The organism is Labilibaculum euxinicum (genome assembly GCF_009795715.1).
GTDB lineage: Bacteria > Bacteroidota > Bacteroidia > Bacteroidales > Marinifilaceae > Labilibaculum > Labilibaculum euxinus.
The window spans coordinates 1-57,671 of the sequence record NZ_WTCR01000005.1 but is presented as its reverse complement, the minus strand read 5'-3'; the positions used below and the strand labels follow the sequence as shown (position 1 = coordinate 57,671).

Below are 57,671 nucleotides of genomic sequence, written 5' to 3'. Positions count from 1 at the left end.
TTAATCAACCTTATTTTTAACTTGATGTAGTTTGTAACTTTTTATAACACAAACGTTTGCAAAAAATCAATAATTTTTTTTGTCTTTACTTGTCTAAAAACTGGGAAACGCTACCTTTACCATGCTATATAACATTATTATAGCATTGCGTTATATAGATGAAAAATCAAAATCAACAAACAAAACAAAGGAATTAATTTCAAGCTTAATTCAAAACAGTCATGAGTCAAAAGACAAAAGTCATTGAAAAGGAAGAAGTTGTCATAAGATTCTCCGGCGATTCCGGAGATGGGATGCAGCTAACAGGAACGCAATTTTCGGATACTTCCGCATTGTTTGGGAATGATGTTGCTACTTTTCCTGATTATCCAGCTGAGATCAGGGCTCCACAGGGAACGGTAGGTGGAGTATCAGGTTTTCAACTGCATTTCGGACAGATGGAGGTAAATACTCCCGGCGATTTTGCAGATGTACTGGTAGCAATGAATCCGGCAGCATTAAAAGCAAATTTGAAATGGGTTAAACCTAGTGGGACTATCATTGTAAATGAAGATAGTTTTACGGATAAGAACCTTGAAAAAGCTGGCTATGATTCTAATCCATTAGATGATGAGAATCTTTCCGATTACAATCTGATTAAAGCAAGAGTAACTTCTCTGACGAAAGAATGTTTGAAGGATACTGAACTGGATCAGAAAAGTATCCTTAGGAGTAAAAACATGTTTACTTTGGGAATGGTTTATTGGATGTTCGATCGTCCATTGGAGCATACAGAAGAGTTTATTGAGAATAAATTCAAAAAGTATCCTTTGGTTGTTGAGGGAAACAAGATGGTGTTGCGGGCCGGCTATAATTTTGCAAAAACAATTGAAGCTTTGCCATATAATTTTAGTGTGGCTCCTGCAAAAATTAAGAAAGGAACCTACCGTAATGTTACAGGAAATAAAGCTACAGCCTGGGGATTAATTGCAGTGGCCGAAAAAGCGGGTTTGGAATTGTTTTGCGGATCGTATCCAATTACACCTGCAACCGAGATTTTTCAGGAACTTGCGGCTCGTAAGGATCTTGGTGTAAAAACATTTCAGGCAGAAGATGAGATTGCAGGAATCTGCACATCAATTGGAGCAAGTTTTGCTGGGAATTTTGCTGTAACAACAACGTCAGGACCAGGCTTGGCTCTTAAAACAGAAGCTGCAGGTTTGGCTGTAATGACGGAACTACCTTTGGTAATTGTGAATGTTCAACGTGGTGGGCCATCAACTGGTCTTCCAACTAAAACAGAACAATCAGATTTAATGCAGGCAATTCACGGACGCAGTGGAGAATGTCCTATGCCGGTAATTGCGGCAAGTACACCTTCAAATTGTTTTGAATACGCCTATAGCGCAGGTAAAATTGCTTTAGAGCATATGACCCCTGTTATCTTGCTTACGGATGGTTTTATTGCTAATGGAGCAGAACCTTGGCGAATTCCTAAAATGGCCGATTTATCACCTATAGAGGTGCCATTTGCTAAGGAGGGAGATAACTATCAACCATATGCCAGAGATACTGAGAAACTGGCTAGAAAGTGGGCTGTTCCCGGCACAAAAGGTTTGGAACATCGAATAGGAGGTTTGGAAAAGATGGATATTACGGGTACCGTGTCGTATGTGCCGGAAAATCATCAGGTAATGACAGATATTCGATCGGAAAGAATTAGACGGGTTGCTAATTTCATTCCTGATGTTCCTGTAAAGGGAAATGATGACGCTGAAGTTTTGGTTATAGGTTGGGGTGGTACTTATGGTCACTTAACAACAGCGGTTCGTGAACTTCAGGCTGAAGGAAAAAGTATTGCTTTGGCACATTTTCACTATATTTTTCCGTTGCCAAAGAATACAAAAGAGGTTTTAAAACGTCATAAAAAGGTAATTGTCTGTGAGTTGAATGAAGGACAATTTGCTGAGTATTTACGGGCTGGTTTCCAGGATATTAAATTCAATCAATATAATAAATTACAAGGATTGCCTTTTACTGTGTTGGAATTAAAAGAGAGGTTTAACCAATTATTGGAGGAGAAATAGTCATGACAGATACAATTCTTAAATCGCATAGTCCTGTTAATCTGACTCCAAAAGATTTTAAAAGTGATCAGGAAGTAAGATGGTGTCCCGGGTGTGGAGACCATGGAGTATTGAATTCGGTTCAAAAGGCAATGGCTGCAATGAACATTCCAAAGGAAAAATTTGCAGTTATCTCGGGGATTGGATGTTCTTCCCGTTTTCCGTATTATATGAATACCTATGGTTTTCATACAATTCACGGAAGAGCAGCTGCGGTTGCTTCGGGGGTGAAATCGGCGAATCCTGATCTTGAAATAATACAAGTCTCTGGAGATGGGGATGCGTTAGCAATTGGAGGTAACCATTTTATCCATGCTATTCGTCGTAATATTGACATGACAATTATTCTTTTTAATAATGAGATTTACGGTCTTACAAAGGGTCAATATTCGCCAACTTCGAAACAGGGAATGGTCACCAAGACCTCTCCGTTTGGAACAATTGAGCAACCATTTCATCCTGCTGAATTAGCTTTGGGTGCTCAATCTAAGTTTTATGCAAGATCTATTGACACCAATATTAAACTGACCACAGAATTGCTTTTGGCTGGATCAAAACACAAAGGAACATCTATTATTGAAGTTCTTCAAAATTGTGTGATTTATAATGATGGGGCACATACTCTGATCACTGATAAGGAAACGAAGGATGATTTCCAATTGATTTTGCATCACGGAGAGAGAATGATTTTCGGAAAGAATAGAAACAAAGGATTAGTTTTAGGAGGTAATGGTAAACTAATTGTTGTTACAATTGGTGAATTTGGTATTACTGAGCAGGATATTTTAGTTCACGATGCCCATAACCCTGATCCTCATATGGCTTGGCTATTGTCAAATATGTCAGCTCCTGAGTATCCTGTTGCACTTGGTGTAATAAGAGATGTTGCCGCGCTTTCTTATGAAGAAAAAATGGTGAAGCAAATTAAAGATGTACAAGCTGTATCATCAATTAAGTGTATGGATGATCTGCTTAATAGCGGTGATACCTGGGAAGTTAAATAATAAGATTGAAATATTTAATTCATCAATACCTAAAAAGAGGAAACCATAAGTTTCCTCTTTGTTTTTTTATCCCTGATTTTTATTATTTTCGGCACCATTTTTTAGGGAATAATGAATACTAAAAGATATTTTTCCTTTTCATTAATTGATTTTAAATGAAATCAGTACTTGTTGGTAAAAGGTTGATATCAAACCAGAAATTTATATTATTTTGTATTTCTGAATACAAGACAACAAAAAACATAAATAGCAATTGACATGGAAGAAGTTTCGATTTCCAAGATATACAAACGGAAAAAGAGTGATAGAGATATTTTTCAGGAATTGATGCCTTTTAAAGTGAAAGAAATTCTTCTTATCGCGACTTATTACGATGCTTATACTATTGTAAGGGAAGGACAGTTTTCTGATAAAATTGTTGGGGAATATTTACAGTTAAATTTATATGCGGCACCACGTTTTACCAGTGTAGCCACTAATGATGAAGCCTTGGATGCTTTAAAAAACAGAAATTACGATGTGGTCATCTTAATGGCTGGTTTGGATAAACAATCCCCTTTGGAATTAAGTCAGGAAATAAAAAGGGTTCAGCCCGAGATTCCTGTTTTGGTTTTGGTAAATAACAATAGCGACCTGGCTTATTTTGACAGAGCTGCAGATAAGATTAAGAATAATATTGATCGGGTTTTTGTTTGGAATGGTTCCACCAAAATTTTTATGGCCATGACCAAGTATATTGAGGATAGAATGAATCTGGAACCCGATACAAAAAGTGGAGATGTAAGAGTCATTTTGTTAGTTGAAGATTCCGTAAAGTATTATTCCAGATATCTGCCGTTGTTGTATACATCAGTAATGACTCAAACCCAAAAAGTGATTTCGGATGAAGGGGATATTGACGAAATGCATAAGATTTTGAAAATGCGGGCCAGACCTAAAGTCATTTTGGTGAGCACTTATGAAGATGCAGTTGAAGTTGTCGATAATTATTTGGAAAACTTACTTTGTGTAATTTCTGATGTTCGTTTTGCACGGGATGGTAAATTGGATGATGATTCAGGTGTAGATCTGATTAAATACGTGCAGGAAAAGAACATGAAAATTCCATGTTTAATGCAATCGCATGATACCGATAATGCAATTCGTGCAATGCAGGTTGAAGCCGATTTTATTAACAAGAACAGTGATACTTTGGCTTTGGATATCTATAACTTCATCTACACGAAACTGGGCTTTGGTGATTTTGTATTCAGAAACCAAAGTGGAACTAAGGTTGCAATAGCGAAGTCCCTTGAAGAGTTTGAGGAAAAATTGAAATATGTTCCGGATGAATCACTTCTTTTTCATTCGAAAAGAAATGGAATTTCGACATGGTTAATGGCCAGAGGTGAAATTAATATTGCTAAAAAGTTAAGAAGATATCAGATAGAGGATTTTAAATCAGTAAAAGATTTACGTAAATTTTGTTTGGATGTATTTGAAGCCTCACGTATAAAACAGTTGCGGGGCAGGATTATTAAATTCAGGCCTAATATTGTTAATTCGAATCATTATGTGGTTCGTTTGGGACGTGGATCTTTAGGAGGAAAAGGGCGCGGACTGGCTTTCCTGAGTAACTTTATAGAAAATATTTACTTCGCAAAGTTGATTAAGGATATTAATATTTCGATTCCTAAAACAGCTGTTATTGGTGTTGATGAATACGATAATTTTATTGAGAAGAATAATCTTTACAATAAGATTTATCTGGATAAGAACTATAAAAAGGTACGTGATTTATTTGCGAAAAGTGAGTTGTCTGATAAATTAAGAGAAAGACTTCTGGATTATCTTGAGGAAATGACTTGCCCATTAGCTGTGCGTTCATCAGGTTTGTTTGAGGATTCTTTAATGCAGCCATTTGCAGGGGTTTATGCGACTTATTTGCTTCCAAATAATCATCCGGATATTGGGGAGCGGTTTCGTCAATTGGTAACCGCAATCAAGCTTATTTATGCTTCTATTTTTTCACCCGAAGCTCAATCCTATTTTAGTGCGGTTGACTATAAAATTGAAGAGGAGAAAATGGCTGTAATTATTCAGGAAGTGGTTGGGCAGGAAAACAACGGCAGATATTATCCAAATATCAGTGGTGTAGCACAATCTTACAACTACTATCCTTTTTCTTACATGAAACCTGAGGACGGTTTTGCTGTGATAGCTGTTGGACTGGGTAAATATGTTGTGGGAGGGGAAAAAACACATCGTTTTTGCCCGGAACACCCAAAATTGCAATTGGCATCAATTGAAGATCAGATGAAAGATTCGCAGAAGTATTTTTATGCGATCAATATGGAAAAGAAAGATGTTAATCTTTTAAAGGATGGAGAAGATGCTGTTACGATTAAATATGAACTTTCGGATGCCGAAAAGGATGGGAATTTACTGCATTGTGCTTCAGTTTACGATTACCAGAATGACAGATTGGAACCGGATTTAAATTTGCGGGGCCCGAGGGTGGTAAACTTTGCAAATATTCTGAAATACAATCAAGTTCCTGTTGCTCATGCTTTGAGTGTACTTCTGAATATTTTTAAACAAGCAATGGGAGCTCCTGTTGAAATTGAGTTTGCCGTTGATCTTTCAAAAGGGAAAAATGATTTGCCTACTTTCCAGCTCCTGCAGATTAAACCTCTGATTCGTCAGGAGATGAGTATTGATATAGATATGACTAAGGTTGATAAGGACAAGCTTGTGTTATTGGCAAGTAAAGGTATGGGTAACGGAAAAATAGACCATGTTCGTGATGTAATTTACATGGATATTGAGAAATTTGATCGGACCAAAACTGAAGAAATGGCTCTTGAAATTGAGAAATTGAACCAGAAAATGAGAGAGCAGGATCGTCAATATGTGTTGATTGGTCCCGGCCGCTGGGGTACAAGAGATAAGTTTACCGGTATCCCTGTACTTTGGTCTCAAATATCCAATGCAAAGGTAATTGTAGAGCAAGGTTTGGAAGATTTTCCTTTAGATGCTTCCTTGGGGTCTCATTTCTTTCACAATGTAACTTCTATGAATGTTGGATATTTCTCGGTGAGAAGCAACACTGAACAAAGTTTTGTGAATACTGAAATTCTTGACAAGCAAAAACTCGAAGAGCAGATTCATTATTTTAAACATGTTCGGTTTAAAGAACCGCTGGATATTTTAATGGATGGTAAAAAACAAACCAGTGTTATAAGTTATAAATAGCAAAAAGCCGTTTCAAAAAGTTTTGAAACGGCTTTTTTTATTAGTTGTAATTTTATCCTTGAAAAGAGTCTACTCCTGCAGTTTCCATTTTACGGTCAACTTTTTTCACCAATCCCTGAATTACTTTTCCAGGACCAACCTCAGTGAACAATGTTGCACCATCAGCAATCATATTAACCATGGTTTGTGTGAAACGTACCGGAGCAGTTAGCTGCGAAACCAAATTTTTCTTGATCTCATCAGGATTGGATATTGGCATGGCATTCACGTTTTGATATACAGGACAAATTGGAGTTGAGAAAGTTGTGTTCTCAATGGCTTCTTCCAACTCTACGCGTGCAGGCTCCATAAGTGGAGAGTGAAATGCACCGCCAACTTTTAAAGGAAGAGCTCTTTTTGCGCCAGCTTCCAATAATTTTTCACATGCAATTTCGATTCCTTTCATACTGCCTGAAATAACCAATTGACCCGGACAGTTGAAATTAGCTGGAACTACAATTTCGTTAATTTCCTCACATATTTTCACTACAGTTTCATCATCTAATCCAATGATTGCAGCCATAGTAGAAGGCTCAGTTTCGCAAGCTTTTTGCATTGCTGAAGCACGTTTAGAAACCAATTTAAGACCATCTTCGAAAGATAATGATCCGTTAGCAACCAAAGCCGAAAATTCTCCTAAAGAGTGACCTGCTACCATTTCTGGTTTAAAATCATCGCCAAGAGTTTTGGCTAAGATTACCGAGTGCAAGAAAATTGCTGGTTGTGTAACATTTGTTTGTCTTAAATCTTCATCAGTACCCTCAAACATTAGGTCAGTAATTCTAAAACCTAAAATATCGTTGGCTTTTTCAAAAAGCTCTTTAGCAAGGTCTGAATTTTCGTACAGGTCTTTTCCCATACCAACAAATTGGGCTCCTTGCCCTGGAAATACATATGCTTTCATATTCTTCTTCAATTAATAAATTTCAATTCATTCGTATTTTTTTAATAGCAATGAATTGATTATCATGGTAAGATTTAAAAATATTCCGGGCACAAAGATATCTATTCAATTTACAATGTGCAATTTTCATAAGTACAATGTAAATTGGTAATTCTTTGATTCCTATGAACAATTAACTAATTAGTAGTTTGATTTGTTAGCAATTAAACGAATAAACTCTTCTCTTGTAGCTACTTTTTCAAAAGCACCGGTAAAATCAGAGGTCGTAGTAATTGCATTTTGTTTTTGAACTCCACGCATCGACATGCACATGTGCTGAGCTTCGATAACTACAGCAACACCTAGTGGATTCAGGGTGTTTTGTATGCAGTCTTTAATTTGAGTGGTTAAACGTTCCTGAACTTGTAAACGGCGGGCAAAAGCATCTACAACCCGGGCAATTTTACTTAATCCGGTAATGGTACCATTGGGAATGTAAGCAACATGTGCTCTGCCCACAAATGGCAGCATATGATGCTCACACATTGAATAAACTTCAATATCCTTAACAATTACCATTTGACGATAGTCTTCCTGAAACATGGCAGATCTTAATATATCTTCAGGATTATTGTGATATCCCTGCGTTAAAAATTGCATTGCTTTGGCAACCCGTAAGGGTGTTTTTAAAAGACCTTCGCGTTCGGCATCTTCTCCTAATAATTCAAGTACTTTTTTATAGTGAAACATTAACTGTTCAGTAGTATCCTGATTGTATTTTTCTATTTTTGTAAAACCTTTATTAGTGTCTCCGTTGGTTGAAAATTCCATCTGTATTTAGTGTTTTAATTTAAGTCACATTTTTGACTTGCAAAATAAGTATAAATTTCACCTATATAACAAACTTTTCGAAGCTTTTGTTTAGGCTAAGTTCTTGCATCAATGGAGATTTTGATAATTGCTGGCGCATTTTCGGCCATGCAAAATTTTATTAGTCAACTGGTTTTGGTTGAAAATTTAGGGAAAAACTATGCTCGTTTTAAGTATCAGGATAAAGATCTGGATATACTTATTTCGGGTACGGGAGGGAGTGTTACCTCCTATTATTTGTGTAAAGCTTTAAATTTAAAGAAATATGATGTTGTAATTCATTTGGGAAGGTGTTTTTCATTAAAAGATCAACTTGAATCAGGTATTGTAATTAATTTGATTGAAGATTACTTTGGTGATTTAGGTTTTGAAACTGATAAAGAGTTTTCTTCTGTATTTGATTTGGGGATACGGAATAAGAATGAATACCCGTTTACAAACGAAATTCTTGAAAACAATCTGCTGTTGCCTGATTTTCAGATTGAATACCGAAAAGTAAGTGGTATCAGTTGTAATTCAATACCAAATAGTTTGTTTTCAATATCGCGTATGTATCAAAAAAATCAGCCCGATGTAATGAGTCGGGATGGAGCGAGTGTATTGTATGTTTGTTTGGAAGAGAAAGTGAAATTAATTCAGCTTTTTTACGTGGTTGACCGGCTTGAAAATGCAAGTAAAAAATATAAAATAGAGGCTGATGAAGTTTCAAAATTAACGGAAGCTTTGCAGGTAACTTTAGCTGAGGTATTAGGTGTGAATTAATTAAATTTCAGAAGGATTGCTTTTTTGTAATAGAGTGTTTGAAATATTCCCCGGGCCATCATAAATCCAAGCATGGCAATCCATAATCCATGATTTTGAAAACTTTCACTCAGAAAATAGTAACAAGGTATAAATACAAGTAGAGTTGAGGCCATCATTGTTTTTCTCATATACTTAGAGGCTGTGGCACCAATAAAAATTCCATCGAGCAGAAAAGATCCGAAGCTTAATATTGGTAATAATACAACCCATTTTATGTAGGCTTGTGCTTCTAATATTGTCGATTTATTATTTGTTAATGCAGATAATATCCAATTGCTGCTTGTAGCATAAAAAAATGTGAAGGCCAGGCTGATTCCAATTCCCCAAATAAAAAGAAGACGAATTACACTTCTCAATCCGGTTTGATTTTTAGCTCCAATAAATTTTCCCACTAATGCCTCAGCTGCAAAGGCAAAGCCATCCATAAAGTAGGAAAAGATGAATAAAAATTGAAGCAGTAGTGAATTTACTGCCAATATGTTCTTGTTGGTACTTGCCGATTCTGTTGTAAAAAATGTGAAAACGAATATAATGCAGAGTGTTCGAATGAAAATGTCTTTATTAATGGCAATGAAGTTCTTCAATTCTTTTATTTTCATCATTCCTAGAATGCTCCAGTAACGAAACAGCCGGCGGTAAAAACGAAAGATAAAAAACAAAGCCAGAAATAAACCGCAATATTGGGCAATAACAGTTCCTAATGCAACTCCCCGGGCATCTAAATTCATTCCGTAAACAAAGAATGACGACAAAGCAATATTGATAACATTACTGATAATGGCAATCACCATTGGAATTTTAGAATTCTGCATTCCAATAAACCATCCTGTTAAGGCGTACAAACCAATAGTTGCCGGAGCGGCCCAAACTCTAACGTAATAGTATGATTTTGCGATTGTTTCAACCGATTCTTCCGAGTCAATTACATAAAAACTTAAATCGGCAATTGGTTTTTGGAGAATTAATATGAAAATACTGCCAATTAATGCTACAAGAAGAGCTCTTGATAAGGATAGAATAGTTTCACTTAGATTTCTTGCACCATATGCTTGTGCTGTAATTCCTGAAGTTCCCATTCGTAAAAAAGCAAATCCCCAATAAAGAAAATTAAATATGGTTCCACCAAGGGCTATTGCACCAATGAAATCGACTTTTCCCAAATGTCCCATTAGGGCCAGGTCAACAATGCCAAGCAGAGGAATGGTAATATTACTGACAATATTTGGAAGCGCTATTTTTAGAATCCGTTTGTTCACGAAAGAATTTTGAGAATAGTTAAAGACACGAAAGTAACTAAAAATCTTTTATCTGACAGGCTTTGGTGAGTGTTGAAAATAAAAAGACAAAAAAGTCTTTAATTTATTTGGATCTAATCCAGATAAAAATTAGCTTTGTTTTAGTGTTAAAAAAACAGATAGTAATTACAATTAAAATAAATACAAAATATGGCATTTGAATTACCAAAGTTACCATATGCTTACGATGCTCTTGAGCCACATATTGATACAAGAACAATGGAGATCCATCATTCGAAACATCATGCAGGATATACAAATAACTTGAATGCTGCTATTGCGGGAACAGATATCGAAGAGCAAAGTATAGAGAATATATTAGCGAACATTTCAAAGCAAGCAGTTGCTGTACGAAATAATGGAGGCGGGTTTTTTAACCACGATTTATTTTGGCAGGTAATGTCTCCTAAGGGAGGAGGAAAACCTTCAGGTTCATTATTAGCTGCAATTGAAAAAGATTTTGGATCGTTTGATTCGTTTAAAGAAGAATTTTCCAAAGCTGCTGCTACTCGTTTTGGTTCAGGTTGGGCTTGGTTGGTGAAACAATCTAACGGCAAACTTGTTGTGAGTTCAACTCCGAACCAAGATAATCCACTAATGGATTTAGCAGAAGTAAAAGGAACTCCAATTTTAGGATTGGATGTTTGGGAACACGCATATTATCTGAAGTTTCAGAATAAACGACCTGATTATATTTCGGAGTTCTGGAATGTAATTAATTGGGAGGAAGTGGCTAAACGCTTTCAGGATTAGTTTTGTTTATTGTTTTTTTGATTTTGGGACCGGCTTTCTTTTGAAAGCCGGTCTTTTAGTTTAGTATTGTTAATTATTGGTTTTGTGAAGAATTATTGTGAAATTGTATACTAAATTAAAAAAACGAAATTATGATACACGAACTGCCCGAATTACCTTATGCTTTAAATGAGCTTGAACCTTCAATTAGTCAAAAAACATTAGAGTTTCATTACGGAAAGCATCATCAGGCCTATGTTACCAATTTGAATAATTTAATTAAAGGAACTGCTTTTGAAAAAGCTGGTTTGGAAGAAATTGTTCGGCATTCCGAAGGTGGAATTTTTAATAATGGAGCACAGGTGTACAACCACACCTTTTACTTTATGGCCTTAAGTCCAAATGGAGGAGGAGAACCTAAAGGTGCACTTGCTAATGCGATTACCGAGACTTTTGGATCGTTTGCTGCATTTAAAGAAGAATTTTCGAAAGCCGGAGCAACTTTGTTTGGCTCGGGTTGGGTGTGGTTGGTTGCAGATTCTCATAATAAGCTTAGAATTATGAAGAAAAACAATGCAGGCAACCCTATTACCGATGGAATGACCCCGATATTAACAATGGATGTTTGGGAACATGCTTATTATTTGGATACACAAAATGCACGTCCGAAATACATTGAGAACTTCTGGAATTTGGTAAATTGGAAAGTAATTGAAGAACGATATGATGAATTGTAAAGAAAGTGAAGAATAATATAAAGCGGTGATATACTGAGTAGTTATCACCGCTTTTTATATTGCAGTAATTTGACCTTTCTGTCGAATGTTATGTCGGCAATGCTTCCAACAAGTATGTACTAAAATCTTCAGGAGAAATTTTCTTCCTTTTCATTATTAGGTAGTTGCCTGTTAAATTAATTTTGTTTTAAAAATTATGTAGTTTTGAGTATTCGCTTACATCCTAAAATGATTTGAGTTTTCCTTGATCGATAGGGAAAATTCTCTTAATTTAAGGAACAGGGAAGTTATTAATTGACGAATAAAAATCAACTGAATCATAGTTACAATTATCAAATGTTAAAAGAACTTATTTTACGAAACAGAAGTTACCGACGGTTTTATGAGGAAGAGAAAATATCTTTAGAAAATATTCGGCATTGGATTGATCTGGCACGGATGGGTGCATCTGGGCGAAACGGACAAACACTTAAATATCAGATTGTACTGAGTGATGAGAAACGAAACCAGGTGTTTGATACTTTAGCATGGGCTGGTTACCTGTCAGATTGGGATGGACCTGTTGAAGGAGAGAGGCCAACCGCTTATGTAATCATGCTGAATGATGAAGAGTTAGGAAAGAATTATTTTAGCGATGATGGAATTGCAGTTCAGAACTTACTGCTTGGAGCTGTAGAGATGGGGTTTGGCGGTTGTATCATTCGTGCTTTTAAAGAAAAGGAATTGCGGAAAGTGCTGCAGGTTCCTTCGAATTATAAAATTATACAAGTAGTTGCTTTAGGGAAACCTAAGGAGGTGGTTGTGATTGATGAGATGAAGAATGAAGATATAAAATATTGGCGGGATGAAAATCAGGTTCATCATGTTCCAAAGCGAAAATTAGAGGATCTGATAATAGGAAACCTATAGTAAGTAAAAATTTTAGAGATGAAAAAAACGTGTGTTAGTTGTTTGGTAGTGCTTCTGTTACTGCTTATAATAGAAAATGTAAGTGCTCAGAAAGTTAGAACTGATTCAATCTTTTTTACCGGTGCTGTATTGGATCAGGAAGAATTATCACCTTTGCCTTATTCTCATTTTCGGGTAAATGATAAAAGAGCGGGAACTACCAATTCTTTTGGAAGGTTTTCGTTTTGGGTGAACTCCGGCGACACCATTCAATATACCTATGTAGGGTATCATGATGTAAAGATTATTGTGAGTGACAGCTTAAAACAGAATGCTTACTTGTTTGGCGTGTTTATGGCAAAGGATACAATAGCTTTGCAGGAAGTTCTTATTTTGCCACGATTTGGTGATTTTAGAGAAGCATTTATCAATGCAAAGGTAAATACTCCGGAATATGTTCGGGCTAAAAACAATATCAATTCAGCAACCTATGAAGCTCTTACCAAACAACCGGAAAAAATGGACGCAAAGGCGAATACGGACATGTTGGTAAAACATCATGTTATTATGAATGAGCACCATGTTATGGTGCCTCCGGATATGATGGTTGGTGTTAGTGTCGCAAGAACTTTGCCTGAGGTGCAGCGGATGAAGAGAAAAAGAGAATTGAAGATTCCCGATAACTTAATAACAGATAAGGAGATAACAACCTTAAAGCAAATGTATAAGTACGGTGTAAAGAAAAAAGAATAAAAAAAAGCGGTGATATTTCACCGCTTTTTTATTGCCAAAACCAGAGTGTTATTACCCTCTGTTAAATAAAGCTTTTATAATTAGCATAGCCATTTTAGGATTTTCCTTCAATCTTCTGGTAGAATATCCAAACCAATCTTTTCCGAAAGGAACGTAGACTCTCATGCTGTGACCTTTGTCTATAATCATTTTTCTAAGTTCAGGAGTAACTCCATAAAGCATTTGGAATTCATATTTGTCCTTAGGAACATTGTATTTTTTTATTAATTCAAAAGCGGGTTCAACAACATTCTTATCGTGAGTAGCAATTCCAGGATAAACATCGTTTTGGAACATGAATTCCAACCCCTTAATAAAGTTTTCATTTACCTTTTCGTACTTTTTGTAGGCTATTTCTTCCGGCTCAACATAAATTCCTTTGCAAAGACGATAATTCAATTTTGAACTGCCGTTTTGCATGTCCATCATATTACTTAAATCATCTAAAGTTCTTTTTAGATAAGCTTGAACTACTAAGCCAACATTGTTCGGGAATTCTGCTTTTAATCTTCTGAAAAGTTTAATTTCTCTATCTACACAGAGAGAATCTTCCATATCTACACGAACAAAGTTGTCATATTCTGCGGCTTTAGCCACAACAGTTCGGATGTTTTGATAGCAAACCTCTTCATCAATCAGCAAACCAAAAAAGGTAGGTTTCACCGAATAGTTGCCATCAATTTTATTTTCCTGAAAAACCTCAATGATATTAAGGTAAGCCTCTTTGTTTTCAGTTGCCTGACTTAAATCTTCTATAAATTCACCCAAAAGGTCTACAGTAACTTTAATACCTTCTTTATTCAGTTCTTTTGAAGCTTTAATTGCTTCTTCGATGGTTTCGCCGGCAATGTATCTTTTAGAAAAGATCCAAACCAGCTTTTTAGGCATATATGGCAGGGTAGCTGCGATTAATTTATTAAACATTGGGATGGTTTTTAAATTGTTTATTCGGGTTAATTTATGGGATCAATGTAAATAGTATTCCAAAATAAAAGAATGATGTTTATCAGCAATTATTATTTCAATATTTTAAGTTTGTCAAGGATTCCCGAATGTGAATTTTGATGTCACAGTATTTTTTAGTCTCCTTTTTAAGCTTATATTTGTTAGGCAAAATCAAAAAAAAATAAATACTACCGACAATGACTTTTGTATTTCAGATGCTCATAAAGATGAAATCTTTATTCTGATTCCAAAATTTCAACTGATCGGAAAATAATCTTGAATAATTAAATCTTAAAATACCTATGAAAAATTTATCTATTGTTTTAAATGCGGTACTAATTGTAGCAGTTGGTATTCTTTATGTACTTCATTTTTCTAATTCGTCAGCAGATTCTAAAAAAGTAAAATCGGTGGCAGGTGAAGGTGCAGTTGTTTATATTAACACCGATTCATTGCTAACTAATTATAATTTTTCCCGTGATTTGAATGAAAAATTTCTTAAAAAGCAGGAAGATTCAAGAACTGATTTTAACTTCAAGGCTCAGAAATTGGAGAAAGAAGCAGGTGAGTTTCAACGTAAAGTTCAAAATGGTGGATTCCTAAGCCGCGAGAGAGCTGAAGAAGCTCAGCGTGTATTGATTGGAAAACAACAGAATTTACAGCAATTGGATCGTGAGCTTTCAAACCAATTAATGGGTGAACAACAGGCAAACAGCAAAAGATTATTCGATAGTGTTACCAACTATTTGAAAGAATACAATGCTGCTCATAATTACAGCTTAATTTTAAGTACAACAAAAGGAGGAAATGTTCTTCTTTCTCAGGATGGATTAGATATTACAGCGGAAATAATTACTGGTTTAAACAGCAGATACACACCTGCAGCTAAGTAAATTTCAACAACAAAATATTTTAAGGGCAGATCAGCTATGCAAGCTATCTGCCCTTTTTTATATCTTTGTTTTTTAAATCTGAGATGTCAGAAATGAGATTATAGATTAAAAGAGAATACTTGAATTTAAAATTATTATTTATTGAGGTATGGACATTAAAAGTGAAGGGAGAAGTCTCAAATCTAAATGCTCAGATCTCAAATCTGAAATAAGAATATGGCTTTCGCTGATAAATATCTGAAAAAACAACGTCTGTATCCCGATTATATTAAAGATATAGCTTCGGAACAACTAAATATTATTGTTACTATTCCGTGCTTTAATGAGCCTGATTTGATTCCAGGTTTAGAGGCTTTGTGGAATTGCGAACGTCCGGATTGCAATGCAGAAGTAATCGTAATTGTGAATTCAGGAGAGTTGGCCGGCAAAGAAATACTTGCACAAAATGAGAAAACCATTGCTGATGCAACGAACTGGATGGCTGATCATCAGGATGAGAAGTTGAAATTCTATTTAATTCATCAGCCAAATTTGCCTAAGAAATTTGCAGGAGTTGGTTTGGCGCGAAAAATTGCGATGGATGAGGCGGTAAGCCGTTTCAATAAAATTGACAAACCAAATGGAATTATTACTGGTTTTGATGCCGATTCGGGATGTGATGCCAATTATTTTGTTGAGATTGAGAAGATGTTCAAAAAGCATCCAAAGGCGAATGGAGCTAACATATTTTACGAGCATCCTTTGGAGGGAACAGAATTCGATCAGCCAATTTATGATGCCATTGCTCAGTACGAACTTTACCTGCGGTATTATATGTTGGCCATGCGGTATGCCGGTCATCCGCACGCCTTTCATACGGTAGGTTCCAGTTTTGCTGTTACGGCGAAAGCTTATATCATGCAAGGTGGAATGAATCGCCGGCAAGCGGGTGAAGATTTTTATTTTCTGCAGAAAATTATTGCTTTGGGTAAGTTCTATGAGATTAAAACCACCAGAGTTATTCCTTCACCAAGAGAGTCAGATCGGGTTCCATTTGGAACAGGTAAAGCAATTTCCACCTTTATGGAAAAAGGAATTATCGATTACAAAACCTACAATTACTCTGCTTTTAAGGATGTGAAAAAGTTCTTCGATCGTGCCGATGAATTTTTTGGAGTGGATTACGATACTTATTTAAACAAATTGATTGTTGATCTTCCCGGTTCCGTACGTTCCTATTTAAAAGAGGATAATTTCTTTGAAGCATTAGAGGAAATTAACCGAAACTGTTCCAGTGTCGAATCATTTCGAAAGAAATTCTTTGGAGCTTTTAATGCTTTTAAAGTACTGAAATACCTGAATAATGTTCACGAACAATTTATTGATGAGGAGAGCATTGTTGTTTGTGCCAAACAACTACTCATCGATCTTGGTATCGAAACCAAAGGGATTTATTCTGCAAAGGAGTTGCTGGAGATTTATAGGGAGTACGAAAAAAACCATGAATAATAGAAAAGACGTTGCCTGCAACGTCTTTATTCTTCTATCATTATAAATATATCTTCGCCTTTTTTCTTCATTAAATATTGTTCGCGGGCGAATTTTTCAAGATTTTTACGATTGGTTTTCAGCTCGTGAATCCGATTCTTGTCTGTTTCAATTTTCTCAATAAAGTAAGCCTTTTCTTTTTCAAGAGATTCAATAGTATCTTCATTTCCTATTCGTTCCCAAACAGAGTGTTGGTCGAAAAAGAAAAGCCAAAAATAAAAGATCAGAAAAGTGATTACGTATTTGTTACGTACAATTCTGAGAATTATAATTTGTGCTTTCTTCTGATTCATTTTGTTTCTATTTGCATGCTAAATTACAAAGAATATGTGAAAGTCTGAAAGTAGGAGGGGTGAAATGTAAAAGAGTAAGAAGTTTGATTCGATGAAAGCTAAGTAAATGAAAAACGACCGAAGAGAACTCCGGTCGTTTTACTCAATTCAATTTTGGTATCAAAAGATTGATTTTCTTATTCTCAAATCTCACATTTGATATATCAGATCTTTAAGATTAATCCTCTAAAAAGTTAGGATACATATAATCTGTAGCTGAAACAAATGTTTCTTTAATTGTACGTGGAGAAACCCAACGCAATAGGTTGATCATAGAACCCGCTTTATCGTTGGTTCCGGATCCTCTGCCACCGCCAAATGGTTGTTGTCCTACAACAGCACCTGTTGGTTTGTCGTTAATATAGAAGTTACCTGCTGTGTGAGTCAAACGTTTCACTAGTTTTTCAATAGCGTAACGACAATCAGCAAAGATAGCACCGGTAAGGGCATACATTGAACCTTTATCAAGGATATCCAAAGTCTCATCTACCTTGTCATCTTCGTATACAAAAATGGTAAGGATAGGGCCAAACAGCTCTTCTTCCATAGTTATATAATCGTGTTTTAAAGCTCTGATAATAGTTGGAGCAATAAAATAACCTACCGACTTGTCGTAAGTACCACCTGCCACGATTTCTGCATCAGGAGAAGCTTTTGCTGCATCGATAGCTGAAGATAATTTGTTGAAAGAAGTTTCGTCAATTACTGCATTCACAAAATTGGTGAAGTCTTCAGTTCCACCCATTTTAATTTTTTTCAAATCTTCTTTTACAAACGCCATTACTTCCTCATACTTGCTTGCAGGAATGTAAGCGCGGGATGCAGCAGAACATTTTTGTCCTTGATATTCGAATGCTCCACGGGTGATTGCAGTCGCTACTTCTTTAGCAGGAGCACTTGGGTGCATGAAAATATAATCTTTACCACCGGTTTCACCTACGATACGTGGATAAGACTTGAATTTATGGATGTTTTCACCAATATTTTTCCAAATGTCCTGGAATACTCCAGTCGATCCTGTAAAGTGAATACCGGCAAAATCAGGAGAACTGAATAGTACTTCAGAAGCAGCAGGACCTGATACATATACCAAGTTGATAACACCGGCAGGAACACCCGCTTTCATAAATATTTCCATTAAAACCTGAGCTGAATAAACAGCAGTTTTAGATGGTTTCCAAACAATACAGTTACCCATCATAGCAGGAGCTGTTGGCAGGTTACCGGCAATAGCTGTAAAGTTGAAAGGAGTAAGTGCAAATACAAATCCTTCCAGCGGACGTTGCTCTACGCGATTCCAAATTCCTTTTGAAGATATCGGTTGTTGTTTGTAAATATCAGTCATGTACTGAACGTTGAAACGAAGGAAATCAGCAATTTCGCAAGCAGAATCAATCTCAGCCTGAAATGCATTTTTCGATTGTCCCAACATAGTAGCAGCATTTAATTTCTGACGGTAAGGACCCGAAATTAACTCAGCCGCTTTTAAGAAAATAGAAGCGCGATGCTCCCAGGCCATAGCTTCCCAAGCTGGTTTTGCAGCTAAAGCAGCATCAATAGCCATTTGGATATGCTTTTTCTCACCTTGGTGATAATGCCCCAACACATGCTGATGATCATGAGGAGGAGTCATTGCAAATAAATTGCCCGTACGAACCTCTTCACCACCAATGTACATAGGCACATCGATCACTTCGGAACGCATTTTTTTAATTGTAGCTTGTAATTCAGCTCTTTCTGGAGATCCAGGAGCGTAGGATAAAATTGGCTCGTTAGTTACGGCAGGAACGTTGTATATACCTTTGGGCATAATGATGTGGTTTTAAGGGTTATTTATTATTTTCTTTCTTTGCAAATTTAAAGAAAACACAAAGCATCAGTAATGAGTATTGTCATACTTTTAAAAAAGAAAAGAAACTTTTTTGGGGTAAGAATTTCACAAGTTTTTAAAGCTGTGATTAAATTTATATTTGTGCTGATTCTACAGCAGGATCAGTTGTTTTTCTAATCTTAATATTTAGGTAAGCAACAGCAATGGTCATTATAGGACTAATGATGTTGAAAAAACAAAAAGGGGCGAAGGCAACAGTAGCTACACCCAATGCACCAGCCTGTGCTGCACCGCAGGTATTCCATGGAACTAACACAGAGGTAACAGTTCCTGCATCTTCAAGAGTTCGGCTCAAAACTTCAGGTTTTAAATGCTGATCTTTGTACGATTCCGAAAACATTCTTCCCGTAACTACAATAGAAATGTATTGATCCGAAGCAGTCAGGTTCAGAAATCCACAACTGGCCACTGTAGTTGTTACCAGCGATCCGGTGGAACTAACTGCTTTCAGCATGGTTGCTGTGATTTTGTGCAATATGCCTGCTGTTTCCAGAACACCGCTAAAAACCATAGCGGTTAAAATCAGCCAAATGGTATTGAGCATACCGGCCATTCCACCTGTCGATAATAAATCCTGAATATTTTTATTTTGAACAGGAATACTAACATCCGTAAAGATGGATTGCATTACCGTATGATAACAAGCTTGTATATAGGAGCCGCTTCCCGAAATTTGCTGAATAATCTGTGGCTGAAAAATGATGGCAAATACGCCTCCTATTAATGTGCCGGCAAAAATTGCAGGCAGGGCAGGCACTTTTTTGCTGATAATCACAAAGAGCAATATAGGAACCAAAAACAGCCATGGTGTAATAGTGAATGTTTCTTTAATTGCAATCTGAACCTCACGAATGCTTTCCGGATTAATCTCTCCTTGCTTATTAAAACCAATGGCCAGAAAAATCAAAAGAGTAATAAGGATGGAAGGTATAGTTGTATACATCATGTAACGGATGTGCACAAACAAATCAACTTCAGCCATTGCCGAAGCCAGATTGGTTGTATCCGATAAAGGGGAAATTTTATCGCCAAAATAAGCTCCGGAAATAATTGCCCCGGCTACAATGGCGTTATTGTATTCCATTGCATTGCCAACACCCAAAAGTGCAACTCCAATGGTTGCAATGGTCGACCATGAACTTCCGGTTACGACCGAAACGATGGCACAAATTACTACTGAGAGCATTAAAAACAATTTCGGATTTAAGAATTCCAATCCATAGTAGATCATTGCAGGCACCACACCACTTATCATCCATGTGCCGGCTAAAGAACCAATTAACAGCAATATCAACATCGAAGGCATTGCGGTACTAATGCTTTCTACAATTCCTTTCTGAAGATCATCCCAGTTTTTTCCATGCCGGAGAGCAATTAATCCTCCTATAGCCGCAGCAATTAAAAGTGAAAACTGATTGGCTCCTTCAATAGCTCCATCTCCAAAAACAATTGCATTTACACTTAGCAGAATAATTAGCAGAATAATAGGAATAAGGGATTCCCAAAGGGATATGGTTTTGTTTTTTGTGTTCATTTTGTGGTTTAGGGTCGGTTAATATAGGGGGTGAACTTACGAAAAAACAATTGGAAAAGAAATGGCACGTATAATTATTGCTTTCGTATCATGCAGGTTTGATTGTTAAATGAAGATTGGGAATTGCGAAAGCGAAAAAAAATGATCCAAAATAAATACCAGCCAGTGCAGGATATAGATTTTTTACTCCGCAGTACAGAAAAATACCAAAAAGCTAAGGAAAATATCACATGAGTTCGGGAAAATTACTCAAGAGTAGGGAAATGCAGTAAAAAGCGCAGGAAAATAACTCAAGAGAAGTCAAAAATTGCTCAGGAGTGAAATAAATTGATGGAAAGCTGGGGAAACTGCTGAAAGATGACAGAAAGTCACTGAAAAGTGAAATAAATGGATGAAAAGCTGGGGGAATTGCTAAAAAGTGACGGAAAGGCAGAAAAAGTAAATGAAAAATTATCTCCTAAGAATGAAAAAAGGGACATGCTTCAAGCACATCCCTTATAATTGTAATGTATAGGTATTTCTATTCTTCCAAAGTAGTCAGCTCCTGATAACGGGTTGGTATCATTCCAATGGTATCCAGTAAATGCTGATCTTCATTCACAGTCATGTTTTTTACGGTAAGCAATTTATCTCCGAAAAAGATGGAGTTTGCTCCGGCAAGGAAACAAAGCGCTTGCCCTTCCTGACTGTAATGGGTCCGGCCTGCAGCAAAAGCAATTACTGCTTTTGGCATCAGAATACGGGCAGTTGCAACGGCACGTACCATTTCAAAAATACCGATGGTTTCTTTTCCGAAAAACGGAGTTCCCTCAACCGGCACCAATGAATTCAACGGTACGTTGTAAGGGTGATTTTCCTGATTGGATAGCGTGCGAAGCATTTCAATTCTATCTTCGTCGGTTTCGCCCATCCCTAAAATACCTCCCGAGCAGTAAGAGATACCTGCTTCCTGCAAATTGGCAAGAGTTTCAAGTCTTTCACTGTATGTACGTGTGGTGGTGATGTTAGGGTAGTGACGCTCCGAAGTATCAATGTTGTGATTTACGGCAGTAATTCCCAAATCAGCTAATTTTGCAGCCTTTTCTTTGTTGATCATTCCCATGGTGCAACAAACCTCCAGTCCAAGCTTTTTTACTTCGGTAATCATCTCAGCCATTTCGTTGAAACGGTCATCACGATTCCCATCTCTGCCGGCAGAACTCAGGCAAACACGTTTTACACCATTCTCTTTGGCAATTTTGGCTTCTTCCAAAACCTGCTCCAAGCTTAATTTTACTGGTTTTACATGTGTGTTGTAACGGGCAGATTGGGCACAATATCTGCAATCTTGTGAACATGCTCCGGTACGAACCGAAATTAAGGTGTTCATGTTCATTTTTGTAGAATCGTGGTACTTGCGGTGAAGGTTGGCTGCTTTGTTCACCAAATCCAGTAATGGCAGGTCGTAAATTTCTTTAACTTCTTCGTGTGTCCAGTTGTTTCTGATATCACTCATAACTTAGGTTCTTTTTTAGTTTCTAAAATTGCGGGAATAGGAATTAGTAGAAAGAACCTTTTTCGTTTGTTGATGAGGTTCAGTCTGACTGGTTTTGGTTGTGCTCTGGTTTTGCAGTACCATAACTTGCATGAGTTCGAAGCGCAAGGCTTCCAATTCATCAGTCTCATTCTTATCCCTGCTGTTTAATGGTACATAGCAAAATCCGGAAAAGCCGCACTCAGTTGATGGAACCAGTAAATTATAACTGGTGTTGATACAGGAAATTGTAATTTCCTTGTTCATGCTGGCAAAAGCCGCATAGCCTTTTCGGCTCCATCGTCTGAATACCTGCGAGTCCGATTTGTATCGACCTTTGTTAAAAACAGGATTCATATTTATATTTTTTATTTATTAAAGAGAAAACAAGATAGTTATTCTCTCTATTTCGGAGTCAAAAGTATTCTTTTTTTTTAAGATCGAAATGCTTTTACAACATAAACAGATCTGTGGGGTAGGTAGATTGCATGCAATGTCTTGCGCCTTATATTTATGGTTTAAAATTTGGCAGTTGAATTAAGCGTCTTGTAACCAATCAGCATATCGTAATTCAGGGCGATATCATGGTAGTAAACGTAAATCATGTAGTTATTTTCGGTTTCCCAATGCGAGCCTTCAATATACGTAAGGTCAGGTGTCTTTTTTCCATTTTCGAGTAAGGCGTATTGATAATTGTAGTATCCTTGTTTTAAGAAAATTGTTTTGCGGTAGCTGCCGGTATCAAAATCGTATTCCATTTTGTTTTTATCAGAACAAGTCCAATTACAGAAGCCGCCGTACACATAAAGGTCTCCATGTTTAATTTCATTATCGAACGGCAAGCAAAATGTGACATTGCAATAGTCTGCTTCGGTAGATGGTTCGTCTCTTTCCTGAACATCAATTAAAAACCGGCCATTTAAATCCTGTTCGTAAATGTACTGTTTAAAATGACGGTTGTTTCCAGCTGTCAACAGAACATTTGTTTGTTCATTCTCTTTGGTGATTTCTTTAATATAGCGGGTTTGGTACCTCAGACTTTTCAAATCAAAATTTCGAAATTCGTTGCCTCCCGGAAAAACATTTTCCATTTCGTAATCAAAAACCAATTCATTTTTACGGATAAAAAGAGGTTTTAGGTTTTTCTCACTTCCATCTAATCTTCCGTTTTGAGTTAGCACAACTTGTAAATCAGCATGTGGATTATCAATATTGAAATTTGGATGAAGAATACTAAAATCGACCTCCTGATGTGTTTCTCTTAAATCAATTGCAATTGGATGTTTTACATCTCCTTTAATTTCAACTTTCGAATTCAAAAGCATAAACCGTTGCCGGATAATTACTTTTTCAGGATCGAAATCTTCATAGATTTCAAGGATGTAATTGCCTGATAGTTTTAATTGTATCTCGTTGTTGGGGATTTTCAGGGAATAATGAATAAAACCAACATTGGTAGTAAAGGAATGTTCGTAATCTTGAATCTGGTTTTGGGTAAAACCATCAATAAAATCGAATTCACTTAAGCCGGAATTGTGCCAATCAGATGTGCAATGGATAATTTTGTAGGAGTAATCCTGAATATTTTCTGTAATGTCATCAAAAGAAAAAAGGAGTTGATTATCTCCATTAAGTTCTATAATTGGTTCTGTTAGTTCCCAGTTAACCGGATGCATCAGAACAGTATGGATGCTTTTTTTTAGTATTTCATTGAAATAAACGGTCTCAGATTCAGAATTGTATGCAAACAATCCCTTTGGAAGGATAAGAAATATAATGCTTATGTAAACAACTAGATTTTTATGCATTTGAATATGTATATATGCTGGTTAAAAATAGAACAAATGACTTCAAAAATACAAAATTGCTTTATATATTTGTGTTCGAAAATTTTACGACTCCTTAAAAATGATGCGCATAGCGTTCAATAACATATCGCGTATCAGTGTAAAGATTGTGAATTAGAGATTAAATTAGTTATTTTTGATGCAAATTAATAAATTCAAATAGTTTAACATGTCTGAAGTTAAAAAGATCAAAAAAGGCTTAGATATTAAGCTGGCAGGAAAGGCTGAAAAGGTACTTGAAAAAGCTGATCGTTCTGAGACATACGCCATTAAACCATCCAATTTCCCCGGATTAACACCTAAATTAAAAATTAAGGTAGATGCTGAAATAAAAGCAGGAGATTCTCTGTTTTTCGATAAGTACTGTCCTGAAATTAATTTTGCTTCTCCGGTCAGTGGTAAGGTTATTGCCGTAAATCGTGGAGAGCGAAGAAAGATTTTAGAGGTAGTGATTCAAGCAGATGCTGAGATTCAATACCAGGAGTTTAAAAAGGCTGACCCTAACGTACTTTCCCGTGAGGAGATAAAGGAAAAGTTGTTGAAAAGTGGTCTTTGGGCATTTGTTCGTCAACGTCCCTACGATGTGATTGCGAAACCTGAAGATACTCCGAAAGCAATTTTTGTTTCAGCTTTCGATACAGCTCCATTGGCCGCGGATATTGACTTCCTTTTGGAGAATGAAGCAGTGGCATTTCAGGCGGGTCTTGATGCTTTGGCAAAATTGACTGATGGAAAGTTATATTTAAATACGAATCCTAATCTGAACCAAAGTAAAATTATTTCGGGAGCTAAGAATGTAGAAGTACGACAATTTACAGGTGTTCATCCTGTAGGAAATGTTGGTATTCAGATTCACCACATTAGCCCGATGAATAAAGGAGAAGTAGCTTGGGTTATTCGTCCGCAGGAAGTTATTTTCATCGGAAGATTATTCACAAAAGGTATCTACGATGTAAGTCGTAAAATTGCACTTTGCGGATCTGAAGTGAAAACCCCATGTTATTTTGAAACAATTTTGGGAGCATCTGTACGAAATATCTTAAAAGGTAAATTGAAAGATGATGAGAAAATCCGCGTTATTTCAGGCAATGTTTTAACAGGAGAACAAATCTCTGAAGACGGATTTCTTAACTTTTACGACTCACAAATTACCGTTATTCCAGAAGGAGATAAATTCGAATTTTTAGGTTGGGCATTACCTGGTTTACAGAAATTCTCAATGTCGAAAACATTCTTCTCTTGGTTAACACCAAATAAAGAATACCGTTTGGATGCTAATCTTCATGGGGAGCATCGGGCTTTCGTAATGACAGGCGAGTACGACAAGGTATTACCTATGGATGTGCTTCCACAACAATTGGTTAAATCCATTATGATTGAGGATATCGATCAAATGGAACAGTTGGGAATATACGAAGTTGCTCCGGAGGATCTTGCTTTATGCGAATTCGTTTGTACATCGAAAATTAATGTACAGGATTTGGTTCGTAAAGGAATTGATCTGATGATTAAAGAAATGAGCTAAGAAAAAACGGATAATATTATATAATGAAAGCACTAAGAAAATTTCTTGATAAAAAGAAACCCTTATTTCAAAAGGGTGGGAAGTTTGCAAAGTTGCAGTCGTCTTTCGAGGCATTTGAAACTTTTCTATTCGTTCCCGATCATACATCCCATACCGGTACACATATAAAAGATGCTATTGATTTAAAGCGTACAATGTCGATTGTTGTTATGGCTTTAATTCCTGCATTACTATTTGGGATTTACAATACAGGATACCAGCATTTCCTATCTGTTGGCGAGCTTGCAAATACTGATTTTTTAGATATTTGCATTTATGGTTTGATTAAAATCCTTCCGATTATCGTTGTTTCATACGTGGTTGGTTTGGGTATTGAATTTGCATTTGCACAAATGCGGGGTCATCAGGTAAACGAGGGTTTCCTTGTTTCCGGTATGCTAATACCTTTAATAATGCCTGTTACGGCTCCTCTTTGGATGGTAGCTGTGTCAACTGCATTCGCTGTAGTTATTGGTAAAGAAGTATTTGGCGGAACTGGAATGAATATTTGGAATCCGGCTTTAGTTGCCCGTGCATTCTTCTTCTTTGCTTACCCATCAAAAATGTCTGGTGAATCAGTTTGGATTGCAGAAAAAGCGGATAGCTTTTCAGGAGCAACACCATTGGCACATGCGGCCAATTTGGTTGATGTAAAAGGTGATGCAGCTGTTACTCTTTATCAACAACATCTTTCAAATGTTTGGGATATGTTTGTTGGTTTCATTCCAGGATCAATAGGAGAAACATCTACAATAGCTATTCTAATTGGAGCAGTCATTTTAATTGCAACAGGAATTGGCAGCTGGAAAATTATCGTTTCGGTATTTGCCGGAGGATATGTAATGGGAATGCTTTTCAACCTGATTGGTGGTAATTCTTATATGGAATTGATACCGGCATGGCAGCATTTAATTATGGGTGGTTTTGCTTTTGGTGCTGTATTTATGGCTACTGATCCGGTATCGGGAGCACAAACAGCCAGAGGTAAATATATTTATGGTTTCCTAATTGGTTTCCTTGCTGTTTTGATTCGTGTATTGAATGCAGGTTTCCCGGAAGCTATGATGTTATCGATTCTACTGATGAATACTTTTGCACCGCTAATTGATCATTATGTGGTTCAAGGAAATATCAAAAGAAGATTGAAACGGGTTAAGGTGAGTGCTTAAACAAATAATCAATTAGAAAATGAAACGAGCCATGACTGAAATTTTATCGGAACAAGTACAGGTAAAATATGGCGAGTTCCATGTGGCAATTAAAAATATAAATTATTAATCACATGAATACTCAAAGCAATACATATACATTTCTTTATGCCTCCATTATGGTGGTGTTAGTTGCGGCGGTTCTTTCTTTTGCTGCTTTGCAACTTAAGCCGCGCCAAACGAGGAATATCGAAATAGAGAAAAAGCAAGACATTTTAAAAGCTGTCAATATTGCTTCCACTCCTAAAGATGCAGAAGAGTTATACAATCAATTTATTGTACAATCTTTTATTGTTAATTCGAAGGGAGATATTACTTCGGAAGATAAGGATGCAACTTTTGCTGTGGACTTGAAAATTGAGAACAAAAAGAAATTGGAAGAAAGAAAATTACCGGTTTTCATTTTTAAGAAAGAGGGAATTGGGGAGAAAATGATTATTCCAATTAGAGGCAGAGGAATGTGGGGACCTATTTGGGGTTTTGTTTCTATGGAACAGGATGGAAAAACCATTTATGGCGCTACATTCGGAAACAAAGGCGAAACTCCTGGTTTAGGTGCAGAAATTTCGAAACCTGAATTTCAGAAACCATTTTCCGGAAAACAAATTTTTGATGAGACAGGAAAGTTTACTTCTTTAGCTTTGGTTAAAGGTGGTGGTGCTGTTGGTCATCCTCATGAATTCGATGCGGTATCCGGTGGTACTGTTACTTCAAAAGGTTTAGAGGCAATGCTTCGTGAAAACCTAAGCAGTTATGAAATGTATTTAAAATCTTCAAAATAAGCACGAGATGAGCGATAAAGAACCATTATTCTCCGCTAAAAATCGGAAATTGCTGAAAAATCCATTGAGTAGCGACAACCCGATTACCGTACAGGTATTAGGAATTTGTTCAGCTCTGGCGGTTACAGCAAAGTTGGAACCGGCAGTGGTGATGAGCCTATCTGTTATGGCTGTGACTGCATTTGCTAATGTTATTATATCATTATTAAGAAATACAATTCCTTCACGTATTCGTATTATTGTTCAGCTTGTAGTTGTAGCTGCATTGGTAATTGTAGTTGATCAGGTATTGAAAGCTTTTGCCTACGAAGTAAGTAAGCAACTTTCAGTATTTGTAGGATTAATTATTACCAACTGTATTATTATGGGACGTTTGGAAGCTTTTGCTCTTGGTAATAAGCCATGGCCAGCCTTTCTGGATGGAATTGGTAACGGTGCCGGTTATGGCGTAATTTTAATAATTGTAGCTTTCTTCCGTGAATTGTTGGGATCAGGTGCAATTTATGGATTTCAAGTGGTACCGAAAGCCTTTTATGATATGGGATATCAAAACAACGGCTTAATAATTCTTCCTCCAATGGCATTGATTACTGTAGGAATTATTATTTGGGTTCAAAGATCTAGAGATAAATCTTTAATTGAGTCGAACTAATTGTAAAGAAAAATCGAAACATGGAAAATCTGATTAATATATTTATCAAGTCGATTTTTATCGACAACATGGTGTTCGCATTCTTCTTAGGAATGTGTTCGTATCTGGCTGTTTCAAAAACGGTAAAAACTTCAGTGGGTCTTGGTATCGCTGTAATTTTTGTTTTGGGAATAACCGTTCCTTTAAATTACCTGCTAAACAAGTACATTCTGGTTAGCGGAGCTCTTACCTGGGTAGATCCTTCATTTAAAGATGTTGATTTAAGCTTTTTAAGCTTTATCATGTTTATAGCAGTAATTGCTTCTTTGGTGCAGTTGGTTGAAATGATTGTCGAAAAATTTGCTCCGGCTCTTTATTCTTCTTTGGGTATCTTTCTTCCCTTAATTGCGGTTAATTGTGCGATTTTAGGAGGATCTCTTTTCATGCAGGAAAGAGACTACGGAACTTTGGCAGAAGCAACTTCATTTGGTCTTGGATCAGGTATTGGTTGGTTTCTTGCTATTATTGGTATCGCTGCAATTCGTGAAAAAATCCGTTACTCAAATATTCCTGCGCCATTACGTGGACTTGGAATTACATTTATTGTAACAGGTTTAATGGGAATTGCATTTATGAGCTTTATGGGGATCAAACTCTAAGCTTTTAACTAATTATGAATTATAATTTATGAGTTATAATTGTAAATTATAGAATACAGGTTATTTGTTTGATTTGAAAATCAATATCATTTGAACAGATAAGCCCTAATTCTTAATTAATGATTAATCATTCATAATTTTAAAAACTGGAATAGAGATGATATTATTAACAACACAGGGAACAGTTATTGCCACAAGTATTGTGATCTTCCTACTTGTGATCCTGGTACTGGTTTCTATCCTTTTGTATGCAAAAAAGAAACTTACTCCATCGGGAGAGGTTACTATTGATATTAATGAAGGAAACCTAAAATTGGTTGTAGAGCCAGGCAATACCCTATTGGGAACTTTAGGAGCTCAGAAAATATTCTTACCATCAGCTTGTGGTGGTGGTGGAACCTGCGCAATGTGTAAGTGTCAGGTGCATGACGGAGCAGGTAGTATATTACCAACAGAAACAGGTTATTTTACTCGTAAAGAAGCTCAGAACGACTGGCGTTTGGCTTGTCAGGTAAAAGTAAAAGAAGACATTAGCATGTCGATTCCTCAGGAAATTATGGGAATCAAGAAATGGGAATGTGAAGTGGTTTCCAATAAAAACGTAGCTACTTTTATTAAAGAGTTTGTAGTTAGATTGCCGGAAGGTGAAATTCTTGATTTCAAATCGGGAGGATACATTCAAATTGATGTACCTAAAATCGATGTTGACTTTAAGGATATGATTATTGAAGACAAATATCGTGGGGAGTGGGAGCAATTTAAGATGTTTGATCTTAAAATGAAAAATCCTGAACCTACATATCGTGCCTATTCAATGGCTAACCATCCTGCCGAAGGAAATATTGTAATGTTGAACATTCGTATTGCAACTCCTCCGTTCGATCGTGTAAACGGTGGTTGGATGAATGTGAATCCGGGTATTTGTTCTTCTTTTATTTTCTCTCGTAAACCAGGTGATAAAGTTACCGTTTCAGGACCTTACGGTGAATTCTTTATCAAAGAGACTAACAACGAGATGATGTTTATTGGTGGTGGTGCTGGTATGGCTCCAATGCGTTCTCATATCTTTCACTTGTTCCATACAGTGAAAACCGGCCGTAAGGCTACTTTCTGGTATGGTGCACGTTCATTAAAAGAGGTGTTTTATGCAGATCAGTTCGATGCTATCGCTGCTGATTTCCCTAATTTCGAGTGGCACTTAGCTCTATCTGAGCCTCAGCCGGAAGATAATTGGGAAGGACCAACTGGATTTATTCACCAGGTGATTTACGACAACTACTTATGCAAACATGAGGAGCCGGAAGATGTTGAGTATTACCTTTGCGGACCTCCAATGATGAATTCAGCTGTTACAAACATGCTGTATGAATTAGGAGTACCAGACGAAATGGTTGAATTTGACGATTTCGGATCGTAATTTATAATATAACAAGCCTCGAAGAATTCGAGGCTTGTTTGTTTTTATAAGCTTGATTATTTTTGTTTCACTAATACCTTTTTAAAATACGAACTATTATTTAGTCATGAGAAATTTATTTAATTCATTCGCTCTTGTTGGTATCCTGATCTTATCATCGTGCCAAAACAATAGTAAAAATTATTATTTCGATGAAGGGCAGATATTTGGCACCTTCTATCACATCACATACGAGTATACAGGCGACAAAAGTCTTCATGATAACATAATGGCTAAGTTAGCAGAATTCGACCTGTCTCTGTCCACTTATAAGCCTCAGTCGGTAATTTCAAGGGTAAACACTAACGATACAAGTGTAGTGCTGGATCACTATTTTCTAACAACCTTTAAAAGAGGAGAAGAAATTTCGAGGATTACGAATGGTGCATTTGATATGACTGTTGCACCTTTGGTTAACGCCTGGGGTTTTGGATTTAAGAATAAGCTCGATCCTGAGATGATTCCTGTTGATAGTTTGCTGGAAATTGTTGGCTATGAAAAAGTACATTTGATAAATGGGAAAATTGTAAAGGACGATCCCAGAATAATGTTCGATGCTAGTGCTATTGCAAAAGGATATGGTGTTGATGTTGTTGCCGATCTTTTAGAATTAAATGGTGTTAGTAATTATATGGTTGAAATCGGAGGTGAAATTCGCGCTAAAGGTAAAAATGATAAGGGCAGAATATGGCGTGTGGGTATTGATAAGCCAATTGATGATCCATCAACCATGTCCAGAGAAATACAAGAGGTAGTTCAAATGGAAAACGGAGCCCTGGCAACTTCAGGAAATTATCGCCGGTTTTACATTAAGGATGGGAAAAAATATGCTCATACAATTGATCCCCGTATAGGATATCCGGTTCAGCACAGTCTTCTTTCGGCCTCTGTATTTGCACCGGATTGTATGTCTGCTGATGCATATGCAACCAGTTTTATGGTGTTGGGATTGGAAAAAAGCATTGGAATTGTTGAGAAAGATTCACTATTGGAAGCTTATTTTATTTATGCGGATTCTTTGGGTAATTATAAAACCTATGTAAGCGAAAAGTTAAAGGATTCACTCATAAAGTAGATTGAATTGATGATAGGGAGGGGGTGAAAATTATCGGTTTTCGATTTCCGCAGCTTGGAAAATAATTAGTTGTTATGAAATAATACAAACAACGGGAAATAAAAAACCGATAATTCAATTCCTTATTGTGTATCACAATTTTCTTTGTCCGGATCGGTACAGTTACAAGAACCACAGCTGCCACCGGTAAACTTTGCATTTTTATCGAATAACAACTTAATACCAATTCCGATAAAAGCAAGCAGCAATAAAAATAGTGATAGTAGTAATATCTTAAAAAACACTGCCATTTTAAATTAGATTTTAGAATACTCCCTCTGAGGATACGATTGAAAAATTAGATGGTTATACATCTAATGTTAAAATTTAAATTTATTTTCGGCTTAGAGAGATTTTAATTCTTTCTCTAAAAGTGTTAATTGTTTGAATTGAAGCGATTTTTTGGCTTTAGCTTGCTCCATTTTATCTTGCGAAGTAGCACATCCAATTCCTCTTTTCTTCAAATCTTTATTATTTCCAATATGGAGTTCTGGAAATTTACCATTCTTTTTAACCAATATAGTAATAGCAAAACCTGCAAAGCCAATTGCCAGAAGAAAGCTTGTTATAAGTACGACTGTAATCATTTGAATAGTTCTTAATTTTTTATAAAAAAGAGCTGTAAAAGCCTTTAAATTATTTTGGTATAATACCAATTTATTATTTGTTGACAACAACAAGAGTATTACATTAGTAATACAAATAAATTAATAATAAGTAGTTATTATTCACAGGCAAAGATATCATTTCGGTATTGTTCTTCCAAACAAAAACAGATTTAAAGGTCTGTAAATACTTGGATGAAATATTCTTATTTAGAATAATTCTTGCTAAATTTGATCTAAATTTAACTGAGGGATATTCTGTTAAATAAACACACTAACACATCTTTGTTTGCAATTGCAGGGGGGAAAAGCTTTGCAGACTAATAACGCAAAATTATATGTCGGAAATGGTAAAAGAAGATAAGGAGACAAAAAAAGAAAATTTGTCATTCAACGATTTTACAACTGAAGTACTGGAAGATTATCGAATTGCCAATGTTAGCCGCCAGTTAAGTATATGGGGGCGTAAGGAAGTATTAACCGGTAAGGCGAAATTTGGAATATTTGGGGATGGAAAAGAAGTTGCTCAGATAGCTATGGCCAAGGCCTATAATAATGGCGATTGGCGCTCTGGATATTATCGCGATCAAACTTTTATGCTTGCATCTGGTATGTTATCAAGTGAGGAATTTTTTGCTCAATTATTTGGTGAAACCAGACTGGATAAAAATCCGGCTAATGGGGGCCGTTTAATGAATAATCATTATGCATCCCGAAGTTTAAATGAGGATGGAAGCTGGAAAAATTTAACAAATCAGAAAAATTCATCCGCTGATATTTCACCAACAGCGGGTCAAATGCCAAGATTACTGGGCTTAGCTTACGCATCAAAAATGTTTCGGCAAAACAAAGAATTACACAATTTCCCTGAGTTTTCAGACAAGGGAAATGAAGTAGCTTTTGGTACAATAGGAGATTCCAGTACTTCCGAAGGTCATTTTTGGGAAACCATTAATGCTGCCGGTGTTCTGCAGGTACCTATGGCTATGAGTGTTTGGGATGATGGCTGGGGGATTTCAGTTCCGAATAAATATCAAACAACAAAATCGAATATATCAGAGGTTCTTAAGGGGTTTGAAAAGGATGAAAATGGAGATGGTTACTTAATTTATAAGGCAAAGGGATGGGATTATGCTTCGCTTTGTAAAATGTATATGGAAGGTGTTGAACTTTGCAGGAAAAACCATGTTCCGGTATTATTTCATGTGACAGAAATGACTCAACCCTTAGGGCACTCAACCTCGGGTTCGCACGAGCGTTACAAAACTAAGGAACGTCTCGATTGGGAAAATGAGTATGATCCAATTAAAAAAATGAGAGAGTGGATTCTTTCCCTTGAATTAGCGACAGAGGAAAGCTTAGACGAAATTGAAAATGCAGCTCTGGAAGAAGTGAAAATGGCAAGAAAAGCTGCTTGGAAGTCTTTTTCTGATCCGATATTAGAAGAAAGAGATGCATTGATTGAATTGGTTAAGAATGCCGGTTGCGATTGTAAAAAAACGGAGCGAATCGATAAAATTGTAAATGATCTCAAAAAGCTTATTCATCCGGTTCGAAAGGATAATTTTACGGCAGCAAAGAAAATACTGCGTTTTATTTGTAGTTCATGCGAAAGCTTCAAACCTTTAAAATCGCAGTTGCAGTTGTGGCTTAAAAATTCTCTTGAGGAAAATCATGAACGATACAGCAGTCATTTATACAGCGAGACTGATTTAAGAGTGCAAAACATCAAAACTTGTGCTCCTGTTTACTCTGACGAATCAAAAATGGTAAACGGACGTGAAGTGCTTCGCGATAATTTCGATAAACTTTTTAGTAAATATCCTTTACTGTTGACTTTTGGTGAAGATACCGGCTTTATTGGCGGCGTAAATCAGAGTTTAGAAGGAATGCAGAAAAAATACGGCGATCTTAGAGTTACAGATACAGGAATAAGAGAGTCTACAATTTTAGGTCAGGGAATTGGTTTGGCATTAAGAGGATTGCGTCCAATTGCCGAGATCCAATACTTCGATTATCTGCTGTATGCATTGCAAACTATGAGTGATGATTTGGCTACATTGCAATACAGAACCAAAGGAGGTCAAAAAGCACCGGTAATTATTCGTACCCGCGGTCATCGTTTGGAAGGAATTTGGCATTCGGGTTCGCCTCTAAGCATGGTGATTAACTCAATCAGAGGAATTCATGTGTGTGTACCAAGAGATATGACCAAGGCAGCAGGCTTTTACAATACACTTTTAGAATCGGACGAGCCGGCATTAGTAATTGAGCCACTCAATGGTTACAGATTAAAGGAAAAAATGCCTGATAATTTAGGTGAGTTTAATACTCCATTAGGGATACCTGAAGTTTTAGAAGAAGGAACTGATATCACATTGGTTACTTATGGATCATGCGTGCGAATTGCAGAAGATGCAGTTAAGCAATTGAAAGATTTTAATATTTCAGTTGAACTGATTGATGTTCAGACCTTATTACCATTTGACATTAATAGTCGAATTCTTGAATCAGTAAAGAAAACCAATCGGATTGTATTTTTCGATGAGGATGTACCTGGAGGTGCTACTGCCTTTATGATGCAGAAGGTGTTGGAGGATCAGAATGCTTATTATTATTTGGATTCAGAACCGAGAACTATTACTGCTAAGGATCACCGGCCAGCATATGGTACCGATGGAGATTATTTCTCGAATCCTAATGCCGAGGATGTTTTTCAGATAATTTATGACATCTTGAGAGAATCAAATCCTCAAAAGTTTCCACCTATTTATACGAATTAAGAAATTATTTTTTTGAATTGAAGAGACTGGATTATTAACCGATTCAGTCTCTTTTTTTGTTAAAAATTGTTAATTGTGAGATTATTCTCATAATGATGTCACCCTTTTTTTTGATCAACCTGTTATAGTATTGTTCGAGAGGATCTATAGGGGAGAATCTTGAATATTTTTAGTTAGTGATTGTTGGATAAAATGTGGTAATTCTAGACAACAAACCAATTCTAAAAGGGCTCCAAAATATACGGAGTAACAGCTATCCCGAAAGGGATAGCTTCTCTTTTCGGAAATAACTATGATTTTCACGCAACCTTTTTTACTATTTTGATCATTATATTATTTGGGTGTTTTATCATTCGCTCAAGAACCTTTCTTGGTTATTTTAGGGGTATTCCAGGATTTCTGGAAATAATTGATTGTATGTGGTAGTTCAATTAATTATTAATTCTAAAGGGCTCCAAAATATATTGGAGTTACAGCCATCTCGAAGGGGATGGCTGTTTTATGTATGTTGTTGTAAATTATTATAATGATTAAAATTCCAAGCGGTCATTGATTTTAATATAGGACAATATTAATTATCACTTATTTACTATGTAAGTATTCACCCTATTAGGGTTTTTATTTGTCTTATATATGTTCGGGAGAATCTATAGGGGAAAATTCCGGATATTTTAGTTAGTGATTGTTGGATGCAATGTGGTAATTCTAGACAACAAATCAATTCTAAAAGGGCTCCAAAATATACTGGGGTAACAGCCATCCCGAAAGGGATGGCTTCTCTTTTTTTGTATCTTTAAGGCAATCCAAAATTTAGCTTCTATGATAAAAAATGTATGCTTTTCTGATGCTGAAGACATCTGTAAAATCTATAATCATTACGTGAAAAATACTGTAATTACTTTTGAGGAAGATGAAGTTTCTCTCAAAGAAATGGAATCAAGAATTTCAAGTATAACAGCTAAACTGCCATGGATCGTTTTTTCTGAAAATGGAAAAATGTATGGCTATGCTTATGCGAGTGAATGGAAATCAAGATGTGCTTATAGATATTCGGTTGAAACTACGGTTTACCTGCATCCTGATGCCAGAGGAAAAGGAATCGGTACTTTGTTGTATCAGGAATTAATAAGAAAGCTGTTAAAATTAGAGTTGCATGCGGCAATTGGTGGCATTGCTTTGCCAAATAATGCCAGTGTTGCATTGCATGAAAAAATCGGCTTCAAAAAAGCAGCGCACTTTAAGGAGGTCGGATATAAATTTAATAAATGGGTAGATGTTGGATATTGGGAATTGATATTGAAATAGTTAATAATTGTTAAAAATTATGAGTCCATACCACCTTTTTATAAATAAAGTTGTCTTTAATGTATAGAACTTTTAGTTAGTGTTGGTTTGATACATTGTGGTTAGTGGTATAATTGTCAAATATGATAATTGCAAATCAGCATAAAGTTTACTCCCGGCATATTTAGTACCCACTATTATATGTCGGGCTTTTACTCCGTTTTACTTCCAACATACTTCACAATTAAATAAAGACATACAAAGCCAACTGGAACTAAAATCCAGGAAGAAACTCCGTAGGCTGCAGGAAGTAAACCTGCAAAAATAGAAACGATACCTACAGTTAATGCATAAGGCAATTGTGTTCGTACGTGTTCAATATGATTGCAGGAACTGGCCAGGGAACTAAGAATGGTTGTGTCTGAAATTGGCGAACAATGATCACCCAAAACAGAACCGGCTAATATCGCTGAAACGGTAATGTAGAAAATGTTCATGCTTTCAGGATCATTCATTCCGGATGAATGGCACAATGCCCATGATGCAGGCAATATTAAAGGATATAGAATCGCCATAGTTCCCCAGGAAGAGCCCGTTGAAAACGCGATTAATGCTGAAAGTATAAATGTAAAAGATGGCAAGAGAATTGGTGAAACATTACTTGCAATTAGAGTATTCGAAATAAAATCAGCAGTATGCATGTCTTTAGTGATGTCAGCCAGTGCCCATGCAAGAACTAAAATAAGAATTGCTGTCAGCATGCTTTTAAAGCCTCCAACCAGAGCTTCTACGGCTTTAGTTAAGCTTAGTATCCTTTGCCCAATAGTAAGTGCCAAAGCGACCAAAACTGCCGAAAGAGAGGACCACAAAAGGGCAAGGTATGAATCTGAAGCTCCAATAATGTGAGAGAGTTTTTTACCAAAGGCAAGATTTGTATCGTTCCAAATAGCTGCATCCCAACCAGTATAAATTAAACCTGCAAATGTTCCTAAAATTACAATTAAGACTGGTATGCCAGCATTGTACCAACGGGTAGGAGTATTTTCATCAATTTGAATTTCTTTTAATTCAGATGATACAACTTCGTTTTCCAGCGATTCCGGTTCTAATTCATGCCTGCATTTTTGTTCCGCTTTTAACATGGGGCCAAAATCCTTTTTTAAAACCACAAGCATCAAAATAAAAAATAGGGTGAAGAAAGGGTAGAAGCGTGTGGGTAAAGAATTGAGAAAAATACTGTATGGACTTTCATCTATATTTATTTGAACCGTAGCAGATTGAATGTAGCTTAATTCGATACCAATCCAGGTTGTGATCATTGCGATCGATGCTACCGGAGCAGCCGTTGAATCAACTATATAAGCAAGTTTTTCTCTTGATATTTTTAATCTGTCCGTAACCGGTCGCATCGTATTTCCGACTATTAATGTGTTCGCATAATCATCAAAGAAAATAAGAACCCCTAAAAGCCATGTTACAAATTGGCCAGATCCCGGACTGCCGGCGAATTTGGAAAGTTTATTTACAATTCCCTGCATACCCCCGTTTTTGGTAATTAAATTAACCATTGCACCTATTAACATTGAAAATAGAATAATGGAAATATGACCCGTGTCAGCCAGAGAATGAAGAACATATGTATCTGAAATAGCAAATATGGCTTTAAAAAAGGCTGAAAAAATAGAAGCTTCCTGATACGAATAGATTATTAATGTTCCGGAAAACAGACCTACGAATAAAGCAGAAAATACTTCTTTAAAAAACAGAGCCATAAGAATGGCTATCAGTGGTGGAAGTATAGAGAGCCATAAAGGAATTGGATTTATTGTATTTGTGAAGGTTTTGTTTTGGAAGGAGATTTGAAATTCTTTTTTTTCTTTAAAAGTGTAATGAAAAACAACTTGTTTCCCTTCAATTATTGCCGCTATATTCTGGTTATTTACCTGAATCCAAAGACTGTCATTCTCACTAATAATTCTACTCGTATCATCTATTGAGATTGCAATTCGTGTTGAAATATTTGCGATAATAATTTTAGGAAATTCAACCTGTAGTTTATCCTGCGCTTCAGTTGCTTTACTGCCGGAAGAATATGCTAAAAAGGGAATTAGGTTGATAAGAAATATCAGTGAGATTAAATAAATTCGTTTGTACATGAAGTTAGTTTTAGGGTGGCTCTAATATAATAAATTTGCAATCTTTATGCTAATTGAATTGATTAGGTATGGCAAATTCCAAAATAATAAAATTCTTTTTTTACTCAGTAAAATTGGTTATTTTGGAACTATAAACAATTGGGGATTATGGTGGACGAGACATCAGATTTTTTTGGAGTTGGAAAGAACAAAATTAATCCAGAGAAGGGAAAAGTGCTGATTGCTGAACCTTTTTTGGAAGGTCGTTATTTTAAACGATCTCTTGTTTTATTGGTTGAATGTAACCAGAATGGTGCCGTTGGTTTTGTTCTTAATAAGCCAATTAATTTAACTATTGATGAAGTGCTGATTAATATTGCACATTTTGAAGGAGAGGTTTTTATAGGAGGTCCGGTTGATACAAACCGAATTTATTTTCTTCACACAATACCTGATTTAATTCCGGACAGCATTCATATATTTGAGAATCTATACTGGGGAGGTGATTTTGTAATTTTAAAGAACTTGATTGAACAAAAGGTAGTTCGTCCCGATCAGGTTCGGTTTTTTGCAGGTTATTCCGGTTGGAGTATTGGACAACTCAGCGATGAAATTAATGAAAATTCATGGTTGGTTAGTCAGCTTGGTGTTCAGGAAATAATGAATTGTAATAACGAAAGATTGTGGGCACAATCCTTGCGGCGTATGGGGGGACGATATAAAATGTGGTCTAATTTCCCCGAAAACCCGGGTATGAATTAGTTGTTTAGTTAAATTCGGATTTATCTCTCATTAAATGCTCTTCGGTTTAATTCCTCAATTAAAAGTTTAGCTGTTTTATTAAAATACCGTCTTTCCTGATAAGCAACAACCCACTGAATACCACTAATTGCATTGGTTAGGAATATTTCATCGGCAGCTAAAAGATTTTCAGGATTTAAAACGCAATCATCAAAAACAGTAATGTTTAAATCTACTGCTGTTTCAATAACTTGTTCTCTCATAATTCCGGAAACGCCGCCATTTTCATTCGAAGGAGTCATTAAAACCCCATCTTTCATTAAAAATAGGTTTGAACTGATACTTTCAACAACATTTCCTCTGTCATTAAGTAGAATACAATCATCCCAATTCTTTTTTTTACGATAGTTTGCTGCCAGAATAAATGGCAGTGAATTTCCGGTCTTAAATCTTGATGCGAGGTTGGGAGATTTCCTCATTTCCTCATAAATTCCAACTTTTAATCCTTTTCGGTTTAGTACGTAATGATCATGATCTAAAGGAGAAGTTTCTATCAAGTAGGAAATAGAATTATCTGTTGGTGTGTATAAACCACCATCTTTTCGGAAAACGCTTAATCGAATTCTAGTGCCTGCAAATGCTTTATTTTTATGGATTAAAAAGGTGATATCTGTTTTAATTTTTTCACGGAATCCATGAGGAATAATCATACCCAAACATTCCATTCCAAGAGTCAACCGATTAAGATGTTCAGGAAGAAACTGAATTTCAGTTCCGTTGGCATGAATGGTCTCGAAAAGTGAATCACCATAACGGAAGGCACGATTGCCTGCTCCAAAAAGTAATTCGTCTTTGGGATATAGTTTACCGTCTAAACAGATTTTTTCAGTTGTATTCATTTTTATATTTCTCCCTTTACTATCTGATCACAATAAATACTGATATTCTCATTGGATTTAATTTTTATTCCCTTTATTCCGGCAGCTTCTGCAGCCTGAATATCTCTGGGACTATCTCCAATCATATAGGATTTAGAAGCATCAATATTAAAATCGGCAATGGCTTTTTTTATGAAAAAAGGACTTGGTTTCCGGCAATCACATTTTGCTATACTCTCGTGATGAGGGCAGAAGTAAATCTGTTTGATATAGATATTTTTCTTTTCTAAAACAGAAAGTAAATGTTTATGAAGTATCTCCACATCAGATTCAGAATAGATTCCTTTGGCAATACCACCTTGATTTGTTACAATAAATAAAATATATCCGGCTTCCGAAATTTTTTGAAGGGAAGGAATAATGCCTTCATTAATTTTAAAATCTTCGGTTTTGTATATATAATAATGTCCTTCGTCAGAGTTTATTACACCATCACGATCAAGGAAAAGGGCTTTTTGCATGTTCTAAAAATTGAGAATCTGTTGCAAAAATAAGGAGAATAATTGGGGTTTAATAAGGATTGGAAATAGAAATCCGAAAAGAGCTCCGTAGAAATGGGCGCTGTGACCAATATTGTCTAAATTTTTCTTGCTCATATAATACGAATAGTACAAATAGCCTAAGGCAAAAATGATTCCTGGAATCGGAATAAAAAACATGAAATAAATGTTTTCTAAAGGAGCAAAGAAGATAGCCGCAAAAACTACTGCAGAAGTAGCACCCGATGCACCAACAGCATTGTAATGATAATGCTCCCGGTGTTTTTTTAAATCGTAAAGAGTAGAAAATACAATAGCGCCAACATACAACAGAATAAAATAAAGAACCGCTGAAGCCCCAAAATAGTAGTTGAAATAAGTTTCCAGTACTCTTCCAAAGAAAAATAGCACAACCATATTCACCAATAAATGATCCCAATTGGCATGAAGAAAACCATAGGTAAGTATTCGATACCATTGATTTCTTTTAAGTATTTGATAAGCATTAAACTGGTATTTGTACAATAACTCAACCTTTTTAAAGGCTGCGACTGATATCAAAACAGTAATGGCAATTATTATAATGGTCATTGTTTATAGTTTAAAATGCTTCAGTTAGTTTTACGACTAAAGCTGATCTTCCGGAATTGTATCCGGCTGATTTGTATTGAATGCGGTTTGGAGTTATGCCTTTGGAAATAATATATTCGGAGGCTGTTTTTGCTCTTTGTTCGCAAATTATGTTATTCTCTTTTTTCCCTTTATCCTGATTTGTAAATCCATTAATTTCAATGGAAATATGTGGATTTACTTTTAGAAGACCGGCTAAATTATTCAGCTCCATTATTGTATTTTCTTTTAATTCCCACGAACCCTCATCGTACTCTACTCCATATAGTTCCATGTCCTGATTAGTAGAAAATTTTTGAAGTTCGATTTGCTCAAATTTTGCCGATTGATATTTATAATTGTTGATCACTTTGGTGAAATAACCATCTTTTTGGATAATGATATCGTAAGCTTTTGAAGGATCAATTTCTTGTTCAAAATCACCATATTCATCAGTTACACAGAATGAATTACTCTTGTAGGTCTGGTTAATTATCTGAATTGATGCTTCTTCAACAGGATGAGCGGAAAATTGATCTATAATATTCCCTTTGAATTTAACCCAATGGATTGTATCCATAGAAATATTTAATTGTTTGGGAGTTGTTTGTTCGTCGGGAGCAAAATAGAGAATTCGTTTTATTTTGTAGCCGGGTTTACTAACAATTAAACTATAATTTTTACCCTTAAAAATATCAAAAGAAAAAAGTCCGTTTTCATCAGTTAGAGTTGATTTTTCTTTGGATAAATTCTCCATAAGAATAACTTCAACATCTTTCAAAGCACTCTTATTAGTACTGGCAAGTAATCGGCCACGCAGATTTTGTATTTTTTCCGGATTCTGTTTGAACTCAAAAATATCATCACTTCCATTCCTGTTGGAAGAGAAATAACCAACTTCTTTGTTTTTCCTGATCAGATATCCAAAATCATCTTTTGAGGAATTGAAAGGAGGTCCTAAATTAACCGGATATGTCCATTCGTTTTGTTCAAAAATTGATTTAAAAATATCTAAACCGCCGAAACCTATATGACCGTCCGAAGCAAAATATAAATAACCATCTTCGGCAATAAACGGAAACATTTCGTTGCCGTCGGTATTTATGGTAGGACCGCAGTTAATCGGTCTGCTCCAGCTGAATCCATACTTTCGGCAAACATAAATATCTGTGCCTCCGTAGCCACCAGCCATATTCGAAATAAAATAAAGATGTCTTCCGTCGGGGGAAATACTCGGATGCCCCATGGAATAAGTCTGACCTGAAAATTGGAATATTTCAGCCTTATCCCAATCTGTACCGTTGTGTCTTGAAGTGTAAATATTTAATTCCGACTTCCCTTCCAGATTCAAAGTTCCTTTGTTTCGGGTGAAGAAAATAAACTTTTCGTTTGAGCTAAAGCAGGCTGGACCTTCATGATACTTAGTGTTGAAATCATCAGAAAAGGGTTCTGGACTTAAATAATTATCTCCTGATTTTTCTGAAAAATACATGTCCAAAAAGTATTCTCCGCTTCTGCCATCAATTTGCTTGGAAGTATTATTTTTCCGCCCGGAAACAAAAACAAGTCCGTTTTTATAAAATGCCGACGCAAAATCGGACTGGGGAGAATTAATTGAAAGTGATTTTATGGAATACAAATGATCATCTTGTAGTTCCTTAATTAAATTACAGGAAAGAATCAATTTGCTAATGTTACTGTCTTCAGGTTTTAATTCGGCATATTTTTTGAAAAAAACTTTTGCTTTTTCATAGTTGCGAACTCTCTTTAAGAGATTTGCATAATGCAGATAGTCTTCAGCATTGGCTTCCGCGCTGGCTACAATATTTTCCAGTAAATAATTTGCTTCGGTATCTTTTTGTATTTGAAGATAACAATCGGCAAGTTTTCTCTTTATCTTAATGTCTTCAGAATTTTCGAGGTATTTTTCGTAGTAGTAGGTTGCAGCGGCAAACTCTTTGTTATTGTACAAACGATCGCCTTTTTGTACCTGCTGATTCTGAGCTAAGGATGCAGAAACACCCGTAAGAACAAATACAAGAATTAACAGAAAGTGTAAGATTCGACTTCTATTCATATTACTAGAAATATCTTGGTGATGTAATCTGGCTTTTACGTAATGATAAATTGTAATTTAATATTATTTCATGATTTGTATAGCCTTTTGTGGGATAATTTCCGAAAGATTTTTCGTATGAGTACGAAAATCTTAGTTTTTGAGTTAGTTGATAACCGAACAAGCCGGCCCAAGTGCCATCGCTTCTGTAACCAGTACCCACAGAAACACCGCTGTCATGTATAAAATCGAAGTTTACATTTATTAAGTTCGAGGTTTTATGTGAACCAACAAATAAAACCGAAGGAGAGAAATCAATTTCCCGGTTAATTGGCAGGGTAACCCCGGCACTTAAATAATAGAAAAGGGATTTAGAATCAAAACTCACATTATTCGATATTCCTTCCGTTGAGGGTTGATCGTTCGAAAGTAATCTTGGAACCGAAAGGCTGAAATAGTACTGGGGTGTGTAGTAGTAAAAGCCCAGACCAAAATTAGGAACCCAGGTCGATATGTTATTATCAGGAATTATTGCATCATTAGGACTGCTTGGGTTTGGATCATAAAAAGTCAGATCAGTCCAATTAATTTGTTTATTAATGAACCCAGCCTGCAATCCCATTGATAATTTTCCTTCACGGTTGATTTGAATTTGATAGGCATAATTTAAAAAGACTGCAATATCCGATTGAATTCCAAATTTGTTGTGGTAAGCAACAGCTCCTAAACCCGAATTGGTGTAGTTTATAGGAGCCTGAAAAGAAACCATTGCGGTTTCCGGCGATCCTTCGACACCTACCCATTGGTTTCGGTAGGCGAGAACAGCCTCCATAAATCCGGTGTTACCTGCATAAGCAGGATTGTAAAAAAGACGGTTGTATTTATGATTTGAAAAGCGGATTTCTTCCTGAGCCTGTAAGTTTACAGAACACAAAAGAACAAATACAGAGAGAATAGAGGATTTTATTATGTAGTTCATTATCAGTACTTAATAACAATATATCCACTTTTCACATACTCTTTGTCTTTAATAATCAATTTAAAGAAATAGGTGCCTTTGGGAAGTTTATCCCCCGGGCCTAATTTAACGCCGGCCTTATTGTAGCCACCATCCCAGGCATCATCATTCGAATAATTTCGTTTTTCAAAAACCTTTGTTCCCCATCTGGAAAATACGATAAATTCATTTTCAGGATAGTTCTCTATTCCTTTAATGAAAAATTTCTCATTGGTTCCATCATTGTTGGGTGTGAAGGAGGATGGGATCAAAAGTTCAACTTGATTTGGATCCACAGCATTTACGATAACTAAAGCTTTACTGCACTTTTTATTTTCGTTACAAATTTGATAACGGATTGTATCAGTGCCATATGAATTTTCATAAGGATAGTAAATCATTAAAGTGTTATTCTCTATCAAATGCATTTTCCCATATTGGTCTGTTTGATTTAAGATTGAAATCTCAAGTTCATCAACATTAGAAAATTTGTCATTTTGTAAAAAATCAACTTCAATATATATCACTTCGTTTGCTACGCTTTTATTGGTTATTGAAACCGTATCGTTTTGTGCAACAGGAGTAATTTGTCCAAAACTTACTGAGAAGTTTAGGCAAATGAGTATTGAAAGCAGGCAAATGGGTAAATAAAATCTCATAGTTGGGATTTATGTACAACTTAATTTTTTGTGACTGTTTTTTAATCAAATTTCTAATGAAGAATTTTAAAGATTAATTCCTTTAATAAATCTCCATGCTTCGTACTTACATCTCCAATTCCTTTCGATTTAAGATCATATTCCCGCAGCAGTGCAATTATAGATACTAGTTTTTTCGGGTTATAATTTTTCGCTGCCAGTTTATAGTCTTTTACAAAATAAGGATTAATTTGTAAAGTAGACGCTACCATTTTATCATTGGTTTTATTTTTGATAAAATAATACTTTAAAACTTTTGAGAAATACGAGTGTAATAAGGCAATGGTTACAACCATTGGATTGTTTTTTTCATTTGTAGCGAAATAGTTTATGATTTGATTGGCTTTAAAAACGTCTTTTTTGCCTAATGCATTTTGTAATTCAAAGTTGTTAAAATCTTTAGATATCCCAATATTTTTTTCAATATCGCCTGGCGATATTGTTTTAGCTTCCGTGGTATTTATTGTTAATTTATCAATCGCGTTGGTAATTTTACCTAAATCGTTGCCTAAAAATTCGGCAAGTAAAAAGCACGCTTTTGAATCAATTTGATATCCTTGTTTACTGGTGTAATTTTTTATCCAATCGGGAACTTGATTTTCATAAATTTTTTTTGATTCAAATAAGATTCCGTTCTTGGCAACCTCTTTTGTAAAGCTTTTTCTTTTATCTAAAGATTTATATTTGTAATTAATTACCAGTATTGTTGAATGCAATGGATTTTGAATGTAGGACAGAAGTTGATCAATGTTTTTTATGTTTTGAGCTTCCCGAACCACAACCAATTGTTTTTCGGCCATCATTGGAAATCTTCGGGCCGTTGTTACTATGGTTCCAATATCTGTATCTTTACCATACAATATTGTTTGATTAAAATCTTTATCAGATTCATTCAGTGCATTTTCAATAATGTAATCAGTAATTTGATCGATAAAAAAACTTTCTTCTCCCATCAAAAAATAAACCGGAGCGTATTCTTTCTTTTTTAAGCTTTTAAGGATGTCCTCAAATGTCATAAGTGTTTGTGTTAGAAGCGTAAGTGTTTTACAGATTGCTTATTGTGCATGATTTCTTTTAAGGATTCAATACCAATACGGATATGTTCTTCTACAAAATTAAGTGTCACACTGGCATCACTTTCATCTGTCTTTATTCCATCAGAAATCATTGGTTGATCAGAAACTAAAAGCAAAGCTCCTGTGGGAATTCCATTATAAAAGCCGACGGTAAATATTGTTGCTGTTTCCATATCAATTGCCATGGCTCTGGTTTTTGACAGATATTTCTTGAAACGTTCATCGTATTCCCATACCCGCTTGTTGGTCGTGAATACTGTTCCTGTATAATAGTCTCTGTTTCGATCTGAAATGACCTGAGAAACTGCTCTTTGAAGACTAAATGCTGGTAGAGAAGGGACTTCTGCCGGCAGGTAATCATTAGAGGTTCCTTCGCTTCGAATTGCTGCAATTGGCAGGATTAGGTCGCCAAGTTTATTTTTACGCTTTAAACCACCGCATTTGCCTAAAAAAAGAACTCCTTTGGGTTTAACTGCGCTAAGTAAATCTAAAATGGTTGCCGCATTCGGACTCCCCATACCAAAATTAATTATGGTAATATTTTCGGCCGATGCATTTGGCATTGCTTTGTCTTCGCCTAGAATTTCAACATTGTGCCATTCAGCGAACAGCTCAACATAGTGATTAAAATTAGTTAGAAGTATATATGGACTAAAATCAGCGAGTTCTCTGCCGGTATATCTGGTTAACCAGTTTTTTACAATTTCCTCTTTTGTTTTCATGTAGGTTTGGTCATTAAATATCAGGAATAATCTTCTACCTTTACAGGCTGTTAGAGCAATTTTATGGAAAACTTAAATTTACCAACTTATTCCTTTAAAATAAAATCTGAACTGCAAAGAAAACTAATTTTTGACAGTATTCGAAAGAAGTATGTGGTATTGACTCCGGAAGAGTGGGTCAGGCAGAATTTCATTCAGTATTTGGTGAATGAAAAGAGGTATCCGGGATCTTTAATTGCAATTGAAAAGAAAGTGGATGTTAATCTTCTTCCTCAACGAAGCGATATTGTTTTGTACAATAACAATGCACAACCTGTTATGATTGTTGAATGCAAATCGGTTAAGGTGAAGATAACTCAGGATGTCTTCAATCAAATTGCACGTTACAATATGAAACTGAGAGTTCCCTTTTTGGTTGTTACCAATGGTTTACAGCATTATTGCTGCCAAATGGATTATGGTAAAAAGAGTTTTAAATTCATTCCTGAGATTCCTGTTTATGAAAGTATTAAGGATTTGCAGGATTAATTTTTTGTAAGCTGTATTCATCCATCCATCCGTTTTTCGAACGGATCCAATCTTTTTTATTCCCAATAATTTCAAATCCTTGTTTGGTAAACAAGCGAAGGCTGACTTCATTGGACGCTGTAATATTGCAGTACAGCTGATGAACCTGTAAAATACTAAATGCATAATTACATAAGATCTGTAATGCTTCCGAAGCAAATCCCTTGTTCTTGTTTTCTGTGTCATTTATTAAGATCCCAATCCCTGCTCTTTGGTGAAATGGATCAAAATCAAAAATATCTATTAAGCCTATCGGTGTATTTGTTTCAATTAATTCAATAACCAAGCGGAGTTGTTTGGTCTCAAAAATATCGAGATGCGACGATTCCAGATATTGTTTTAGAATAAAAATTGAAAATGGTTTTAAGGTATGACTGACTTCCCAAATAGTAGAATCATTCTCCCATTTGTAGAGAAGTTTTAAATCGGTTGGTTCAAGAGCCCGTAATCGAATACTTTTGCCTTCAAGGATTTGCATTTTAGTGTTCATTATACCATTTAATTTCCCTTGTGAAAGCATCAAGATAACCTTTTTTCGTCACTGAGGAAAGTCTGCTTTTGGCTTTTTCCAATGATGAATATTTCTGAAAAGTATATCTGGATAAGCCATCGTTTCCCTTGTAAATTTGAAGGCTGTCAGTTCCTAAGTTGTTAAAGTAAGACAGAGGTCTGGCGTTTCGAAGCGCCATTACCTGAATCGTGTAGAAGTTATCTGTTTCATCAGTATTGAAATTCAATACATGTTCTCCCGAAAGAGATTTTCTTACAAAAGCATCCCAGTAGCCTCTTTTTAAAACATATCCTAAATCATTAACAGCTGCACCTTTACTTTGATATGTCCGATAGGTATAGCGGTACAATCCATTCACATCAGAGAAAACAGTAACATTCTCCAAATCAGCAAAGAAAGATAAGGGTTTAGGATTTCGAAGCGCCATTACCTGAATGGTGTAGGTGTCTTTTTCGGAATATTTCATTCCGGAATACAGCAATTGATCGTTGATTACCGTACGAACAAATGCATCCCAATAGCCCATTCGAATCAATCTGTTCATTTCGGTGATGGCTTCCTGATACGATGTGTATTTTTTATAGGTATATCGGGTATAGCCATCGCCTCCGCGGAAAGCTTTTACATTATCCAGATTATCAAAAAAGTCTGTTTCAACGTATAGTTTCAGCGCCATTATCTGAATGGTGTAATAAGTTTCTCCGCCGGTTTGTTCTTTAATTAAATTATCGTTCGATAAAATTTTGATTTTCGAAGCTGTGAATCCCTTAGAAACAATATCCTTTTGAGCTTTAGCAGCTTTCTTATAGTCTTTGAACTTACCGTAGGTGTAGTGGTATTTTTTGTCCGGACCAATAGTCTCTTTCACACCATCAAGGGTTTCAAAAAGTTCTGGTTGCGGAGAATTAAAATTCCCTAAATCCAACGTGAATGCTAAATCACCGGAATTTAATACCTCAACTTTTGAATCTTGAGCGTTAATAATTGACTGTTTAATTAATTCATCCTTCGCCTCAATATTAATATTTTCAGGTTTTTTTGTTGGCTCGTTTTTTTTCATTTTCGGTATTGTTACCGGATTTTTTATCGGAGTCAGATTTTTACCGGGAAGAATCGTGGTACTACCAGATTCGTCTTTTGCACTTACTATATCCTTTTTAATTTCTGCCGGTACAACAGAATCAATTTTAATTTCTTCATTCACACTGATTGTATCGCCGGTAACTTCAGGAGTAATGAACTTTTTATCTTCAGGAATAGAATCTTTGCCAGGAGGAAGTGAACCAATATCTCTTAGTTTACTTTCATCCAAATCGATCAGTTCCAAAGTGTTTGGATAGTCCGGTTCGTCCTTGGTTCTCAATGTTAACGGAAGCAGTGTAATAACACTGTGATTTTCTTTGTTCGCAAATTCGGGTGGAATATTTAAAACGGTACGTAGGGTTCTGTACCCTTCAGCTACAATTTCTATATCGTATTTTTTACCGGCATCAACAATAAACAGGAATTTACCCGTTGCAGCATTTGGTGTATAAATTCCGATTACATTTCCATCTTTACTTACTGTGATTTTAGAATTTATAACTACGTCGCCGCTCGAATTGATAACTTTTCCTTTTAGTACAAATAGTCCCGCTGTATTTTCGTCAGGAGTTTTGATTAAAAAGATGTCTGTTCTTCCTAAACTCCCTTTTCTGTAGGAAGCAAAATACGCTCTTTTACCATCGGGTGTTGGAGTGTAATAAATATCATCGTCTGTTGAATTAATTGGGTAACCGACATTAACCGGTGCAGTCCAGCGACCTTTGATGTTTACACTTTTGAAAATATCCAATCCACCCATTGTTTTATGTCCGGCAGAACTAAAATATAAGGTTTTTCCATCGGGGTGAATGAAGGGAGCATCATCATCATATTCGGTATTGATAGCAGGACCAAGATTTTTTGCACGTCCCCATTTGCCGTTCGGAAGTTTGGTAACGGTGTAAACATCCATGCCGCCAAATCCGCCCGGACGATTGCTGGAAAAGAATATTGTTCTGTTATCAGCAGAAATTGAAATATGACTTTCCTTGCTTGATGAGTTAATAACAGGAGCTAGTTTTTCAGGTTCGCTCCACTTAGTGCCATTCAACCTGCTTCTATAAATATCTCCGCCTTCGGACTCCCGGCTGTTAACATAGCCGGCTTTGTAAATATAAAGTTCCTGCCCATCAGCCGAAATGGAGATGGAAGCATCGTGGTCGATGGTATTTAGCTTTGCGATCCCCACCGGATCCGACCAAATTCCATTTATGCGGTGAGAGATATAGATATCTTCGAAATATTGACCGTCCGAATCAATTTTGCTTCCGGTACCGTTTCTCCTGGAAGTGAAAACCATGGTGCTTTCATCAGCAGTAACTCCCGGACTGTGTTCAGAAAATTCGGTGTTTATTTTATTTCCCAGATTGATGATGGAGATGTTTACCGGATTCTTCATCAATTCAATACCATTTTTACACATTTGAATATTGCGCTGAATATCATTTCGAAAGGATGTATTCTGAGGTGAAATAATCTGTAGTAAATCCTTGTAAACTTTTAGAGCTTCTTTAAATTGGTAATTGGCATGATATGCTTTAGCTAAATTGAAGTATACATCCATTGAAACATTGTTTTTTGAGCTGGTGTATTGAATAGCTTTTTCCAACAGGTCAACAGATTTTTCTTTTTCTGATACAATGTTCAGATAGCACAATCCTAGTTTGAAATTTAAATCAGCATTTCGGGAGGATTCATTGAGTAACTCTTTGTAAATGAGTGCTGCTTTTGAATAGTTTCGATTGTTCAGAAATTTTTCTGCGATTTGATATTGCCTTTTCGACTTAATTTTTTGCTGTTTAGGAGAAGCAAAAAGAGAGTGAGAGTTAGTTATCCCTATTAAAATAGAGATAAGAACCATAAAAAAAACCTTTAGTGCAAAAGGTGTCTTTTTGTTCAGTTTATGGGCTGTTGAACAGTTTATATGGTTTAAATTAATTAACAATAACTAAATATAGTAGATAAGGGTCAAACTCCAATAGCAAATGTAATAAAAAAGCAGAATTGTTAATAAAAACTTATAACTTTCTCTGCCATTTTTAAATTTTTGCTAAAGTAATCATTGCTTCACATTTATACTGTACAAAATAAATAATTTTGTTTGATGTTTTGAGTAATAGCCAAAGAATAGGTATAAAAAAGCCATTGAAGAAGATTCAATGGCTTTTTTCTCTGTTTTATTGATACTAAACCGTTCTTTTTGTGTCGAAATTTTCTAAGTTCTCAGCAATTCTTTTCAGAAACATACCTCCAAGAGCTCCATCAACAACTCTGTGGTCATACGAGAGTGACAACACCATAATTTGGCGGATACCAATTGTATCTCCATGAGGAGTTTCAATTACCGCAGGTTTCTTTTTTATGGCGCCAACCGCTAAAATGGCTACTTCGGGTTGGTTAATAATTGGAGTTCCAGTTGTACTGCCAAATGCACCAAGGTTGGTGATGGTAAACGTACTGCCTTTTATTTCGTCGGGTTGCAGTTTGTTGTTTCTTGCCCGCTCTGCCAGGTCATTCACTTTTGTTGTAATACCTATCAGATTTAATTCATCGGTTGCTTTAATAACCGGAACAATTAAGTTGCCGCTCGGAAGAGCCGTTGCCATTCCGATATTGATGTATTTTTTACGAATAATCCGATCACCGTCAACAGAAACATTAACCATGGGATAATCTTTTAAAGCACTGGTAACCGCTTCAACAAAAATAGGAGTGAAGGTTAATTTTTGATTTTCTTTTTTCAGAAATTCATCTTTCACTTTATTTCTCCAATTTACCAAACCGGTAACATCTACATCAATAAAGGAAGTAACGTGAGGAGAGGTCTGTTTTGAACTGAGCATGTACTGGGCAATGAGTTTACGCATGCGATCCATTTCAATGATCTCAACATTTTCGCCTTCGTAGCTTTTGTGAGCAGTAACAGCAACGGAACCCGAACTAATTGGAGCAACAATTGGTTCTGCAGGAATAATTTTGGTTGGTTGCGATTTTTTATCTTCCAGATATTGAAGAATATCTCTTTTAGTGATTCTGCCGGCTTCTCCTGTACCTGGAATTTGGTTTAATTCATCGGTAGTGATATTTTCAGTTCTGGCAATTGTTCTCACCAATGGAGAAATAAAAGTGCCGCCTTCGGTTTTACTGCTGATTTGAGGAGCTATTGTTTCTAGAAGAACAGGTGCCGCAAAATCTTCTGATATTGGTTCCTGTTCTTTCTGTACAGGGCTTTCTTCTGTATTTTCAGTATCTGCTTCTTCTCCTTCGGTTGCAATAATGGCAACCACATCACCCACTTGAGGAGTGTCACCTTCATTGAAAAGGAATTTTACGATTTTACCTGCTTTCGGAGCCGGGATTTCTGAATCGACTTTATCGGTAGCAATTTCCATGATGGAATCTTCTTCCTCAACAAAATCACCAACTTTTTTAAGGAATTGAGTAATTGTTGCTTCTGTGATTCCTTCACCCATTGCGGGAATCAGGATTTCTATTTTAGCCATGTTCGTGTTGTGTTTTTTTTGATTGTGTTTATTTAGTCTAAATACTACACGAAATTAATAAAATTACAGAAACGGACAAATACATCCGAAAAGGGATTGTTGCAAGTAACAAGGATTAAGTAAAAAGTTACAAGTTTCAAGTAATAAGTATTCAATAATCTTGTTCTTGAATTACGGAACTCCGAAGTTTGCTTAACTGCTTACTGTAAATTTTGATCGAAAAGGGTTCTGTGTAATATTGATCTTCCCAATGTAATTTCATCGGTATACTCCAACTCATCGCCAATGGAAACACCTCGTGCAATGGTTGTTATTGGTACTTTAAATTTGTTCAGTTTTTTATAAAGGTAAAAGTTGGTTGTATCTCCTTCCATGGTGGTGCTTAAAGCTAAAATAATTTCCTTTGCCTTGCCTTCGCTTACTTTCTGAATTAATGGTTCAATTTTCAGATCACTGGGCCCAATTCCATCCATAGGGGAAATGATTCCACCCAATACATGGTAAATTCCATTGAATTGCTGTGTTCTTTCAATTGACATTACATCGCGGATGCTTTCTACCACGCAAATGGTTTCATGATCGCGCTTTGGGTTGGCACAAATGTCGCACAAAGAAGTGTCGGAGATGTTGAAGCAGGAATTGCAATGCTTAATTTCGTTGCGCAATTGGATGATGGATGAACCGAAAAGATTTACATCTTCCTTGGGTTGGTTTAGTAAATGCAAAACAAGGCGCAATGCCGTTTTTCTTCCTATACCGGGAAGTTTTGAAAACTCAGCAACAGCATTCTCAAGAAGCTTGGAAGGGAAATTGGTGTAACTCATTTTTACGATCGATTCTTTAGTCTACTCCAAAAGTAACAATTTAGAATGGAATTTAAACCTGAGAGGTTTTCGAAACCTCTTAGGTTTGTGTATTTTTGATCTGCATTTTAAAATTCAGCCTGTGTCACCAGTTTCTATTCTGCTAGTTGTTGTTGGGTATTTTTCCCTTCTGTTAGTTATATCATATTTTACAGGCCGTAAGGCCGATAACAAAGGATTCTTTGTTGGCAACAAACAATCGCCTTGGTATGTGGTGGCGTTTGGTATGGTGGGAGCATCACTTTCCGGCGTTACTTTCATCTCGGTTCCGGGTTGGGTCAAGTCCATCGATTTTACCTACATGCAGATGGTGTTTGGTTACATGCTGGGGTATGTAGTTGTGGCAAATATTCTGCTGCCGCTTTATTACAAGTTAAATCTCACTTCAATTTATTCCTATTTGGACGGTCGGTTTGGTAAAAATTCCTACAAAACCGGAGCCTCTTTCTTTTTACTATCCAGAACCATTGGAGCTTCGTTTCGATTGTTTTTAATGGCAAATGTGTTGCAGATTACAGTTTTTGATGCCTGGAATGTACCGTTTTTTGTAACTGTTTCAATTACCATATTGCTGATTTGGCTGTACACCTTTAAGGGAGGAATAAAAACAATTGTCTGGACAGACACACTTCAAACTCTTTTTATGCTTTTGGCGGTAGGCATTAGTATTTACCTGATAATGGATCAGCTGAATATGGATATTACCGGTTTAGCCAATACCATCAGCGAAAGCGATTATTCAAGAGTGTTTGAGTTTGGAGACTGGCAAAGCAAGCAGAACTTTTTTAAACAATTCTTTACCGGAGCTTTCATTACCATTGTAATGACAGGATTGGATCAGGACATGATGCAGAAAAACCTGAGTTGTAAAAATCTGGGCGAAGCCAAAAAGAACATGTATTGGTATGGCTTTGCTTTTATTCCGGCAAACTTATTGTTTCTGATTTTGGGTGCTTTACTGCTGATTTTTGCCCAACACCAAGGCATTGCAATTCCTGAAAGGGGAGATGATCTGTTCCCGATATTGGCAACGCAGCATTTGGGGCCAGTGGTTAGCTTGTTCTTTTTAATTGGGCTGATGGCTGCTGCTTATTCGAGCGCCGATTCGGCACTAACATCACTAACCACATCTTTTACGGTTGATATTTTAGGTGCTGACGAAAATGATGAGGCGCAGACCAAAAAGTTAAGATTTAGATCGCATCTGTTGTTTTCCCTGTTGCTGCTTGTTGTGATATTGATATTTCGTGCCATTAACGACGATTCGGTAATTGCCGCCATTTTCACCATTGCCGGCTACACCTACGGTCCTTTGTTGGGATTGTATGCATTTGGCTTGTTTACCAAACTGAAAGTGAAAGATCATTTAGTACCTGTTGTTGCCATTTTATCACCGATCATCTGTTACATCCTAAAAGATAATTCGATGGATTGGTTTGGAATTGCCATCGGGTTTGAGTTGCTGATGATTAACGGGGCGTTAACCTTTCTGGGATTGTGGTTGGTGCGTAGTAAATAATTTATTTTTCTCTGTTGCCCCAGCTAAAGCAGGGGACAAGGATTGATATAGCAACCTCATCCTAATCCTTCTCCTTTAGGAGCTACTCTTTAATACACAAATATTCGCTTTCCCAGTCAATAGTTTGATTATAAACATAAGCACTCCTCTGTTCTTCGAACATCTCCCCTTAAAATGGGAAAATCGTTCACAAACAGAATCTTCCCTTTTTGAGGGTACCGTAACGAAGTGAAGATCGTGAACGCAATTTGAAATAATATTGTGAACAAAGTGCCGATAGGCGAAAGGGTGTTAATTCTTGATATGATCCTTTTTATACATCTTGTTGCTCTTGATTTTTTCAACCAACAAGATGTGTATAAAAAGTAGCTCCTGAAGGAGAAGAGAAGACAGCTTCGTGTTTTTAAACTCCCTCGCCTTTTAGGAGAGGGTCGGGGTGAGGTTTTTAAGATTACTGTCAAGCATATTTTGCCTCGGGTTTTAACCCGGGGATTTTGAATGCCACAAAAAAAAGGAACAGATTAAACCGTTCCTTCTTTCCCTTTAGTCCAAATAATAGTTCGTTATTCTGTAATGTTCAGCTCAGGTTCGGCGGTGGTATTTCGGGTTTTGCGTGCGCGGGCCTTGGTATTAATGCTTTCGATGTGCTGGGCAATTACACTGTTAATTGCAGCGTACTTTTCAGGAAGAGCAACCGCCATGCTATCCAGATAAGCAGTTAGCTGCTCGTTAATAATTTTACGGATTACATTTTTTTGAGTCGATGCAGGAGTCACCTTTTCTAAACCGGCAACAGATTGTTGGAATTCTACAAAAGTACTTCTGAAATCTTCCGAAGCAGCCGTAAAAGCGTCAAATCGGTGTGGAACACCAGCCAGCATCTCTAAAGACGGACGAACATCAGGATGATTGATATTTTCGATTAATGATTTTGTTAAGGCCATCTGACTTTCGTAGCTCTGGCGGTGCAGATTCAGATTGTTCGAATCGAAAATACTCCAAATGCGCTGTGCCTTTTCGGCGATGTCTTTTTCGGGCGCATAGGTATTTGCCCAAATAAATTGCTTGGTGCAGATAAACAATTGGTCTGCAATCTCATCTTTTTCATGAAGGATTTTTGGCTGCGTACCACTCTTCGAGAAACGAATCGATTTCGTAAAAATCACATTTTCGGTGCCCAGATTTGTAAGAATGGAGCTTAAAGCCATATCTGCACTCCAATCGCCTTTCGAAAAAGCAATTAAAAGATTAGTTGCAACCGTACTTATTTCGGACGTGTTGCAGTAATGAAAAATTTTTTGGTTCATAATATTCAAGTTTTAATTCGATTTTGGACTAAACGAGGCTTAATTTAGAAAAATATTGATAAACAATAAGTGTAATTGGTTAATTAATTTATGCTAAGTGCCTATTTTTAAACTTGGCAGGTTTGACACTTTATTTATTTTGCATTAATTTCTATCTTGTGAGATTTTTGTCATTTTTAATGTAAAACAGATCTGTTTACCATGAACGACTCGTTTGATGAGGCTGTTTGCATGATTTCTCTTCCCACAGTCCCCTTTGCAGTCTAATAATTCATTTTTTTTAAGACAAATAAGCACTTCCGACATCCGGTGCGTGCAAATTTAACAGTTGAAAAGATGATCAACGGGACTGTTTGCCCCAATTTTGTGTTAATAAAGTGATTCTATACGCGAAAAACAGCAGTTTGCCTCTCGTTTTTGCCTTTGCAGATGAGGTTTTTACCCATTCTGCCTCTCAAATCTGTTTTACACATGCGAAAAACAGCTTGTTGCCCCTCAAATTTAACACTGCAATGTTGTTGAAGGCCAATTTTGCCTTCAATTTGCTGCCAACAGCCTTGTCGAACAGCTTTTCTGCACCTGAGTTTTGCAGTGCAGAGGTATTTAGTGGTAAAAGAGAACGGCTATTTTGAATTTGGACGAGGAAGCGAGAATTTAAGCTATTACAAATAGAGTGCGATTGTGCATTGTTGGATTTTGTTTGCAAAGAGGTTTGTGGTGGAGAATGTGTGTGGATAAGTTTTTGTGTTTTGATTATTTAGGGGTGGGTTGGGTGAATATAATTTGGTAGATTTGGGATTGATTAAATAAAAATATCAGACTGTAGGAATTAAACTTTAAAACAATGCGAAAATTAATAATTGAAGAGCAACTGAATAAGTTGAAAACTGCTAATTCAATATTGGAAATTGACAAAATATTAGATGAAATAGTACCTTTTCTTAAGGCTGCAGGTATTACTTTGCCTGAGCTGATGATGTATGTGAAGATGAATAGCTCGGAATATGAGACTAGATCACAGGATCATAGGGAAACTATTTCAAATTCAAATAAGGCTCAATTAGTACTTGATCGGTTAAGAAAAAAAATGAACAATAAATGAAACTAGAAATAATTAATGCAGTATCTGGTTCTATTAATACCTTAGTAGGTATTGGTATTTTGTTAGTTGCGTATGTGCAATTAAAGAAAGTAAAAGAACAACTTAAAAATCTTTCTGATAATCAAAGGAATAGTACTTTAATGACTGTGCTAGAGTTAGAGAGTGAGATGTATCGAAGAAAGGAAGCATTTGATAATATTTCATTTGAAATAAGATCCTTGGGGGAGGATGAAGGAAATCCATCAGAAAAGCAATTAGAAATATTTCAAGATAGGTTTAATGTATCTTTGGAAAACTATTTGAACTCTTTAGATCGTTTAAGTTATTGCATAATCTATAAATATCTCTCGGATCGTGATTGGAAAACGGAATATCGGGATTTAATTTTCGATGTTGTTGATAGTTATGAAAGTAAATATGGAACAAGTTCAAGGTTTCGTAATACTAAAGAATTGTATGAAAGATGGAAAAAAGAGTAAAAACAACAATTTCATATATAGCTTTAGCTGGGGCATCCTCCGCTGGTGCGCGATTGTATCGCGTTCTTTACTATTTATAAAGTTAGTACCACACGATACAATCGTGCGGTAGAGGTGTAGCTGTCATGTTGAGCTTGTCGAAACATCTCCTATTAATGAATGGATTCTTCGGCTCCGCTCAGAATGACAATGATTTGGTCTTTTTCCTTTGTCCCCTGCTTCAGCCGGGGCATTAAAAACACATCTCTTCCATAGACCTCATCCTATCCTTCTCCTAAAGGAGAAGAGAAAACAGCTTCGTTTTTTTTTGAAAAGGATTGTCAAAACTCCCTCGC

50 protein-coding genes are annotated in these 57,671 nt (G+C 36.1%); 24 read left to right on the top strand and 26 right to left on the bottom strand.

Features of this window, described 5'->3' with window-relative positions:
* Positions 1-221: 221 nt before the first annotated feature.
* From GQR60_RS07630 to GQR60_RS07620, 3 genes are all read left to right on the top strand, one after another.
* Positions 222-2,066: a 2-oxoacid:acceptor oxidoreductase subunit alpha gene (locus GQR60_RS07630; RefSeq protein WP_124992368.1), complete on the top strand. Its 1,845-nt coding sequence runs from the start codon at positions 222-224 to the stop codon at positions 2,064-2,066.
* A 2-nt stretch (positions 2,067-2,068) separates the two neighbouring features.
* The gene (locus GQR60_RS07625) at positions 2,069-3,109 is read left to right on the top strand and encodes a 2-oxoacid:ferredoxin oxidoreductase subunit beta (RefSeq protein WP_124992367.1); all 1,041 of its coding nucleotides are present in this window, start codon (positions 2,069-2,071) and stop codon (positions 3,107-3,109) included.
* 258 nt (positions 3,110-3,367) lie between these two features.
* On the top strand, positions 3,368-6,343 hold the full coding sequence (locus GQR60_RS07620; protein ID WP_124992366.1) for a PEP/pyruvate-binding domain-containing protein: 2,976 nt from the start codon (positions 3,368-3,370) through the stop codon (positions 6,341-6,343).
* 52 nt (positions 6,344-6,395) lie between these two features.
* On the opposite strand, the gene fabD is transcribed toward GQR60_RS07620, so the two are convergent.
* Positions 6,396-7,286, bottom strand: a complete 891-nt coding sequence (fabD, locus tag GQR60_RS07615; RefSeq protein WP_124992365.1) for an ACP S-malonyltransferase — start codon at positions 7,284-7,286, stop codon at positions 6,396-6,398.
* 180 nt (positions 7,287-7,466) lie between these two features.
* Positions 7,467-8,096, bottom strand: a complete 630-nt coding sequence (gene folE / locus GQR60_RS07610) for a GTP cyclohydrolase I FolE (protein ID WP_124992364.1) — start codon at positions 8,094-8,096, stop codon at positions 7,467-7,469.
* Between the two features lie 111 nt (positions 8,097-8,207).
* Between folE and GQR60_RS07605 the strand changes: the two genes are divergently transcribed.
* On the top strand, positions 8,208-8,897 hold the full coding sequence (locus tag GQR60_RS07605; RefSeq protein WP_124992363.1) for a hypothetical protein: 690 nt from the start codon (positions 8,208-8,210) through the stop codon (positions 8,895-8,897).
* On the opposite strand, the gene GQR60_RS07600 is transcribed toward GQR60_RS07605, so the two are convergent.
* Complete coding sequence (locus GQR60_RS07600) at positions 8,894-10,195, bottom strand: MATE family efflux transporter (protein ID WP_124992362.1); 1,302 nt, start codon at positions 10,193-10,195, stop codon at positions 8,894-8,896. The two genes, GQR60_RS07605 and GQR60_RS07600, sit on opposite strands and share 4 nt — an antisense overlap.
* Before the next feature lie 189 nt (positions 10,196-10,384).
* Here GQR60_RS07600 and GQR60_RS07595 point away from each other — a divergent pair, with 189 nt between their 5' ends.
* The 4 genes from GQR60_RS07595 to GQR60_RS07580 all read left to right on the top strand — a co-directional run bounded on the left by GQR60_RS07595 (position 10,385) and on the right by GQR60_RS07580 (position 13,344).
* The gene (locus GQR60_RS07595) at positions 10,385-10,987 is read left to right on the top strand and encodes a superoxide dismutase (protein ID WP_124992361.1); all 603 of its coding nucleotides are present in this window, start codon (positions 10,385-10,387) and stop codon (positions 10,985-10,987) included.
* A gap of 131 nt (positions 10,988-11,118) precedes the next feature.
* Entirely contained in the window at positions 11,119-11,703 is a 585-nt protein-coding gene (locus GQR60_RS07590) for a superoxide dismutase (protein WP_124992360.1), read from the top strand.
* Positions 11,704-12,039: 336 nt separating this feature from the next.
* On the top strand, positions 12,040-12,612 hold the full coding sequence (locus tag GQR60_RS07585) for a nitroreductase family protein (protein WP_124992359.1): 573 nt from the start codon (positions 12,040-12,042) through the stop codon (positions 12,610-12,612).
* Between the two features lie 18 nt (positions 12,613-12,630).
* A complete protein-coding gene (locus GQR60_RS07580; protein WP_124992358.1) occupies positions 12,631-13,344 on the top strand; it encodes a peptidase associated/transthyretin-like domain-containing protein in 714 nt (237 codons plus the stop codon).
* A 51-nt stretch (positions 13,345-13,395) separates the two neighbouring features.
* On the opposite strand, the gene GQR60_RS07575 is transcribed toward GQR60_RS07580, so the two are convergent.
* Positions 13,396-14,307 carry a proline dehydrogenase family protein gene (locus tag GQR60_RS07575; protein ID WP_124992357.1) on the bottom strand — a complete coding sequence of 304 codons (912 nt, stop codon included), beginning with the start codon at positions 14,305-14,307 and terminating at the stop codon, positions 13,396-13,398.
* Positions 14,308-14,630: 323 nt separating this feature from the next.
* On the opposite strand from GQR60_RS07575, the gene GQR60_RS07570 reads away from it, so the two are divergent.
* Both GQR60_RS07570 and GQR60_RS07565 read left to right on the top strand, forming a co-directional pair.
* Positions 14,631-15,221, top strand: coding sequence for an OmpH family outer membrane protein (locus tag GQR60_RS07570; RefSeq protein WP_124992356.1), 591 nt, complete (start codon positions 14,631-14,633; stop codon positions 15,219-15,221).
* A 216-nt stretch (positions 15,222-15,437) separates the two neighbouring features.
* Entirely contained in the window at positions 15,438-16,709 is a 1,272-nt protein-coding gene (locus tag GQR60_RS07565) for a glycosyltransferase family 2 protein (RefSeq protein WP_124992355.1), read from the top strand.
* Between the two features lie 26 nt (positions 16,710-16,735).
* Here GQR60_RS07565 and GQR60_RS07560 read toward each other — a convergent pair whose 3' ends face one another.
* The 6 genes from GQR60_RS07560 to GQR60_RS07535 form a co-directional block, all read right to left on the bottom strand.
* Positions 16,736-17,041, bottom strand: a complete 306-nt coding sequence (locus GQR60_RS07560; RefSeq protein WP_124992354.1) for an FtsB family cell division protein — start codon at positions 17,039-17,041, stop codon at positions 16,736-16,738.
* 217 nt (positions 17,042-17,258) lie between these two features.
* Entirely contained in the window at positions 17,259-18,890 is a 1,632-nt protein-coding gene (gene pruA, locus GQR60_RS07555; protein ID WP_124992353.1) for an L-glutamate gamma-semialdehyde dehydrogenase, read from the bottom strand.
* 154 nt (positions 18,891-19,044) lie between these two features.
* Complete coding sequence (gene nhaC, locus GQR60_RS07550; RefSeq protein ID WP_124992352.1) at positions 19,045-20,505, bottom strand: Na+/H+ antiporter NhaC; 1,461 nt, start codon at positions 20,503-20,505, stop codon at positions 19,045-19,047.
* A 520-nt stretch (positions 20,506-21,025) separates the two neighbouring features.
* A complete protein-coding gene (gene bioB, locus GQR60_RS07545; RefSeq protein WP_124992351.1) occupies positions 21,026-22,000 on the bottom strand; it encodes a biotin synthase BioB in 975 nt (324 codons plus the stop codon).
* A gap of 15 nt (positions 22,001-22,015) precedes the next feature.
* The gene (locus tag GQR60_RS07540; RefSeq protein ID WP_124992350.1) at positions 22,016-22,375 is read right to left on the bottom strand and encodes a hypothetical protein; all 360 of its coding nucleotides are present in this window, start codon (positions 22,373-22,375) and stop codon (positions 22,016-22,018) included.
* 161 nt (positions 22,376-22,536) lie between these two features.
* Entirely contained in the window at positions 22,537-23,826 is a 1,290-nt protein-coding gene (locus GQR60_RS07535; RefSeq protein ID WP_124992349.1) for a type IX secretion system plug protein, read from the bottom strand.
* 208 nt (positions 23,827-24,034) lie between these two features.
* Here GQR60_RS07535 and GQR60_RS07530 point away from each other — a divergent pair, with 208 nt between their 5' ends.
* From GQR60_RS07530 to GQR60_RS07500, 7 genes are all read left to right on the top strand, one after another.
* Positions 24,035-25,390, top strand: coding sequence for a Na(+)-translocating NADH-quinone reductase subunit A (locus tag GQR60_RS07530; RefSeq protein WP_124992348.1), 1,356 nt, complete (start codon positions 24,035-24,037; stop codon positions 25,388-25,390).
* Between the two features lie 23 nt (positions 25,391-25,413).
* Positions 25,414-26,598 (top strand): NADH:ubiquinone reductase (Na(+)-transporting) subunit B, encoded by a 1,185-nt coding sequence (locus tag GQR60_RS07525; RefSeq protein WP_124992347.1) that lies wholly within the window; start codon positions 25,414-25,416, stop codon positions 26,596-26,598.
* A 113-nt stretch (positions 26,599-26,711) separates the two neighbouring features.
* A complete protein-coding gene (gene nqrC, locus GQR60_RS07520; RefSeq protein ID WP_124992346.1) occupies positions 26,712-27,419 on the top strand; it encodes an NADH:ubiquinone reductase (Na(+)-transporting) subunit C in 708 nt (235 codons plus the stop codon).
* Positions 27,420-27,426: 7 nt separating this feature from the next.
* Positions 27,427-28,071 carry an NADH:ubiquinone reductase (Na(+)-transporting) subunit D gene (locus tag GQR60_RS07515; protein ID WP_101308272.1) on the top strand — a complete coding sequence of 215 codons (645 nt, stop codon included), beginning with the start codon at positions 27,427-27,429 and terminating at the stop codon, positions 28,069-28,071.
* Positions 28,072-28,091: 20 nt separating this feature from the next.
* On the top strand, positions 28,092-28,709 hold the full coding sequence (gene nqrE, locus GQR60_RS07510) for an NADH:ubiquinone reductase (Na(+)-transporting) subunit E (RefSeq protein WP_101308273.1): 618 nt from the start codon (positions 28,092-28,094) through the stop codon (positions 28,707-28,709).
* 157 nt (positions 28,710-28,866) lie between these two features.
* Positions 28,867-30,126, top strand: coding sequence for an NADH:ubiquinone reductase (Na(+)-transporting) subunit F (gene nqrF / locus GQR60_RS07505; RefSeq protein WP_124992345.1), 1,260 nt, complete (start codon positions 28,867-28,869; stop codon positions 30,124-30,126).
* Positions 30,127-30,232: 106 nt separating this feature from the next.
* On the top strand, positions 30,233-31,240 hold the full coding sequence (locus tag GQR60_RS07500) for an FAD:protein FMN transferase (protein ID WP_124992344.1): 1,008 nt from the start codon (positions 30,233-30,235) through the stop codon (positions 31,238-31,240).
* 122 nt (positions 31,241-31,362) lie between these two features.
* Here the strand turns inward: GQR60_RS07500 and GQR60_RS07495 are convergent, their stop codons facing one another.
* Complete coding sequence (locus tag GQR60_RS07495; protein WP_154675801.1) at positions 31,363-31,530, bottom strand: hypothetical protein; 168 nt, start codon at positions 31,528-31,530, stop codon at positions 31,363-31,365.
* A 93-nt stretch (positions 31,531-31,623) separates the two neighbouring features.
* Positions 31,624-31,953, bottom strand: a complete 330-nt coding sequence (locus tag GQR60_RS07490) for a hypothetical protein (protein ID WP_225441367.1) — start codon at positions 31,951-31,953, stop codon at positions 31,624-31,626.
* Positions 31,954-32,222: 269 nt separating this feature from the next.
* Here GQR60_RS07490 and GQR60_RS07485 point away from each other — a divergent pair, with 269 nt between their 5' ends.
* Together GQR60_RS07485 and GQR60_RS07480 are read left to right on the top strand one after the other, a co-directional pair.
* Entirely contained in the window at positions 32,223-34,667 is a 2,445-nt protein-coding gene (locus tag GQR60_RS07485; RefSeq protein ID WP_225441366.1) for an alpha-ketoacid dehydrogenase subunit alpha/beta, read from the top strand.
* Positions 34,668-35,486: 819 nt separating this feature from the next.
* Entirely contained in the window at positions 35,487-35,972 is a 486-nt protein-coding gene (locus tag GQR60_RS07480; RefSeq protein ID WP_124992343.1) for an arsinothricin resistance N-acetyltransferase ArsN1 family B, read from the top strand.
* A 191-nt stretch (positions 35,973-36,163) separates the two neighbouring features.
* On the opposite strand, the gene GQR60_RS07475 is transcribed toward GQR60_RS07480, so the two are convergent.
* Positions 36,164-38,107 (bottom strand): Na+/H+ antiporter NhaC family protein, encoded by a 1,944-nt coding sequence (locus tag GQR60_RS07475; RefSeq protein WP_124992342.1) that lies wholly within the window; start codon positions 38,105-38,107, stop codon positions 36,164-36,166.
* Between the two features lie 147 nt (positions 38,108-38,254).
* Here GQR60_RS07475 and GQR60_RS07470 point away from each other — a divergent pair, with 147 nt between their 5' ends.
* Positions 38,255-38,848: a YqgE/AlgH family protein gene (locus GQR60_RS07470; protein WP_124992341.1), complete on the top strand. Its 594-nt coding sequence runs from the start codon at positions 38,255-38,257 to the stop codon at positions 38,846-38,848.
* 20 nt (positions 38,849-38,868) lie between these two features.
* On the opposite strand, the gene GQR60_RS07465 is transcribed toward GQR60_RS07470, so the two are convergent.
* Genes GQR60_RS07465 through GQR60_RS07430 form a run of 8 tightly spaced genes read right to left on the bottom strand, consistent with a single transcriptional unit; the run spans position 38,869 to position 46,402 of the window.
* Positions 38,869-39,726 carry an aminotransferase class IV gene (locus GQR60_RS07465; RefSeq protein ID WP_124992340.1) on the bottom strand — a complete coding sequence of 286 codons (858 nt, stop codon included), beginning with the start codon at positions 39,724-39,726 and terminating at the stop codon, positions 38,869-38,871.
* A 2-nt stretch (positions 39,727-39,728) separates the two neighbouring features.
* Complete coding sequence (locus GQR60_RS07460; protein ID WP_124992339.1) at positions 39,729-40,226, bottom strand: D-glycero-alpha-D-manno-heptose-1,7-bisphosphate 7-phosphatase; 498 nt, start codon at positions 40,224-40,226, stop codon at positions 39,729-39,731.
* Between the two features lie 3 nt (positions 40,227-40,229).
* The gene (locus tag GQR60_RS07455; RefSeq protein WP_124992338.1) at positions 40,230-40,835 is read right to left on the bottom strand and encodes a rhomboid family intramembrane serine protease; all 606 of its coding nucleotides are present in this window, start codon (positions 40,833-40,835) and stop codon (positions 40,230-40,232) included.
* 10 nt (positions 40,836-40,845) lie between these two features.
* Entirely contained in the window at positions 40,846-42,930 is a 2,085-nt protein-coding gene (locus tag GQR60_RS07450) for an OmpA family protein (RefSeq protein WP_124992337.1), read from the bottom strand.
* Between the two features lie 4 nt (positions 42,931-42,934).
* Complete coding sequence (locus GQR60_RS07445) at positions 42,935-43,888, bottom strand: PorP/SprF family type IX secretion system membrane protein (RefSeq protein ID WP_124992336.1); 954 nt, start codon at positions 43,886-43,888, stop codon at positions 42,935-42,937.
* 2 nt (positions 43,889-43,890) lie between these two features.
* Complete coding sequence (locus GQR60_RS07440; RefSeq protein ID WP_124992335.1) at positions 43,891-44,565, bottom strand: T9SS type B sorting domain-containing protein; 675 nt, start codon at positions 44,563-44,565, stop codon at positions 43,891-43,893.
* Between the two features lie 53 nt (positions 44,566-44,618).
* Positions 44,619-45,620 carry a DNA polymerase III subunit delta gene (gene holA, locus GQR60_RS07435; RefSeq protein ID WP_124992334.1) on the bottom strand — a complete coding sequence of 334 codons (1,002 nt, stop codon included), beginning with the start codon at positions 45,618-45,620 and terminating at the stop codon, positions 44,619-44,621.
* A gap of 11 nt (positions 45,621-45,631) precedes the next feature.
* Positions 45,632-46,402: an AMP nucleosidase gene (locus GQR60_RS07430; protein WP_124992333.1), complete on the bottom strand. Its 771-nt coding sequence runs from the start codon at positions 46,400-46,402 to the stop codon at positions 45,632-45,634.
* A 63-nt stretch (positions 46,403-46,465) separates the two neighbouring features.
* Here GQR60_RS07430 and GQR60_RS07425 point away from each other — a divergent pair, with 63 nt between their 5' ends.
* Positions 46,466-46,930: a type I restriction enzyme HsdR N-terminal domain-containing protein gene (locus tag GQR60_RS07425; RefSeq protein WP_124992332.1), complete on the top strand. Its 465-nt coding sequence runs from the start codon at positions 46,466-46,468 to the stop codon at positions 46,928-46,930.
* On the opposite strand, the gene GQR60_RS07420 is transcribed toward GQR60_RS07425, so the two are convergent.
* The 4 genes from GQR60_RS07420 to recR all read right to left on the bottom strand — a co-directional run bounded on the left by GQR60_RS07420 (position 46,911) and on the right by recR (position 52,890).
* The gene (locus tag GQR60_RS07420) at positions 46,911-47,459 is read right to left on the bottom strand and encodes a GNAT family N-acetyltransferase (protein WP_197092567.1); all 549 of its coding nucleotides are present in this window, start codon (positions 47,457-47,459) and stop codon (positions 46,911-46,913) included. The two genes, GQR60_RS07425 and GQR60_RS07420, sit on opposite strands and share 20 nt — an antisense overlap.
* Complete coding sequence (locus tag GQR60_RS07415; RefSeq protein WP_124992331.1) at positions 47,449-50,424, bottom strand: PD40 domain-containing protein; 2,976 nt, start codon at positions 50,422-50,424, stop codon at positions 47,449-47,451. Before GQR60_RS07415 ends, GQR60_RS07420 begins: the two co-directional genes overlap by 11 nt.
* 325 nt (positions 50,425-50,749) lie before the next feature.
* Positions 50,750-52,066, bottom strand: coding sequence for a dihydrolipoamide acetyltransferase family protein (locus GQR60_RS07410; RefSeq protein ID WP_124992330.1), 1,317 nt, complete (start codon positions 52,064-52,066; stop codon positions 50,750-50,752).
* Positions 52,067-52,266: 200 nt separating this feature from the next.
* Positions 52,267-52,890 (bottom strand): recombination mediator RecR, encoded by a 624-nt coding sequence (recR, locus tag GQR60_RS07405; RefSeq protein ID WP_124992329.1) that lies wholly within the window; start codon positions 52,888-52,890, stop codon positions 52,267-52,269.
* Positions 52,891-53,011: 121 nt separating this feature from the next.
* Between recR and GQR60_RS07400 the strand changes: the two genes are divergently transcribed.
* Positions 53,012-54,448 carry a sodium:solute symporter gene (locus tag GQR60_RS07400; protein ID WP_124992328.1) on the top strand — a complete coding sequence of 479 codons (1,437 nt, stop codon included), beginning with the start codon at positions 53,012-53,014 and terminating at the stop codon, positions 54,446-54,448.
* 563 nt (positions 54,449-55,011) lie between these two features.
* Here GQR60_RS07400 and GQR60_RS07395 read toward each other — a convergent pair.
* On the bottom strand, positions 55,012-55,755 hold the full coding sequence (locus tag GQR60_RS07395; protein ID WP_124992327.1) for a DUF6261 family protein: 744 nt from the start codon (positions 55,753-55,755) through the stop codon (positions 55,012-55,014).
* An 844-nt stretch (positions 55,756-56,599) separates the two neighbouring features.
* Between GQR60_RS07395 and GQR60_RS07390 the strand changes: the two genes are divergently transcribed.
* Positions 56,600-56,857, top strand: coding sequence for a hypothetical protein (locus tag GQR60_RS07390; protein WP_124992326.1), 258 nt, complete (start codon positions 56,600-56,602; stop codon positions 56,855-56,857).
* Positions 56,854-57,336: a hypothetical protein gene (locus GQR60_RS07385; protein WP_124992325.1), complete on the top strand. Its 483-nt coding sequence runs from the start codon at positions 56,854-56,856 to the stop codon at positions 57,334-57,336. Before GQR60_RS07390 ends, GQR60_RS07385 begins: the two co-directional genes overlap by 4 nt.
* Positions 57,337-57,671: the final 335 nt, after the last annotated feature.

Coding starts and splice junctions, on each gene's coding strand:
- GQR60_RS07630 (WP_124992368.1), top strand. CDS start 222: ATGAGTCAAAAGACAAAAGTCATTGAAAAGGAAGAAGTTGTCATAAGA.
- GQR60_RS07625 (WP_124992367.1), top strand. CDS start 2,069: ATGACAGATACAATTCTTAAATCGCATAGTCCTGTTAATCTGACTCCA.
- GQR60_RS07620 (WP_124992366.1), top strand. CDS start 3,368: ATGGAAGAAGTTTCGATTTCCAAGATATACAAACGGAAAAAGAGTGAT.
- fabD (WP_124992365.1), bottom strand. CDS start 7,286: ATGAAAGCATATGTATTTCCAGGGCAAGGAGCCCAATTTGTTGGTATG.
- folE (WP_124992364.1), bottom strand. CDS start 8,096: ATGGAATTTTCAACCAACGGAGACACTAATAAAGGTTTTACAAAAATA.
- GQR60_RS07605 (WP_124992363.1), top strand. CDS start 8,208: ATGGAGATTTTGATAATTGCTGGCGCATTTTCGGCCATGCAAAATTTT.
- GQR60_RS07595 (WP_124992361.1), top strand. CDS start 10,385: ATGGCATTTGAATTACCAAAGTTACCATATGCTTACGATGCTCTTGAG.
- GQR60_RS07590 (WP_124992360.1), top strand. CDS start 11,119: ATGATACACGAACTGCCCGAATTACCTTATGCTTTAAATGAGCTTGAA.
- GQR60_RS07585 (WP_124992359.1), top strand. CDS start 12,040: ATGTTAAAAGAACTTATTTTACGAAACAGAAGTTACCGACGGTTTTAT.
- GQR60_RS07580 (WP_124992358.1), top strand. CDS start 12,631: ATGAAAAAAACGTGTGTTAGTTGTTTGGTAGTGCTTCTGTTACTGCTT.
- GQR60_RS07575 (WP_124992357.1), bottom strand. CDS start 14,307: ATGTTTAATAAATTAATCGCAGCTACCCTGCCATATATGCCTAAAAAG.
- GQR60_RS07570 (WP_124992356.1), top strand. CDS start 14,631: ATGAAAAATTTATCTATTGTTTTAAATGCGGTACTAATTGTAGCAGTT.
- GQR60_RS07565 (WP_124992355.1), top strand. CDS start 15,438: ATGGCTTTCGCTGATAAATATCTGAAAAAACAACGTCTGTATCCCGAT.
- GQR60_RS07560 (WP_124992354.1), bottom strand. CDS start 17,041: ATGAATCAGAAGAAAGCACAAATTATAATTCTCAGAATTGTACGTAAC.
- pruA (WP_124992353.1), bottom strand. CDS start 18,890: ATGCCCAAAGGTATATACAACGTTCCTGCCGTAACTAACGAGCCAATT.
- nhaC (WP_124992352.1), bottom strand. CDS start 20,505: ATGAACACAAAAAACAAAACCATATCCCTTTGGGAATCCCTTATTCCT.
- bioB (WP_124992351.1), bottom strand. CDS start 22,000: ATGAGTGATATCAGAAACAACTGGACACACGAAGAAGTTAAAGAAATT.
- GQR60_RS07540 (WP_124992350.1), bottom strand. CDS start 22,375: ATGAATCCTGTTTTTAACAAAGGTCGATACAAATCGGACTCGCAGGTA.
- GQR60_RS07535 (WP_124992349.1), bottom strand. CDS start 23,826: ATGCATAAAAATCTAGTTGTTTACATAAGCATTATATTTCTTATCCTT.
- GQR60_RS07530 (WP_124992348.1), top strand. CDS start 24,035: ATGTCTGAAGTTAAAAAGATCAAAAAAGGCTTAGATATTAAGCTGGCA.
- GQR60_RS07525 (WP_124992347.1), top strand. CDS start 25,414: ATGAAAGCACTAAGAAAATTTCTTGATAAAAAGAAACCCTTATTTCAA.
- nqrC (WP_124992346.1), top strand. CDS start 26,712: ATGAATACTCAAAGCAATACATATACATTTCTTTATGCCTCCATTATG.
- GQR60_RS07515 (WP_101308272.1), top strand. CDS start 27,427: ATGAGCGATAAAGAACCATTATTCTCCGCTAAAAATCGGAAATTGCTG.
- nqrE (WP_101308273.1), top strand. CDS start 28,092: ATGGAAAATCTGATTAATATATTTATCAAGTCGATTTTTATCGACAAC.
- nqrF (WP_124992345.1), top strand. CDS start 28,867: ATGATATTATTAACAACACAGGGAACAGTTATTGCCACAAGTATTGTG.
- GQR60_RS07500 (WP_124992344.1), top strand. CDS start 30,233: ATGAGAAATTTATTTAATTCATTCGCTCTTGTTGGTATCCTGATCTTA.
- GQR60_RS07495 (WP_154675801.1), bottom strand. CDS start 31,530: ATGGCAGTGTTTTTTAAGATATTACTACTATCACTATTTTTATTGCTG.
- GQR60_RS07485 (WP_225441366.1), top strand. CDS start 32,223: ATGTCGGAAATGGTAAAAGAAGATAAGGAGACAAAAAAAGAAAATTTG.
- GQR60_RS07480 (WP_124992343.1), top strand. CDS start 35,487: ATGATAAAAAATGTATGCTTTTCTGATGCTGAAGACATCTGTAAAATC.
- GQR60_RS07475 (WP_124992342.1), bottom strand. CDS start 38,107: ATGTACAAACGAATTTATTTAATCTCACTGATATTTCTTATCAACCTA.
- GQR60_RS07470 (WP_124992341.1), top strand. CDS start 38,255: ATGGTGGACGAGACATCAGATTTTTTTGGAGTTGGAAAGAACAAAATT.
- GQR60_RS07465 (WP_124992340.1), bottom strand. CDS start 39,726: ATGAATACAACTGAAAAAATCTGTTTAGACGGTAAACTATATCCCAAA.
- GQR60_RS07460 (WP_124992339.1), bottom strand. CDS start 40,226: ATGCAAAAAGCCCTTTTCCTTGATCGTGATGGTGTAATAAACTCTGAC.
- GQR60_RS07455 (WP_124992338.1), bottom strand. CDS start 40,835: ATGACCATTATAATAATTGCCATTACTGTTTTGATATCAGTCGCAGCC.
- GQR60_RS07450 (WP_124992337.1), bottom strand. CDS start 42,930: ATGAATAGAAGTCGAATCTTACACTTTCTGTTAATTCTTGTATTTGTT.
- GQR60_RS07445 (WP_124992336.1), bottom strand. CDS start 43,888: ATGAACTACATAATAAAATCCTCTATTCTCTCTGTATTTGTTCTTTTG.
- GQR60_RS07440 (WP_124992335.1), bottom strand. CDS start 44,565: ATGAGATTTTATTTACCCATTTGCCTGCTTTCAATACTCATTTGCCTA.
- holA (WP_124992334.1), bottom strand. CDS start 45,620: ATGACATTTGAGGACATCCTTAAAAGCTTAAAAAAGAAAGAATACGCT.
- GQR60_RS07430 (WP_124992333.1), bottom strand. CDS start 46,402: ATGAAAACAAAAGAGGAAATTGTAAAAAACTGGTTAACCAGATATACC.
- GQR60_RS07425 (WP_124992332.1), top strand. CDS start 46,466: ATGGAAAACTTAAATTTACCAACTTATTCCTTTAAAATAAAATCTGAA.
- GQR60_RS07420 (WP_197092567.1), bottom strand. CDS start 47,459: ATGAACACTAAAATGCAAATCCTTGAAGGCAAAAGTATTCGATTACGG.
- GQR60_RS07415 (WP_124992331.1), bottom strand. CDS start 50,424: ATGGTTCTTATCTCTATTTTAATAGGGATAACTAACTCTCACTCTCTT.
- GQR60_RS07410 (WP_124992330.1), bottom strand. CDS start 52,066: ATGGCTAAAATAGAAATCCTGATTCCCGCAATGGGTGAAGGAATCACA.
- recR (WP_124992329.1), bottom strand. CDS start 52,890: ATGAGTTACACCAATTTCCCTTCCAAGCTTCTTGAGAATGCTGTTGCT.
- GQR60_RS07395 (WP_124992327.1), bottom strand. CDS start 55,755: ATGAACCAAAAAATTTTTCATTACTGCAACACGTCCGAAATAAGTACG.
- GQR60_RS07390 (WP_124992326.1), top strand. CDS start 56,600: ATGCGAAAATTAATAATTGAAGAGCAACTGAATAAGTTGAAAACTGCT.
- GQR60_RS07385 (WP_124992325.1), top strand. CDS start 56,854: ATGAAACTAGAAATAATTAATGCAGTATCTGGTTCTATTAATACCTTA.